The following is a 57,671-nucleotide window of genomic DNA, read 5'->3' on the forward strand; positions in this document are numbered from 1 at the left end:
AGAGAAAAGCATGCAAAAAAGCCGCTAGGGCCCGCAAAAGAGGAGGGACCCATCGCTAAGAAAATTTCTACAACTGACCCTGAAAGTGGCTGGTTTCATAAAGGGGAACCTTTTCAGCCTGAGCCTAGAAATAAGAAAGCGAAGGAAGTATTTGCTTATACAGCTCAGGTTGCTTGTGACAAGCATGGTTGGGCTCTGGCTTATAGCGTGGAGGCTGGCAATGTCCATGACAGCCAGGCCTTTCCTGTACTCTTCGCTAAACTCCAACCCTTTCAGCCTAGCTTTCTCGTTGCCGATTCTGGCTATAAGACCCAAAGTATCGCTCGCTTCCTCCTAGAACAAGAGATTACTCCAGTCTTTCCGTATACACGACCGAAAGGAAAGAAAGGGAAACTACGCTCGAAGGATTTTGTCTATGATGAATACTATGACTGTTATATCTGTCCTGAGAATCAGGTCTTAACCTATCGCACTACAACCAGAGAAGGTTATCGGGAATATAAGAGTGACTCAGCTATCTGTGCTACTTGTCCACTTCTATCAATTTGTACAGAAAGCAAGAACAAGCAGAAAGTGGTAACTCGACACATTTGGAAAGAGGCTTTAGAAAGCTGTGAAGAGATTCGGCACAGGAAAGGTATGAAGGAGCTCTACCAGAAGCGGAAAGAAACCATTGAACGCCTCTTTGGGACAGCCAAAGAGTACCACAATCTTCGTTATACAAGAGAGAAAGGTAAGTCCAAAATGGAAGATAAGGTTGGACTGACTTTGGCGTGTTTAAATCTAAAGAAATTGGTAAAAATGAGGGCAGGGAAGCCTTTTTATTTTGTCCAAATAGCCACTATTCTGGCAAAAAGACGGACTATCAGACCAATAAACAGAAAAAGACAAACATCAAGCGAGATGTTTGTCTTCAATCTGAAAGTTCCAAGAGGACCTTTTTGATTATTTTACTGTACGAACACGCATAGTGTTTGTTGAACCTGCAACACCTACAGGCACACCAGCAACGATAATAATATCATCTCCTGCTTCAACAAGACCTTGCTCTTTGGCAATGCGTTCAGCCAAATCAAACATATCGTCAGTTGAATCTGGACGGTTTGTTACAACCGGGATAACACCCCAGTTAAGCATCAATGATTTTTGTACTTTCTCAGTAAATGTTACTGCCAAGATGTCAGCATCTGGACGGTATTTAGAGATTGAACGAGCTGAGTAACCAGTTTCAGTAACTGTTACAACCAACTTGATGTTCATTGAGTGACAAGCATCTTTTACTGCAGATGCAATAACTTCTGTTTTAGATGCACGGTTAAAGTGATCAGAGTTCAAACGACCGTATTCGTCAAGAAGAGTTTGTGCGTTTTTAGCAATAGTTGCCATTGTACGAACTGATTCAACTGGATATTTACCGTTTGCAGACTCACCTGAAAGCATTGTTGCGTCAGTACCGTCGATAACTGCGTTGAATACGTCAGATACTTCAGAACGAGTTGCACGTGGTTTTTCAGTCATTGTTTCCAACATGTTTGTTGCTGTGATAACTGCTTTACCAGCTGCATTCACTTTAGTGATGATCATTTTTTGGTAAACTGGAACCATTTCAAATGGTACTTCGATACCCATGTCACCACGAGCAATCATGATACCATCTGAAGCTTCAATGATTTCATCAATATTGTCGATACCTTGTTGGTTTTCGATTTTTGAGAACAATTGAACGTGCTCATTACCAGTTTCTTTAAGAATGTTACGAACTTCTTCAACATCTTTTGCTGAACGAACGAATGAAATTGCGATGAAGTTCAAACCTTGTTCCAAACCGAAACGGATATCAGCGTTGTCGCGGTCAGCAAGAGCTGGGAAAGGAATTTTTGTGTAAGGAATGTTTACACCTTTTTGTTTAGCGATAACACCGTCGTTTTCAACTTCAACAACAAATTCACGTTTTTCAGCATCTTTTTCGATTACTTTAAGACCAAGTTTACCATCGTCAACAAGAACTTGTTTACCAACTTCAACATCGTCAAATACATCCAAACCACCAGCAACGTTCAATGCAATCACTTCGCGAGTTGATTTAATGCCTTGTTTAGTTGCTACGCGGATTTTTTCACCAGTTGTGTATGAAAACTCTTTTGCATCACCTTCAAACAATTCTGTACGGATTTCTGGACCCTTTGTATCCAACAAGAAACCAACTTTTTTACCAGCAATTTCTTCTGCACGGCGTACAGTTGCCATACGCTCACCTTGTTCTTGGTGGTCACCATGTGAGAAGTTGAAACGGAATACGTTTGCACCTTCGGTAATCAATTGAGCAATTTTCTGTGCTGATGCTTCTACATCAAGGCTTTCACCCCAGTAACCATCATCACCGAATTTTTTTCCACCACGGATTTCTACCGCTGGACCAAGGGTTGCAACAATTTTAACACGTTTGTTCATCTTAACAAAACTCCTTTTATTTCAATGGTCTTATGACCCTTAATAACACTTTAATGAAATGTCAAATTAGATTGACAAGTTACGGTTCAATTCAGCCAAATCCAAATCTGCTTTATGTGGATTGTTCACGACAATCTTACCTTCTGCAGTCAAGCTGAACAATGCACCTTCTTCTGCAGTTCCAAGAATTGGATTTTCAACCATTTGCTCGTTACGGATACCTACTGCAAGACCTCCACGGCCTTCTTTAAGCAATTTAACGGCATGAGCACCCATACGTGAAGCGAGTACTCGATCACGCGCTGTTGGAGAACCACCACGTTGGATATGACCAAGTTCTGTCACACGAAGATCACTTGTATCGCCTGCTGCTTTCAATTCTTCAGCAAACTGTGCAGCTGGCATAACACCTTCAGCTAAAACAATGATGCTATGTTTCTTACCATTGTCGTAGCCCGCTTTAATACGGTCAACAATATCGTTGATATTGAAGTCTTCTTCTGGAACAACGATAACATCTGCACCAGAAGCAATACCAGCCCAAAGAGCGATGTCTCCCGCATGACGTCCCATTACTTCAACAACGAAAGTACGACGGTGACTTGATGAAGTATCGCGGATTTTATCAATCGCATCCATAGCAGTTGTTACAGCTGTATCAAAACCGATTGTAAAATCTGTACCCACGATGTCGTTATCAATTGTACCAGGTACACCAATAGCTGGGAAACCATGCTCCGTCAAGCGCATTGCTCCGTGGTAAGAACCATCACCACCGATAACAACTACACCTTCGATACCATGTTTTTTCAATTGCTCAATCCCTTTAAGTTGCCCTTCTAATTTGGCAAATTCTGGATAACGAGCTGAACCAAGGAATGTTCCTCCACGTGAAATAATATCACCTACAGAACGTGCAGACAATTCATGGATATCACCCGCAACCATACCTGCGTAACCTTCGTTGATTCCATAAACTTCCATTCCTTCTGAAATTGCTTGGCGAACAACTGCACGAATAGCAGCGTTCATACCAGGGGCATCACCACCACTGGTCAAAACAGCAATACGTTTCATTCGTTAATGCTCCTTTAACTTTTCATTTTAACTGCCCTATTATAACATACTTAGCCTAAACTTGCTTGACTTTTTGCTATTTTTTTATCGAAAAATCGTTTTCATAACAAATTCACTTAACTCTTCTTCTAATTGAGGCGTTTTCATAACCATGTGGTGCTCAGCCTGAATTGTCTGATTACTATCTTGATAATGAAGTACTACTGGAATGCTTCCTCTATATTTATCCAAAATACGAGCAACAGCATAATCGTGTTCTCGATTTTCCAAAAGAATCCAAAATTTCTCCAAACTGACAGGCTCTAATTTTTCTAGAACTAATTGCAACTGTCCATCGCGCTCTTGCACTCTACCTGTGATGTACCCCATTCCCCCTTCTTCCAAAATAGAAGCGTATTGGCGATAAGATTCTGGGAAAAGAGTCACGTCAAGTGTCCTCTTGGTATCTGTCACTCGAAGAAATGCCATCTGCTCCCCAGTCTTTTTGGTACGAATCAATCGAATAGCTTGAATCTGCACAAGAACGGTTGCTCGATTGCCAATCGCTAAATCAGCCAAATCTGTAAAACTACGCTTAGACTCTCGACAAATATTGACTAAAGGATGCGGACTAATACCAACACCTAGCAATTCTTGCTCTAGCATAAATTTTTCGCTGTCGCTGTAGTCTTCTACATCTGTCCAACTATAACTCTCCTCTGCAAAAAATGTACCAATCGCCTCTGCAAAGACAAAGAGATTGTCTAGATTTTCAATAATCTTTTTACGATTGGCGTCAAAATCATCAAATAAACCAATCTGAATAAGAGGAATTAGTAAATCCTTTTTCTTGAAATTATCTGGCAAGCGCAAAATAAAATCTTCTACAGACTTATAGGGACGATGATCCAATATCCATAAAGCTAAATCTTTAGGCAAACCTTTCAGTGTTTTTAATCCTAGGTAGACCTTACTTTTATCAAACTTATCGTGATAAGGAATATTGTTAATCGTGAGTCGAGCTACCTCAAAGTCAAACTGCATCGCATCTTCAATATAGGCACTGCTAGAATGATTGAGCATGACATCAAAAAAGACATCCGTATAGTGACTCTTGAAATAGGCCATTTGAAAGGCTAAGGCTGAATAAGCATAGGCGTGGCTACGGTTAAAACCATAACCAGCAAACTTAGCCATCATGCCAAATATTTCCCTTGCATTCTCTTCAGCATGTCCGTTTTTCAGTGCTCCCTGTAAAAATTCCGCTTCCATTGCCTGCATTTCTTGGGCATTCTTTTTAGACATCGCCCTGCGGAGTAAATCCGCCTTGCCAAGCGTAAATCCTGCATAGACCTGTGCAATCTGCATGACCTGTTCCTGATAAAGCATGATACCATAAGTCGGTTGTAAAATAGGAGCAATGGTTGGGTCCAACAAATCAACTGTCTCTTGTCCATGTTTGCGTTTTACAAAGTTATCCGAATAATCACTAGCCCCCGGTCTATTCAAACTCGTTGTAGCAACTATATCTTCAAATCGACCAGGTTTGACCCTTCGAAGCAGGCTAATCGCACCAGGCTGTTCAAATTGAAAAATTCCCTTAGTCCGACCAGCAGCAAAAAGTTCCAAGGTTTTCTTGTCTTCTAAATCTATCTTGGCAACATCAATTTCCTGCTGATAACGTTCACGTACTCCTTCTGCCATTTTTTGCACAAAGGTCAGATTTCGTAAGCCAAGAAAATCCATCTTCAACAGACCATTCGCCTCAACAGCATGTGCATCATATTGGGTTACCAGCATGTCATCCCCTATTTTAAGAGGGATGGTATCTGTCAAGTCCTCATCACTCATCACTATCCCTGCTGCATGGATAGAAGTCTGTCGGGGTTGCCCTTCAATTTGTTGAGCAATCGCAAAAGCTTTTTGGTACTCTATCTTACTATTGATAATCTGACGAAAAGCGGCATTTCGCTGATAGGCAGAAGTAAGACTATCCCTAAATGAGATTTTCTTGGTAATATTACTTAACTCATATTCAGGTGTTCCGAAACGCTTAAATACATCACGAATGGCCTGCTTAGCTCCAAATGTCGAGTAGGTTACAATTTGCGCAGCATGGGTTGAACCATAACGATCTCGTACATAACGAATAAAATCTGCTCGATGAATATCTGGAATATCAATATCAATATCGGGCATTGAATAACGTTCAGCATTGAGAAAGCGTTCAAAGAGAAGATTATGCTTAACAGGATCAATACCTGTGATATTTAAGGCGTAGGCAACTAGGCTTCCAACAGCTGAACCGCGCCCCATTCCCATGTAGTACCCTTGGCTACGTCCAAAACGAAGTAGGTCCCATACAATCAAGAAGTAATCATCAAATCCCATTTGATGAATAATGGATAATTCCTTTTCCAAGCGTTCCTTATACAGTGAATTAGTCAAGCCCTTCTCTTCTAATCCTTGATAGGAGCGCTCGTATAATTCTTCCACTGCAGGTCTGTCACGATTAAAACGCGGCAATTTTAAATCTGTATTTAATTGATAAGAAACCCCTGCAACCAAGTCACGTAAATTATCAACTGCTTGCGGAAACCGATTAGAAAATAGATTGGTTAAGCTATCAGCCGATAAAAGCTTTTGTCGACTATCTATATCTGCAACTTGATTAAGTGGAATATTATCTCGAATAGCATGTAGAACCTGCAGACTTTCCAATTGTTCCTCTTCAAAAAAACGAACCGTATGAATTGGGAGTATTGCTTGCTTAAAGTCTTGAACTGGTGTATCAACCGTCACTCCGATATAATAGTCAACACCTAACTCAAGGTGCTCAATGCCAGAAAAATAAGGAACAACCACTGCTATGTCGACTAAATATTGACGAATAGTTTCAAAATCATCTTGCCCTGTCATCTTAGCAGTCGAAATTTTCAATAGATTGCGATAACCTCTGGTTGTCAGAGCAATCAATTGCGTAGTGATGTCCTGCTCCCCTTCCTGTAATTTCCAGTCCAGTTCACAACCAATAATTGGTTGAAGTCCCATTTTGTTACAGGATTCCATAAAACTATAGGCTGCATAAAGACTGTTTTTATCCATTATCCCCAATGCGTGGTAACCAAGCTCTTTAGCCTTGCCTACATAATTTTCTATCGTCACCATGCTATCCATAAAGGTATAAACTGTCTTTGTATCTAATTGTGCCAGCATGGTATTCTCCTTTTCATGTTTCTTCCATTATATCAAATATTTATCCAAAAATATTTTTTAAAAATTCAAAACATTTTTCTTGCTAATTTATATAGTTTATTGTATTATTAAGATAAGACATAAACACGGTGTCATCCTAGAAAGGAAATGATTATGGCTTGGAAATTTGATAATAACATCCCCATCTATATTCAAATCAGCAATACTATTAAATTGCAGATTGTGACTAATCAATTAAAATCTGGAGATAAACTTCCCACTGTTCGTGACTTAGCCGAAATTGCTGGCGTCAATCCAAATACCGTTCAGCGCGCTTTGTCTGATTTAGAAACGGAAGGCTTTGTTTACTCGGTTCGCACAACAGGTCGTTTTGTAACAGATAATCAAGAATTGATTACACAAACTCGCCTACATTTAGCACAAAAGGAACTCGAGAATTTTGTGAACAATATGTTAGATTTGGGGTTCAAACACGACGACCTCACTGGCCAGTTAGATGATTATTTGAAAGGAGTCACTTATGAATAACGCATATACTTTGGTTGAGCTACAACAAGTTTCAAAATCTTATGGTGGAGCTGTCGCCCTAAATAATGTCAATTTGAAGTTGACTGCTGGAAAAATCATAGGACTTTTGGGACCAAATGGTTCAGGTAAAACAACCATGATTAAATTGATCAACGGTCTGTTGCAACCAGAATATGGTCAAGTATTGATCAATGGTCGCACCCCATCGCCAGAAACCAAGGCAATTGTATCTTATCTCCCAGATACGACTTATCTCGATGAGCATATGAAAGTGCTCGAAGCAATTACATTTTTTGAAGATTTTTACGCTGATTTTGATAAGGAGCGTGCTCTCCATCTTTTACAAGATTTGGGCATTGATTTAAACAGTCGTATGAAACATCTCTCTAAGGGGAATAAGGAAAAAGTCCAACTTATTCTGGTAATGAGCCGTCAGGCACAACTCTATGTCTTGGATGAGCCAATTGGTGGTGTTGACCCTGCTGCTCGTGATTATATTTTAAAAACCATCGTCAACAACTATTCGCCTACTGCTTCTGTTATCATCTCCACGCATTTGATTTCAGATGTTGAACAAATTTTGGACGAAGTAATTTTCCTTCAATATGGTAGTGTTATTCGCCATGAAAACGTGGATGACCTTCGTATTGAAAGTGGCGAGTCCATTGACGAACTCTTCCGCCAAGACTTTAAGGCTTAGTTAGAAGGAGATTGCTATGTTTAAGAAATTACTCAAATATGAATTTCAATCCGTTGGAAAATGGTATCTAGGAATTTATGCCGGGGCATTGGCCCTATCTGCCATACTTGGATTCTGGTTACAAGCTTTGACCATACGGACACAAGGTGGAACCACAGAACCTGGCGGTGCTGAAATGGTTCTTTTCGGTACTTCCTTCATGACCTTCGGTATCCTGATTGCAGCACTCGGCTTGTCCACCTTTTTCATGGTTATTAACCGATTTAGAAAAAATGTCTATGGACGTCAGGGCTATTTGACCATGACCTTGCCTGTCTCCAGCCACCAAATTATCCTCAGCAAACTTGTAGCTTCATTGGTTTGGTACTTTTTAGCAGGTGTTACCATTATTCTTTCTATCGGGATTATTTTAGCGGTGCTCATGTTCGAAATTGAAGAATTTCTTGTCCCTGAGCTACAAACTCTTATTCAACAATTTGACTGGTCTGTAGTTTTTGCTCATCTATTTTATGCACTTATCGAGTCAACAATGGGAATCTTGCTCATTTACTTCTCCATATCTGTTGGTCAACTGTTTAAAGACCACCGTCTACTGTTTGCCATTTTGACCTATATTGGCATTTCAATTGTAGTTGGTGTGTTTGGAACTCTTGTTTTTACCAATTATCTAGAGAACCTTTATAATGCAGCACAACCATTATACCCAAATCCTATCTTGGCCTTGGTCAATATCATTCTGGCCTTTGCCTACTATTTTGGTACACACTTTATCATGACTAAGAAATTGAATTTGCAATAAGAAAAAGCTCTTTGCCTGTCCTTATGACATGGCCTAGAGCTTTCTTTTTACAGATTATACTTTTGAGCCAGGACATCAAGTAAGTTTGCCTTTTCTTCCTCACTGGCAAAGCTTGCTTGAATAGCATTTCTGTTGAATTGATAAAATTCTTCCTTGGTCGTTCCAAAATACTCTACAAATAGCTGATATTCTTTATTTAGGTTTGTATTAGAAACCGTTCGATTATCAGTATTGATGGTAATCTTTGCTCCCGCTTGAACCAGCTGTTCATAGGGGAAGTCTGCTAGAGTTTGAGCTGCTCCGGTCTGGAGATTTGAAGTCAGGCACATCTCAAGCGTTGCTCCGCTATTGACAAAAGCCTGAATAGCCTCAGCGTGACCGCTAAGAGCCGTTCCGTGTCCAAACCGCTTGATACCCAAGGCCAGAGCTTGGGCTACATTGGTCATGCAACCACACTCACCTGCATGAAAGGTCATGGGATAGCCTAGAGATTGTGTGTAGTCAATCAACTCTGCCAGCTCATGAGTTGGGTAGTCTGCCTCGTTTCCAGCAAAATCAAAGCCAACCAATCCTTTCGGTGCCAGATCGGCAATAGCAGAAAAGATTTCTCTGGTCTGACTTGGATCGGTTTGTTTCAAGCCACATACCAAGAGCTTGGCAACTATGCCAAATTCTTTCTGAGCCTTTTCCATCCCACGCAAGACGGCTTTCACAGCTTCTAGGATAGTCAAACCCTTGTCAGTCGATAATTCTGGTGCAAAGCGAAGTTCAATATAGAAGACTCCATCCACTGCTGCTTGACGGAGAACATCATAGGCAGCTAGTTCCAATGCTCCTGGGGTTTGTAAGAGCGGACGGATAAAGTCAAAGGTTTTCAAATAGGTCATCAGGCTATCAACCTTGCCCTCTATACTGACCAATTTTCTGAGTTCCTCATCCTTATCTGGAATGGAAATTTCTGCCAGTTGGGCAAGATGTCGGATTGCCGATAAAGATAGGGAACCATCCAAATGGCAATGCAATTCTGTCTTGGCTAATTCTTGTACATTCAACATTAACAATCCCTCTTTCGTAAGTATATTGTTAACTATCATAACATATTCTCGACAAATTACAAGATATTTTTAATAAAAAAGGAACGTTTCTGTTTTCATAGGATCTCAATAGCAAGAAAAAAAGAACGATTTTCATCGTTCTTGCCATACGGAAGACATGGGATTCGAACCCACGCACGCTGTTACACGCCTACCGCGTTTCCAACACGGCCTCTTGAGCCTCTTGAGTAATCTTCCATATATGGAGCTGGTGGGAGTCGAACCCACGTCCAAACACCTGCCAACTTATTCGTCTACAACCATAGGTTATGTCTTGCTTTAACTTGGGCTCGATACATAACTCAAACCTAGCACAAGCGAGTCAGTTCATCTCTTTTGGGACAGCCTGACTCAATCCCAACGTAGCTTGTTATTTTAAGACCAATCAGCAAACACAAGCAATTCGCGACTGGTCACGCAGGCAGGTTATTAAGCTGCTAATGCGTAAGTGTTTGTATTTTTTGCAGTTATATTTAACTGGCATTTTTACATCTGCCGATGAGTTGCAGAACAAGCCTCATAATGCCTGTCGAATCCGTAACAACCCCTTAGGTTTGATACGAAAATTATTATAGCAGATTTTTTCGTAAAAAGCAAAGCTATTTTTTACAATTTCCTTACAATTTTAAAATTTTTTGAAATATGGTACAATATAATTATGTATAAATTCTGGCAAAAAGCAATTCAAGTATTGAGTATTATTACACTGATAGGGACATTTATTTTTCTATTTTGGTTATATAAGATTGGCATTTTAAACGATCAGAATGTCTTGTCCGATTGGATTAAACATCAAGGTGCCTTTGGTAGCTTGTTTTTCCTAATCCTACAAATTATTCAAGTTATTTTCCCAATCATACCAGGCGGGGTCACTACCGTCGTTGGATTTCTTGTTTTCAATTTCTGGTGGGGATTTTTCTTAAATTATGTTGGCATATCCGTCGGTAGTATTATTCTCTTCTGGTTGGCTCGTCGTTATGGAAAAAAATTCTGTTTACTGTTTATGAGTGAAGAAACTTTTTTCAAATATGAGAGTAAAATAGATAATAAACGTGGTTATGAAATTTTCTTCATACTTTGCATGCTCTCACCTATATCTCCTGCTGATATTGTTGTCATGATTACAGGCTTAACTAGCATGAGTTATCGAAAATTTATCACCATCACTCTCCTCTGTCGTCCATTTTCCATCGTTGCCTACAGCTTCTTTTGGATTTATGGAAGCCAATTTTTACAACAAATCCTTAAATAATAGACGAAACAACCTTATCTTCTGACAAGGTTGTTTTATTTATTCTGTAATTTTTTGATACATATGTGGTCTGCGGTCCCTAAAGAGTCCCCAATCCAAACGCTCACGCGCACCCTTGTCCAAATCATAAGTAGCAAGCAAGACAGCTTCCTCTTCACGACCTGCTTTCTCAATCAATTCACCTGTCTCATCTGTCAAGAAAGAGGAACCGTAGAAACGCAAGCTAGAAGACTGGCCTCCATTTTCTGCAGAAGGTTGTACTTCTTCCAAGCCAATCCGATTGGCCGCAATGACAGGTGTGATGTTGGCTGCAGCATGACCTTGCATAGTTCGTTGCCAATGGCCTTGACTGTCTGTATCCAAAATCGGCTCCGAACCAATAGCTGTTGGATAAAAGAGCAATTCTGCCCCATTCAGAGCTAGACAGCGAGCAGTTTCTGGAAACCATTGGTCCCAACAGATGCCAATGCCAATTTTCGCATAACGAGTTTTCCAGACTTTAAATCCAGTATTTCCAGGTGTGAAGTAAAACTTCTCCTGATAATAATGGTCGTCAGGGATATGAGTCTTGCGGTAAACTCCCAAAACACTACCATCCGCATCAATGACCGCAATGGAATTATACAGGCTATTACCATCTTTTTCATAGAAGGAAATAGGCAAGACAACCTGCAATTCCTTGGCAATAGGAATAAAGTGCTGAACAGCAGCATTTTCCTCTACAGACTTGGCATAGTTATAATAATCATACTGGCGTTCTTGACAAAAATAAGGACGCTCAAAGAGTTCAGGCAGGAGAATAATCTGCGCTCCCTGATCAGCAGCCTGTCTGACCAAACGCTCTGCGGTCGCCAAATTTTCCCAAAGGTCCTGACTACACTGCATCTGGACAGCTGCTACAGTAACATTTCTCATTTGTTTTCCTTTCTAAATCGGGGAATCTGCTGGGTGATACAGTGAATATTTCCACCTCCAAGTAGGATGTCGCGAGCTGGAATGCCGACGACTTTTCTGGTTGGAAAAAGCTGCGCTAGGAGATGCAGTGCCTGCGCATCATGCTCATCATCAAACTGGGGCACCAGAACCGCACCGTTGCTGACGTAGAAATTCACATAGGAAGCCGCCAAACGTTCGCCAGCTGTCCGTACTTCTTCCCCCGCTTCATAGACATAGCCTGGCAAGTCCTCTTCTGTTATTAGAATAGGATGTTTGGGAATAGGCAGTTTGTGAACGGTCAACTTTCTACCCTTGGCATCCACTTGCTTTTCCAAGTAGTCCAAATCAGCTTTAGACATGACATATTGGGGATCTGACTCATCATCTGTCCAGGCTAAAACTATCTCGGCTGGACCAACAAAGGCTGCAACATTGTCCACGTGTTCATTGGTTTCATCATTGAAGATACCATAAGGCAGCCAGAGAACCTTTTCAGCACCTAGACTATCTAGAAGCAATTGCTCAATCTGGTCCTTGGTCAAATGAGGATTGCGACCTGGACTGAGCAGGCAGGATTCGGTCACCAAGATGGTTCCCTCGCCGTCACTATGAATGGCTCCGCCTTCTAGGACAAAGGGATGGGCATCATGGACTGGCAGACCGATGGCCTGACTAAAGCGACTAGCCACCTGATCATCTGCCTCATAGTCCTGATACAGACCATCGTAGCTTCCACCCCAAGCGTTAAAGGCCCAATCGACAGACAAGGCTCTGCCATTTTCATGAACCAAAACCGTCGGACCTGTGTCACGCGCCCAAGCGTCGTTTGTGGGGATGTCCAGGTAGGAAATGCCAGCCCCCAGCATGGTTTTGGCTTCTTCACGGTGTGCCTCATCCACCAAGAGATAGACCTGCTCGCTTTCAGCAATGGTTTTAATGACCTGGCTAAAAGCTTTTTTTGCCCCCTGACCATCAAAGGGCCAGGATCCTGGGCGAGTCGGCCAAACCATGAGCGTGCCATGATGGGGCTCATACTCAGCAGGCATACGATAACCTAATTTCTTTGGCAAAGTCAGTCGCAAACATTCCTCTTCTGTGATTTCTTCATAATCCATAAAATCACTAAAAAATATTTTTTGATACCAAAGTTCTTGTTCAAACCACCCTTCATTCTCAGTAAATTGCTCTGTCAATCCATTTTCATAACGCACTAATTTCAATGGAGTCTCACTAATTTTGAAGTAACGTTTCATGATAACCTCCCTTTGAAATCTTCATAGCCAAATTCCTTTATAATACGGCAGTCACCAGTCTGATCCATCAAGACCAGACTTGGCAGACCGATGCCGTTGAAGGTATTATTTTTAACAAAAGAATAGATTGCCATGTCCTCAAAATAGAGTTTGTCACCAATCTCCACAGGCTTTTCAAAGGAATAATCGCCGATGATGTCGCCCGTCAGACAGGTATTGGAAGATAGTCTGTAAGTAAAAGCCTTCTCTCCAGCCTCAAAGCCATAACGAAGCGGTGGGCGATAGGGCATTTCCAAGACATCAGGCATATGGCAGGTAGCTGATGCATCCAGAACCAGGGTTTCAATGCCATTCTCCACAATATCCAAGACCTCTGTCACCAGATAGCCTGCATTGAGGGCAATGGCTTCACCAGGCTCGATGTAGACTTCCAACCCGTAGGTTTCCTGCATATGCTGGATGGAGGATATTAGCAATTCTACATCATAATCTTCTCTGGTCACATGGTGGCCACCACCCATATTGAGCCATTTGACTTTGTGGAGGTAGGGACCGAATTTGGCCTCAACAGCATCCAAGGTCGTTTTCAAATCATCCGAATTTTGCTCGCAGAGAGTGTGGAAATGCAGGCCATCCACCAAGTCCAGCAGGTCTTCTGAAAACTGACTGATACGAACACCAAAGCGAGAGCCTGTTGCACAGGGATCGTAAAGTGCATGCTCGTCTTGAGTGGAGCATTCGGGATTGATACGTAAACCCACACTCACTCCTGCTTCTCGGCATTTGTCCGCATGCTTGCGGAGTTGGCGCTCTGAGTTAAAGACGATATGGTCCGTAATCTCCAAAATCTCCTCCAAATCCGCATCCTTGAAGGCTGGAGCAAAGACATGGACTTCGCCCCCAAATTCCTCACAACCCAGCTTGGCTTCATAGAGACCTGATGCGGTGGTTCCAGCTAGGTATTGGCTAATCAGCGGATAGGTGGCATACATGGAAAAGGCTTTTTGGGCCAAAAGTACCTTACAGCCTGTCCGGTCTTGGACAGACTTGAGAATTTCTAAATTATTGACCAGCTTAGCCTCGTCAATGACATAGGCTGGCGTTGGGACTTGATCAATTCTCATCTAGTCCACCAAAACTGGGTTTTCTACTACCTGCCAAGGCAATCCGTATTGATTGAGCAAGTCCATGAATGGATCTGGATCTAGTTCTTCCAAATTGTAAACACCCGGTTTCTTCCAAGTTCCGTCCATAACCAACTTGGTTCCAATCATAGCTGGCACGCCAGTTGTGTAGGAAATCGCCTGTGAACCAACTTCCTTGTAACATTCCTGATGATCACAAACGTTGTAGATGTAGATAGTCTTCTCTACACCGTCCTTGATGCCTGTGAAAATACAGCCGATGTTGGTTTTCCCAACAGTACGAGGACCTAAGCTAGCTGGGTCTGGCAATAATGCTTTGAGGAATTGGATAGGCACTACTTCTTGTCCGTTGAAGTTGATTGGATCTGTTCGCAGGAGACCCACATTTTCCAAGCACTTCATATGGGTCAAGTAAGGCTGACCAAAGGTCATGAAGAAGCGAATGCGTTTGACACCTGGAATATTCTTAGCCAGCGATTCGATTTCTTCATGGTGTAGGAGGTACATATCCTTCTGCCCCACTTCTGGGAAGTCATATTCTCGCTTGATCGACATGGCTTCCACTTCCACCCATTTGCCATTTTCCCAGTAGGAACCTGGGGCAGAAACCTCACGCAAGTTGATTTCAGGGTTAAAGTTGGTCGCAAATGGATAACCGTGGTCACCACCGTTGCAATCGAGGATGTCGATATAGTGGATTTCATCGAAATAATACTTGAGTGCGTAGGCTGAGAAGACGCTGGTCACCCCTGGATCAAATCCTGATCCCAAAAGAGCAGTCAGCCCTGCTTTTTCAAAACGCTCCTTATAAGCCCACTGCCATGAATAGTCAAAGTAAGCCGTAAATCCTTCTTCTGCACAGCGTTTTTCGTAGATAGCCCGCCATTCTGGATCCTCGGTGTCCTCGCACTCGTAGTTGGCCGTGTCAATATAGTCCACTCCAGTCGCCAAGCAGGCATCCATGATGGTCAAGTCTTGGTAAGGCAGAGCCACATTCAGGACAGCTTTGGGCTGGTAGCTTTCAATCAAGGCAATCACTTCTTCTACCTTGTCCGCATCCACTTGGGCAGTTTCGATTTTTACAGATGTTTTTTCTTCCAAAACAGCCTTCAAATCATCACACTTGGACTTGGTCCGGCTGGCAATCATGACTTCCTTGAAGGTATCTTCTGCCTGACAAACCTTGCTGATGGCAACTTGGGCAACTCCGCCACAACCAATCACTAACAAACGACTCATTATTTTTTCTCCTCTTCTTCTAAAATGTCTTCCACGTATCGAGGCAAGAGAAACGCTCCGATGTGGAGGTTAGCGGTATAGTATTCTGTGAAAAGCTGGCGCGCTTTCCATTTTTCCTTGTCAAAATCTTCTATAGGATGGTATTTTTTAGAGGCAAAGCCAAAAAGCCAATAACCCGCAGCAGATGTCGGAATATGGGCCTGATAAACACGGCTGATAGGGAAAGATTGGGTCGCCTTTCTGTGCATGGATCGAAAGGCGGACTCATCTTCGTCATAAAATGGCGAACCATGCTGATAAACCATGATGCCATCTTCCTTCAAAGCCCGGTAGGCATTACCGTAAAATTCCTTGGTAAAGAGTCCTTCCGTATGCCCAAAAGGATCTGTCGCATCATTGATGATGATGTCATACTCGTTTTCACAGTTGCGCAAGAAACGCAGACCATCTTGTAAATAGACCTCGACCCGCTCATCTTCTAAGCCAGTTGCATAGTCTGGGAAATACTGACGACACACTTCAACCAAGAGTTCATCTGGCTCAACCACATCGATTCGTTCGATTTCAGGATACATACTGAGAACTTGGGCTACCCCACCATCTCCCCCACCCAGAATCAAGATTTTCTTGGGATTTGGATGAACTGCCATGGGCACATGAACAGCCATCTCGTTGTAGACAAAATCATCTGCATCTGAAAAAAGAACCCGACCGTTGAGGGTCAAAATCTTTCCAAAGGCTGGCGAGTCCAACACAGCAATGTCCTGAAATTCACTCTTGCCTGCATAGAGCTGCTGGCTGGTCCGAATGGATAGCTTGACATCTGGCGTTTGGACTTCTGAAAACCACATTTCCATGACTAGACCTCCTTAATGACATTGATGAAGTTGACATCTGGATCTTCCGTACCTTGGACGGAGCAACCGCGCTCCTTGGCAAAGATGATGTAGTCAACAATTTCTTGGGTCACTCGTTCTCCAGGGGCCAAAAGAGGAATACCTGGCGGATAGCACATGACAAATTCCCCGCAGACCTGACCAACTGCTTCTTGCAGGGAACGGCTTTCCCGCTCTGCATAAAAGGCTTCCTGCGGTGACAAAACCAGCTGCGGCTGGATGTATTCTCCCGAAATCAAATCCGAACCATCTCGTGAGTAAAGACGCTTGATGTCAGCCAGAGCCCCCACTAGCCGCTCGATGTCCTGCAAGCGGTCACCGATTGAAATATAGGCCAGGATATTGCCAATGTCGCCAAATTCAATCTGGATATCGTACTCATCCCGCAGCAAATCATAGACTTCAATCCCTGTCAGACCAATGCCCTGCGTATAGATGGAGAGCTTGGTTACATCAAAATCATGCACCGTTTTACCATCAATTAATTCCTTGGAATAGGCATAGTAGCCACCGATAGCATTGATTTCACGACGAGCATACTCAGACATTTCAATGACTTTTTCAAAAGACTCTTTCCCACGAAGGGCCAGATTTCTACGTGAAATATCCAGACTAGCCAACAAGAGGTAGGAAGCGGATGTCGACTGGGTCAGGTTGATAATCTGGCGGACATACTCCACATTCATATCTGGACCGACCAATAGGAGCGAGCTCTGGGTCAGACTACCACCTGACTTATGCATGGAAACAGCAGCCATATCAGCCCCCACATCCATAGCTGCCTCTGGCAATTTTTCCGAAAAATGCAAATGAGCTCCGTGGGCCTCATCGACCAATACTTTCATGCCCGTTGCGTGAGCTTTCTCAGTCAGGGTACGCAGGTCCGAGCAGATGCCATAATAGGTCGGATTGTTAATCAAGACAGCAACCGCATCAGGATGTTCTGCAATAGCCCGTTCAAAGGCATCATTTTCCAAGGCAAGAGCAATACCAATCCGTGGCTCCACGCTCATATCCACATAGACAGGGATGGCACCACAGAGAACAAGGGCATTGAGGGCTGACTTGTGGACATTTCTAGGGAGGATTATCTTATCGCCCGCCTTACAGGTCGCCAGAATCATGGTCTGGACGGAAGAGGTTGTCCCTCCAACCATGAGAAAGGCATGGCTGGCACCAAAGGCTTCTGCCGCCAATTCCTCCGCCTCTCGAATAATGGAGACTGGATGCCCTAGATTATCCAAAGGCTTCATGGAATTAACATCAATCCCCACGCATCTTTCTCCTAACAGTTCGACCAACTCTGGATTACCCCGTCCCCGTTTGTGTCCTGGGACATCAAAGGGAACAATCCGTTTCCGGCGTAACTGTACCAACCCCTGATAAATAGGGGCTTGGTGTTGATTTTTCATATCGAAAAACTCCTTTGCTTGATGGACTCCCACCCTTTTTAAACAAGTAAAAAGAGCAGGGTTCATCCTGCTCTACAATCCAAATTGACGCTTTTTATTCTTCTCTTGAGTTTATGTGCCTACCGTTTCCTACTCTCCAGTGCAAATATATACGTACTTTATTGACCGTTTCACAAGATGACGTGTGCTTTCACCACACTAAATTTGATATACGAATTAGGGATGAACCCTAAAATCAACTTATAAAATGTAGGCTTTTAACCCTATCAATAATGTGGCTTACACCACGCTTCGGCATTCGACCCGCCTGTCCGTAGGCTTTGGTTATGATCAATAGCAGAGCTACTCATCCCATATAGGTCTGATATTTGCTAGAATAGGTATGACTACTTTTCCTAGGCCTGTTTATTGTAACACGGAAATTTCTCTTTGACAAGTATAATTTTTAATATTTTTTACAAAAAATCCAAACATTAATAAAAAAATGGCTTCAAACGTTCGAAACCATTTTGTTTTTTTATTTAATTCCTAATGCAATTCGAGCATAACGACTCATTTTTTGAACGGTCCAAGCTGGTGACCAAACCAGTCTCACATCTACTTCTGTTACTTCTGGAACATCCTTCAGTACATCATGAATTTGATCGGTAATTAGATCAGCTAATGGACAACCCATGGTCGTCAAGGTCATATCAATTTCAGCCTTGCCCTCAATAAATCGGATTTCATAAATTAGCCCTAAATTGATAATATCAATACCTAGCTCAGGGTCAATCACATCTTCAAGAGCATGAAAAATACGCTCCTGAATGTCTTTAATTTGATCTTCTGTGTACGTCATTTTTCTCTCTTTCTTTTTCACAAGTTCAATACTAGAAAAGAAACAAACCTAGTTTGTGTCAAAAAGTCCACTGGACGTTACGCTCCCATTCTCATTTAAGGGAGAGCGGTTAAAAAGGTTCCCCGAACTCTCGCTCGTTTCCAGTTTTCAGCGACCGGTTAAAAACCTCCCCCGGAGGTTAGCCTCGCTTTACTATTTCTAGGCTCGGGTTAAAACACCACTGGGTTAGACTGCATTCTCAATTCTTAGCAGGTATTGAGTACGCTCGTTTCTTATTTGCAGCGAGCGGTTAATAACCTCCCCCGGACTCTCGCTTGTTTCCAGTTTTCAGCGAGCGGTTCAACTCGCCAAAGTTGAGTGCTTTGAAAAGCTACTCAACTAACGGCAATTCCCAATAGAATTGCCTAGACGACTTACTAGTTTCTCACATCATTATGGTCGAATGATATGAGAAACGTCGATCACCTCCCCCGGAGATTAGCCTCGCTTTACTATTTCTAGGCTCGGGTTAAAACACCACTGGGTTAGCCTGCTTTCTTATTTCTGGGCAGGCTTCAACAGTCTGGGAGACTGTTGAAGGTTGGAGATGAAGCAAACGAAGTTTGTGTCAAAACCTCCCCGAACTCTCGCTCGTTTCCAGTTTGCAGCGAGCGGTTAAAAAGGTTCCCCGAATCTTTCTAATCCTCAATAAAATCTCTGAGTGGTTTGCTACGGGATGGGTGGCGGAGTTTACGGAGGGCTTTGGCTTCGATTTGGCGGATGCGTTCACGGGTTACGTTAAAGACTTTACCAACATCTTCAAGCGTACGCATTTTACCATCATCTAAACCAAAACGAAGACGCAATACGTTTTCCTCACGGTCAGTAAGAGTGTCCAATACCTCATCTAACTGTTCACGAAGAACGACACGAGTTGTGTAATCAACTGGATTTTCAATGACTTCGTCTTCGATAAAATCTCCAAGATGACTATCATCTTCTTCACCAATTGGGGTCTCGAGTGAAACAGGCTCTTGTGCAATCTTGAGGATTTCACGAACTTTCTCAGGCGTCATATCCATACGCTCAGCGATTTGTTCAGGAGTTGGATCCTGACCTAATTCCTGCAAGAGATTGCGTTGTTCACGGACCAATTTGTTAATGGTTTCTACCATGTGAACAGGGATACGGATTGTACGCGCTTGGTCCGCAATGGCACGAGTGATAGCCTGGCGAATCCACCAGGTTGCATAGGTTGAAAACTTGAAACCTTTTGAATAGTCAAACTTATCAACGGCCTTCATCAAGCCCATGTTTCCTTCTTGAATCAAGTCAAGGAACTGCATACCACGGCCGACATAGCGTTTGGCAATGGATACAACCAAACGCAAGTTGGCTTCAGCCAAACGTTGTTTTGCTTCTGGGTCCCCTGCTTCGACTGCCAGAGCCAATTCTTGCTCTTCTTCGTTGGTCAAAAGAGGTACAACACCAATTTCTTTCAAATACATGCGGACTGGGTCGTTCACTTTTGCAGAAGTACTTCCGAGCAATTCTTCATCAGATAATTCTGGTTCTTCCTCTACCTGCATAGCACGAGCAGAAGGGTTCCCTTCTTTATCAACAATCGAAATCCCTGCGTCCTGAATACGTTGGAGCAAATCATCGATTCCGTCAGCATCAAGCGTAAATGGAATAACCAATTGGTCATTGATTTCATCGTCTGTAGCTGAACCTTGTTTTTTATGGTTACGGATAAATTCGGCAACTTGTACATCAAAAGTAGTTACTTCTGTTTTTTTATCTTTTTTATTTGTCATATTTACTCCATTTGTCTTCTTCTATCGAGGAGTTTTTGCAACTCATCGAGGGCAATATCTGCATTTCCCACATGGGAATGTTCACGGATTTTCCGTGCTAGATGCTGGTTCTCCTTCTTCAACAATTCCTTGTCTCGCCGAATTTCTAATTCTTCGATTTCGTGTGGAGATACTTCATTAGGTAAGCGTTCTTCCTGCATACGATACCAAGCCTGTTGAGCGGAATCGTTCAACTGTGATAGTTCAAAACTGGTAATTTCCCCAGATTTTTTTAACATATCATAAATAGCTTGTAATTCTGGCGTCGCAAAATAAAAATCTTCTCGTAAACGGAACTCATTGAGAATATAAGGATGTTCAACCATCCGATAAAGTAAATGGTTTTCTGTTCGAATAAGACTCGTTATACGAGCAATCGTTTGGACTGGTGGCAAATAAGACTGACCAGTCTGTGATTGAAATACCTGTTGTGTTCTCTCCTGGCGCTGGTTCAGACGAACAGCATTTACTACCTGTTCCACCTGATTATAATCAAAGTCAGAAAGTAAATCCGCCACCTTATAAATATAAGAATTTTGAGCTGTAATGGATGATACTTTGGCAATAATTGGTGCAATCTTATCTACAAACTCAATCTGCATTTGTAGATTGTCAGGATTTTCAGGTTTCAAGTATTGAATCAAAAATTCTACATCGCTGATTCGTGACTTGGTTAAAACCTGTTGCAAGGCTTCTTCTGAATTTTTCTGCAAAAATTCATCTGGGTCCATATTATCTGGCAAACTCACAATTTCAACCTGAAAATCTTGTAGTTCGTCCAACGCCTTCATGGTAGCTGCCTGTCCAGCCTTATCCCCATCATAAGTCAGAACAATTTTCTTACAAAACTTAGCTAGGTGTGCAACATGCTCTCTTGTCAAAGCTGTTCCCATGGAAGCCACTGCATTATCAATCCCTACACGATGAGCAGCAATAACATCTAGAAAACCTTCCATGAGATAGGTTTCACGTTGCTTCTTAATAACCGCTTTAGCCTTGTCCAAATGATACAATTCATAGCTTTTATTGAAAATCGCAGTACTACGAGAGTTTTTATACTTAGCTAATTGTTTATTGTTTCGATCTTCTTCGGTCCAAATCCGACCTGAAAAAGCTACAATTCGACCATATTCATCCGCCAAGGGGAAAATAATCCTCGCTTGAAAGGCATCATAAATAATATTATTCTCACTTGGATTGAACAAACCCGAATTCAATAGACTTTCTTCGTCATATTGACCTGATAGTTTTTGGTAAAGAATATTCTGTTCGGCAGGAGCTAAGCCTAGCTGGAATGTTTTTATGACATCATCTGTCAAGCCACGTTGGTGTAGATAAGCTCTAGCTTCCTCACCCATTTTGGTTGTCATCAAAAGGGCATGATAAAACTTTGCAGCATCCCGATGAATATCATACAGTACTTGATGCGGACTAACCCTTTTCTCTTCTTGATGATAGGAAGGAGTTACATCTACTTGAAACCCTGCCTTCTCAGCTAAGATAGCTGCCGCATCTGCAAAAGAAACACCACGAACTTCTTCGACAAACTTGAATACATCTCCGGACTTACCACATCCAAAACAATGGTAGAACTGCTTGTCTTCAATCACATTGAAAGACGGGGTTTTCTCCCCATGAAAAGGGCAAAGACCGACATAATTACGTCCGGCCTTAGTCAAAGCAACCGTTTCACCAATAACATCAACGATATTGAGAGCTTGTTTTATTTCAGTAATTTTATCCTTTGAAAGCACATTCCCTCCTCATATCATACTAGCTAATTTAAAAAGTGAACACTCTTCCCTTAGTTTAACATACTCTATTGTATACTAAATACGGGAAAATGTAAAATTTCTAAAACAAATTGCTTGTAAAATATTTTTTTATGGGTATAATAGATAAAGTAAAATATTTATGAAAGGACATATTTAGGATATGTTGAAAGAATTGAAAAATTTCTTGTTCCGCGGGAACATTGTTGACCTTGCTGTAGCGGTTGTAATTGGTGGTGCGTTTGGCGCTATCATCACTTCTTTCGTTGATGACATCATCACTCCGTTGATCTTAAACCCTGCTTTGAAAGCTGCAAACGTTCAAAACATCGCTGATCTTGCTTGGAACGGTGTTAAATACGGTAGCTTCTTGAGCGCTGTTATCAACTTCTTGATTATCGGAACTTCAATGTTCTTCGTTGTTAAAGCAGCTGAGAAAGCAATGCCTAAGAAGGTTGAAGAGGAAGCTCCAGCTGGACCAACTCAAGAAGAATTGCTTGCAGAAATCCGCGACTTGTTGAAAAAATAATCAATAAGATAGTGAAACAGGCCCTGTGCCTGTTTTTCTTTTGCACTATGACAAAAAGAAGATGTGAGCCAATACTCACATCTTTTCTTATCCTTCGTATCCATTTGGATTTTTCGATTGCCAGTTCCACGTATCACGACACATGTCTTCAATTGTTTTTTCTGTTTTCCAGTTGAGTTCAGCCAGAGCTTTGTCTGCATTCGCATAGCAGGTCGCTACATCACCCGGACGACGGTCAACGATTTTATAAGGTACCGGTACACCATTCACTTTTTCAAAAGCCTGAACCAGTTCTAAAACACTGGTTCCTTGACCAGAACCAAGGTTATAGGTATGGACACCTGCTGTCGTTAAGATTTTTTCCAACGCCTTGATGTGACCAAGAGCCAAGTCAATGACGTGGATATAGTCACGAACACCTGTTCCATCCACTGTATCATAATCGTAACCAAAAACGCTGAGCTCCTCACGTTTACCAACTGCTACCTGTGCAATAAACGGCATCAAATTATTAGGAATACCAGCTGGATCTTCCCCAATCAAGCCAGATTCATGGGCACCGATTGGATTGAAATAACGGAGCAATGCAATACTCCACTCCTTATCTGCTACTTCCACATCACGCAAGATTTGTTCCAACATAACTTTGGTATAGCCGTACGGATTGGTTGCGCTAGTTGGCATAGTTTCAACCAAAGGCGATGGATTATTGAGGCCATAAACAGTCGCACTTGAGGAGAAGACAATTTTCTTAACACTAAATTCTGCCATGACTTCTACCAAAGCTAGGGTTGACATGATATTGTTTTCATAGTACATAATTGGCTTAGCCACTGATTCTCCTACTGCCTTGTAGCCAGCAAAGTGAATGGCTGCCTCAATGTTTTCATTTTCAAAAACTTGGCGCAAGGCTTCCTTATCTGCCACGTCCAACTCATAGAAAGTTGGGCGCTTGCCAGTGATGGTTTCAATGCGATCTAAAACCAAAATACTTGAGTTTGAAAGATTATCTACGATAACCACTTCTTTCCCCAACTTCAACAATTCGACAACCGTATGACTACCAATATAACCTGCACCACCTGTAACTAAGATACTCATCTCTTTACTCCTTTTCACCTAGACAAAATTCTATATCCCTATTATATGTTACCTGTTGTAAAAAGTAAACAAAAAACAGCCTTTCGGCCGTTTTCAAATTCAATTAGAATTTTTTACGCTTGCGAGCTGCTTCTGATTTACGTTTACGTTTTACAGATGGTTTTTCGTAGAATTCGCGTTTGCGTGTTTCTTGAAGAGTACCAGCTTTAGTAACCGCACGTTTGAAACGACGAAGAGCATCATCAAGTGATTCGTTCTTGCGTACTACTGTTTTTGACATTTTTTTCACTCCCCTCAATTTCAAAGTCTTTATCATTTTACTATTATTCAACTCATTTGTCAATATTTTTTCATTCTAAAATATGAATTTTACGCTCTTATCCTATCCTATTCTTTTTTCCTGTCCACGCCAGTATTGTCCCAAAGAACAATTCGTAAAGGACAAAAAATAATACAAAGCAATGCAAGAAAAATTCTTGTGGCAAAATATATATGACAGGATCCTTTGCAGGGTCAAATAGCCATGTAGAATCCCCTGGAAATAGCACCGTATGAAATAATACAAAAAACTGATCAAAGCCAACAAGAACACCTAATAAACCGATTATCATTGGCGTAAGCATGGTCCAGAAAATGACCTTTTTAACCAAGTCTCCATAACCTTTTAGCAGAATGTTTTTTACAAAAAGCACAAAGGCAGGGAGGGTGAGGATAAAAATCCCCTGAGTTAGATGGAATAAATGTTTCACATCCGCAAAATGTTTGAGCCCATCTTCCGAAGAAGAAAAATTTGGCATGTCTAAAACACTTGCAAAAGGATTGGTCAGATAGTTCATCAGGATATTGAAATTGTAGGAAATATCTGCCGCTTTCATGTAGACCACTTTTTCCAACCCCAAAAAAGAAATCTCAAGCGGATAAACTAGCCAAGCTAGGTAGATGGTTCCTAGAACTGCTGCCGACAAGACAAATAAAATCGTTCCGATAATCTGTAACTTAGTTCTCATCAAAACTCCATTCATCTAGGCTGTTGAGGACATGGGTTGGAGCAAGGGGCAAGTCTGCTACTTCTTCTGGCTTGGTAAATCCAGTCAGGACTAAAAGAGTTGGAAATCCATTGTCAATCCCTGCGCGAATATCCGTCAGGTAGTTATCTCCCACCATAACCGTTTGGCTGCGTTCTGTGCCTAAAATCTCCAGAGCCTTGTCCATGATAATGGCTTCAGGCTTACCGATAAAGGTCGGCTCTACTCGGGTAGCAGCTTTCAAAAGTGCAATAAGTGAGCCTGCTCCTGGCAAGTGACCTCTTTCAGTCGGAATATTCAAATCAGGATTGGTACCGATAAAGGTCGCTCCCTTTTGAATAGCCAAGGTGGCAATGGTCAGTTTTTCATAGGTCAACTGAGTATCCAAACCGACAACAACATAGGCTGGATTTTCCGTGTCTTCCACATAACCTGCCTCAAAAATGGCAGACTTGAGCCCGTCTTCTCCAATGACATAGACTGTCTTTTCCTTGCCCAAGTCATTCATGTAATCTACTGTCGCCAAACTGGCTGTATAGATGGTTTCAAGCGGCGTCTCAATGTTAAAGTTTTCAGCCAACATAGCCTGCACCATCTCAGGACGGCGGGTGGTATTGTTGGTCACAAATAAATAGGGAATCTGACGTTCTTGCAAGCGATGAATAAAACGTTCACCAGCAGGAATCCGCTTTTTCCCTTCATAAATTGTACCATCCAAATCAATCAAATAACCTGTATATGTCATTTTTCCTCCTTAATCAAATCGTGTTTCCCAATGCTCAGACTGACTAGCTTCCAAGCAAAGCGCTAATTGTTCTGGTGTATTTTTCCCAAGGTAGAGTGGTGGTAAGTCAGCCAGACTGAAAAAGCCACTGGCAACTGTTTCCGAATTGGGCTGAAACTCCCCGCCAAGGAGACGACATAAAATGAAGACCTTGGTCACGCGGTGGGCTGACTTGGCAGGATTGTTCTTGTGCTTGTCCAAAATCGCAACGACTCGCAGAGCCTCCACATCCAAACCCGCTTCTTCCTTGACCTCTTTCACCACATTGTCCTTGACGGACTGGTCCACATCGCACCAACCACCTGGTAAGGACCAGAGCCCATCATTTTCCTGGACCAGTAGGATTTTATCCTCTTGGAAAATGGCTGCGCGTGTATCCAGTTTTGGAGTTTGATAACCTGTTTCATTGCAAAACAAGTCTTTCACCACTTCCAAGGGCTGTCCAGACGGCTCCACCAACATTTCCGCCGCAATCTGTCTGATTTCTTCGAAACGCTCCATGTCAAAAACATCTTTTCCATAGGCCAAACCTGTCTGAGCCAAGGCTTGTAAACGTACGGCCCATTCCAACCACTTATCCTGCGACATGACGTTCCCTCCATTCTATAACAGCTTGCGCATTGATATGCCCATCTACCACGATTTCATGCTGGCTGACACCAGCTACTACCACCATGCGTGAACTCACCAAGCTAGTCGCCTCTACTTCCTTGAGATACTTGAGTTGGATTTTTTTAGGGACATGGCAGAGCAGAAAATCATAGCCCAGTGCTTCATACATCCATTCCAGATACTTGCCATTATTGACATGACCATTCATATCTAAATCAAAATAGCGAACAGGGAATTCTTGGACAGATGGATTTTCCAAGAGCTGATACTTGGGAGCTCGAGGCAATTTCTTGACCTGCTCAGACTGATAAGGAGCAATCAAATCTTCTGGCACAGGCGCCACCTTGCGAGTTTCAAAATCAATCAGGACAAAATAGCAGAGAATATCTAGCAAGAGATTGCCTGCTGCATCGTAGATGTAGAACATCCGATGGCAGAAAAACTTGTTGTAGGCAACCGCTTCTGTTTTTATAACAATATTTTCATTGTACTTAGGTAAACGTTGAATGGTCAGCTCATAGTCTGTCACCACCCAAATCAAGCCAAATTCCTGAAAAACATAGAGGTCACTCCGACCCAATTCTTCCGACTGCCGACCTGACACACCAAGACAATAGGCAATAAAGTCAGGTAGTTTGATTTCTTGTTTGACATCCACCATATCAAAGGGAATGGTAAAATTTTCTTGGTAGGTTAAGCCCATAATGTTGATCTTTCTAGTCTTAAAGTATAGTCTTTCAGTTTGTTTTTAGTACTAGGCAACAAGCTGCAGACAGTACTGAAGTACGGCAAAGCGAGTTAACGAAGTAATAAAACAAACTGAATGACTATATGAAACGCTCTGCAACTGTATCGCCCAGAAACAATCCCTTTTTAGTCATCCGAAGCCAACGGTCTTCTTCTTGCAAGAGACCTTCATTTTTTAAATCTCTGACCACCTGACCGTAGCGGTCTTCAAAGGAAATACCAAACTTTTCCTCGAATCGCTCAATGGACACGCCAGTTCTTTTCCGTAGGCCTAAAAACATCTCTTCTTCCATTTGCTCGGTCTTGCTGAGAAACTCTTCGTGCAGGCGGGAATGGCCTTTTTCGCGGATGGATTTGAGGTAGTGCTGAATGGGACCGCGGTTGCGATAGCGCATGCCGTCGATGTAGCCTGAAGCCCCTGCACCCAATCCGTAATACTCGGAGTTGTCCCAGTACATGAGATTGTGGCGGCTTTCAAAGCCGGGCTTGGTGAAGTTGGAGATTTCGTAGTGCTCAAAGCCGTTTTTCTCCAGCTCCTGAAGAATGTAGTCGAACATATCGGACTCCACATCTTCGTTGGGTAGATGAAGATTTCCACGACGCTGGCGGTTCATGAAGACCGTATGGTTCTCCAAAATCAAGCTATAGAGGCTCATGTGGGGAATGTCCAGCTCCAAGGCCTTGGCGACATTGTCCACCACCTGTTCCATAGTCTGACCAGGCAGGGCATAAATCAGGTCGATGGAAATGTTGTAAAATCCTGCTTCCTTGAGGGCAGCAATGGTCTCATAAATCTGGGCCTGATTGTGGCTACGACCAATTTTTTTCAACATACGGTCGTCAAAGGTCTGAACGCCCAGCGATACCCGATTGCACTTGGACTTTTTCAGAACCGCAATCTTATCCGCCGTCAAGTCACCTGGATTGGCCTCGATAGTGAATTCTTCCACCTGTGACAAGTCCAGCAGGTCCTCCAGATTGGTCAGGAGATAATCTAGCTGGTCTGCCGAGAGAGCCGATGGTGTTCCACCTCCGATATAAAGTGTGCGGAGAGCTGGCAGGTCGTAATACTTGACCTCTTCCATGAGAGCTGCCAAATACTCGTCAACAGGCTGGTTCTTAATAAAGACCTTGGAAAAATCACAGTAGTAACAAATCTGGGTACAAAATGGAATGTGGATATAGGCAGATGTCGGTCGTTTTTTCATAAGAACTATTATAGCACACTGTCTATAAAAATATTTTTTACAGCCATCACTTCCCCCTCAAAACAATGATATAATATAGTAAACTTACAAAATTTACAAAAGGGATTAAATCATGAACAAAGAACGATTCTATGATGTCATCAACGCTATCTTATCATTCTTATTCTGTCGCTGGCTCTTTATGACCTTTCTCTTTTACCAGTTCTCGACCATCTTCATGATGATTGATTTTTGGCCGACACTTGCCGCAATCCTGTTAATGACCGGATTTTGCTTTACCCTATTTCGACTTGTCTATAAACCCCACATTTCGCGACTGACACTTTGGTTTTTCTACGCTTGCTACGGGCTTCTGCTAGTCTATCTTCTCTTTTTCAAAAGCATAGGCGTCAGAGGTGTCAACTGGAATCTCCTTAGCACCTTCTCTCAAGACCTATTTCTCAATCCTACTATATTGGTTTTTAACCTCTTACTCTTTTTACCACTTGGGTTGCTTTTTTCATTTTCTTGGAAAAAACTTTCTCTCTTTGTAGGGGTCATATTGCTAGTCGAAGCTTGTCAATTCTTCTTTTCACTGGGCTTCTTTGACCTTGGTGACATCTTGCTTAACACCTCTGGTTTTGCCCTTGGAAATCTTTGGGGACAATCCGCAATGGCTCAATCTTTCAAAAATAGAATACAGAAAAAATGACCCCGAAAGGTCATTTTTAGTTTATTTATACTCAATGAAAATCAAAAGTAGCCTAGGAAACGAAGCCGACGATAGAACTGAAATTCATCTAGGCTCTTGATAACGGATAATTTTGATTTTCGAAGAGTATTAGCTTACTTAACTTCCAAATGCCAGATGTCTTCGTTGTACTGTTGGATAGTACGGTCAGATGAGAAGAAACCTGCTTTAGCGATGTTGACGATGACTTTATCCAACCAGCTGTCGCGATCTTCGTAGTCTGCTAACATCTGCTCTTTAGTCGAGATATAATCTTCCAAATCAAGCAAGGTCATGAAGTGGTCATTGTGCTTAAGGTTGTCCTGCAAACGCCAGAGACGCTCATCGATCCCACCAGCATGACGAATGGTATCTGATGTAATAAAGTCAATCAATGGACGAATGGCTTCACGTTCGTAGAAGGAATATGGATGGTAGGTCCCATTTGCATAGTGTTCGATAACTGTTTGGCTATCTTGACCAAAGATATAAATATTTTCATCACCTACCAACTCATGAATTTCCACATTGGCCCCATCATCTGTACCGATGGTCAGGGCACCATTGAGCATGAATTTCATGTTACCTGTACCAGAAGCTTCTTTGGATGCAAGGGAAATTTGCTCTGAAATATCTGCCGCTGGAATAATATAACTTGCCTCGGTTACGTTATAGTTTTCAATCATAACGAGTTGCAAGTGTGGCGCCACATCAGGATCATTTTTAATCACCTGTGACAATACCAAAATCAAATGAATGATGTCCTGTGCGGTTGTGTAAGCAGGTGCAGCCTTTCCACCAAAGAAAACTGTTAATGGGCGGGTAGGGATGTTGCCTGCTTTAATATCCAGATACTTATGGATAACATAAAGAACATTCATCTGCTGACGCTTGTACTCGTGCATTCGCTTGATTTGTACATCAAAGATGGATTCTGGATTAACATGAACACCTTGTGTCTTGGCAATATGGCGCTGCAATTTGCGTTTATTATGCTGCTTTGTCTTTTCCAACCAAGATTTCAATTCCTTATCATTTTTGTAATCCAACAGCTTTTCGAGCTCACTTGCATCGTGATGGTAGCCATGTCCAAGTAGGCCGTCCAGGTAGCTTGCCAAACTTGGATTAGCATGCATGAGCCAGCGACGGAAGGTAATCCCATTTGTCTTATTATTGAATTTTTCAGGATATAGCTCATAGAAAGCTTTCAACTCTGAAGTTTTCAAAATCTCTGTATGAAGTGCCGCCACCCCATTGATGGAATAACCATAATGAATATCCATGTGTGCCATGTGAACACGGCCATGTTCATCGATGATATTAACGGCTGGGTCATTTTTTACCTCTTTTGCACGACGGTCCAATTCCTCGATAAATGGTACTAAGTGAGGAACCACACGATTCAAGAAGTCAAGTGGCCATTTTTCAAGGGCTTCAGACAAGATAGTGTGGTTGGTATAGGCAGTCATCTTCTTAACAATTTCAACTGCCTCATCAAACGAAATACCACGAAGCTCCAAAAGGCGAATCAATTCTGGAATAACAAGTGATGGGTGAGTATCGTTGATTTGAACAACAGCATAATCAGGTAGATCATGTAAGTTTGACCCCTTAGCAACTGCTTCGTCAATCAATAGTTGCGCAGCGTTAGACACCATGAAATATTGCTGGAAGATGCGGAGAACTTTTCCTTCATCGGTCGAATCATCTGGATAGAGGAAGAGGGTCAAGTTTCGGAAAATATCTTCCTTATCAAATTCTATTCCGTCATAAATGATATTGTCATCAACTGAACCAAGGTCAAACAAGCGAAGACGATTCTTGCGTTCCATTTTATAACCAGGTACATCGATGTCATACAACTTAGATGTCAAGGTAAAGTTAGCAAATGGCACCTGATAAGAAATCGGTGACTCTGTTAACCATGAACGTGGTGTAATCCACTCGTTTGGCACAGCAGACTGCTGATGGTATTCGAATAATTGTCTAAACAGTCCAAAGTGATAATTCAAGCCGACCCCATCACCGTTAAGACCTAGACTAGCAATTGAATCAAGGAAGCAGGCAGCCAAGCGCCCCAAACCTCCATTACCAAGAGACGGTTCAAGCTCCATGTCTTCAATAGCAATCAAATCCTTACCAGCCGCCACCAACTGGCTTTTAACCTCATCATAAAGACCAAGGTTGATTAAATTATTAGACAAGAGCTTACCAATTAAGAACTCTGCTGAAATATAGTAGACCTTTTTCTTTTGGCCATTTGTATACTTAGCTTCACTCTGCTGTTTTGTAAAAGCAAGCAAGGCGTAATAGAGTTCTTGGTCTGTACAATCTTCAATGCGTTTAGCATACATAGACTGAACAAAATTTTGTAAATTAATCATGAGGGCTCTCCTAAATATATTAATGTAATCATTCAGAAAGGTTTCATTTTACCTTTGTAAACGTTTTCTTAATTATACCCTATTTATAAAAAAAAGACAAGCCAACTTCCGTACAAATAGAAATTGGTTCGTCTTTTAAACGATTGCAGGTTACTACAATCAGAATTATTCTTAATTATTCTGCAATCAGAGTTTCCAAACCAACTTTCATCATATCCGTGAAAGTATTTTGACGCTCTTCTGCTGTGGTATCTTCCTCTGGATTAACCAAGCTATCTGAAATCGTCATAATGGCAAGCGTTTGAACGCCAAACTTAGCACCTAGGTAATAAAGTGCAGCTGCTTCCATTTCTACAGCCTTGACACCTAGTTGACCTAATTCTAAGTTGCGACTAAACAATTTTGGAGAATAGAAACTATCTGACGATAAAACATTGCCAACATGCGTTGTCATGTTGAGTTCTTTGGCGATATGATAAGCCTTATCTAAAAGATCAAAATCAGCGATTTGTGGCAAATCGTACTCTGGCCAGTCAATATTGATCATGCGAGAGTTGGTCGCAGCTGCCTGAGCCAGGACCAATTCGCGGACATGGACATCCTCGTTCAAAGAACCTGCTGTTCCCACACGAATCAGTTTTTTCACACCATATTCGTTAATCAATTCATGGGCGTAGATAGAAATGGAAGGCATTCCCATACCTGTTCCCATGACAGAGACACGATGACCCTTGTAGGTACCTGTGTAGCCGAACATATTGCGGACTTCGTTGAAGCAAACTGCATCTTCAAGGAAGTTTTCAGCGATAAATTTAGCACGAAGCGGATCACCAGGAAGCAAAATCTTATCAGCGATTTCGCCTGGTTTTGCGGAAATATGGATTGACATGTAATGTACCTCTTTGTTCTATTTTCGAATGCTTACAACTCAGCCAAGATAGCTTTCACCAAGCCTTTGAAGTTGCCCTTGATTTGCTCGGTTACTTCTACAACTTCTTCGTGATTGAGTTCGGATTGGAAACCAGCGGCAAAGTTGGTGATAGCAGAAATACCCAAGACTTTCATTCCTGAGTGGGCTGCCACGATTACTTCTGGCACTGTTGACATACCGACTGCGTGGGCCCCCATGGTCTTGAAGGCCAAGATTTCAGCAGGAGTCTCGTAGGTAGGACCTGTCACACCGAGGTAGACACCATTGTCCAACTTGATACCCAATTTTTCCGCAACGGCATGGGCTTTTTCACGGTATTCTTTAGTGTAGGCATTTGACATATCTGGGAAACGTGGGCCAAACTCTTCCAAGTTTTCGCCAATCAATGGATTTTGGCCAGTCATGTTGATATGGTCTGTAATGGCCATAAGGGTACCTGGACCGTAGCCAATACCACCTGCGGCATTAGTAACAATCACGCCTTCACAACCAAGAGCTTTCATGACACGGACTGGGAAAGTCACAACTTCCATCGGATTTCCTTCGTAGAAGTGGAATCGACCTTGAAGAGCCAAAACCTTGCGACCTGCCAAATCACCATAAACCAACTTACCAGCATGACCAACAACTGTTGATTTACCCCAGTTTGGAATGTCTGCATAGTCGATGACAATGGCATTTTCAACTTCTTGGGCCAATTCACCCAAGCCAGAACCCAAAATCAAACCGAATTCAGGTTTTACCAAACCTTTTTCTTCCAAGAACGTTTTTGTTTCATAAATTTTTTCTAATAGTGACATAATATACAATCGTAGGGATCATAATCCCATTCAGTTGGCTACACCAACCAAATATTCCTTTCTATGAATGTTTGCTAAGGAGAGAGCTGTCACTCTTATCGAGGAGGGACGACTTCTCCATCTTCCTTGATAAATACTGTAGTCATCGGCGGAAGTAAATCCAAGACGACTTCTGACGGACGGCACAATTTCACACCTTTGGAGCTCACAACAATCGGTCGATTGATAAGGATTGGTTCTGTAACCATCGCTGATAAAATGTCATACTCATCAGCTTTATCCCAATCAATTCCCATATTTTTATAAGGAGGAACATTGGTCCGAAGCAGTTCTTTTGCTGTCAATCCCATTTCCGCCAGCAACCCTACCAGCTTTTCCTTACTAGGGGGTGTCTCTAAGTAAAGAATTACTTCGGGCTCAATCCCAATATGGCGAATGAGAGCCAGAGTGTTGCGAGAAGTGCCACATTCTGGATTGTGGTAAATGGTTACTTTGTCCATAGCTCCCTTTCTTATAAGTAATCCGACCAGTCATATTCTGGCATTTTTTCTTTAATGATTTCAAGCGGACGACAAAGGAAGGCTGTCTGCTCTCGCTCAATAATGGGACGGTTGAGAAGAGCTGGCTCTTTAACTAAACGCTCAAAGAGTTCTTCTTCTGACAAACCCGTTCGTTCCTCTTCCGTCAACCGAATGACTGCTGAAGGCTGACTTCCCATTTTTTTCAAAAGAGCTGTCAATTCAGCTCCCCTTAATGGTGTTTCCAAATAATTAACCCACTTGACTTCCATATCCTGACTGGACAGCAATATTCTTAATTTTTTACACTTGCTACAGTCAGGATTGTAATAGACCGCTAGCTTCTCCATTAAACCAACTGTGATAAGAAGCTTTCGCCAATCATGGCTGTGTCCACTCCGAAGTTTTCCGCAACGGTTGCTGAAATGTCCGCAAAATGGCCTACTGGCAAGACACCGCTACCTTTGAAATCCTTGCTGTATGCTAAGAGTGGCACATATTCGCGTGTGTGATCTGTTCCAGCATAGGATGGATCATTGCCGTGGTCTGCAGTAATCAAGAGCAGGTCATCTTCACGCATATTGTCAATAATCTCTGGAATACGTGCATCAAACTCTTGCAAACAATCGCGGTAGCCTTCGATATTGCGACGGTGACCATACACAGCATCAAAGTCAACTAAGTTTGTGAAGGAGAAACCTTCCTCGAAGTCTGATAACTTCAGAGTATCAATCAACACATCGACACCGTGCATGTTGGACTTGGTGTGACCCATATCATTTGTAATACCTGAACCATTGAAAATATCACTGATTTTACCAACTGAGTAAGTTGGTACACCCGCATCTGCCAGTTTGTTGAGTACTGTTTCTTCAAACGGTGATACTGCATAGTCATGACGATTTGCAGTCCGTGAGAAATTGCCTGGCTCACCAACGTATGGACGGGCAATAATCCGACCAAGAAGAGCTGGGCGTTCAAGGGTAATGGAACGAGCGTATTCACAGATACGATACAACTCATCAAGTGGAATAATATCTTCGTGGGCTGCAATCTGAAGCACAGGGTCTGCGGAGGTATAGACGATTAACTCCCCAGTTTCCATTTGGCGAGGGCCAAAGTCATCAATGACAGCTGTACCTGAATACGGCTTGTTTGCTTCGCGGATGATTTTACGACCTGAGAATTCTTCGATTTTTGTCAAAATCTCTTCAGGGAAACCATCCCAGAATGTATCAAATGGCTCAGTAATATTGAGACCCATAATTTCCCAGTGTCCAGTCATGGTATCCTTGCCGAGCGATACTTCTTCCAACTTGGTCACATAACCTGTTGGATGGCTTTCAGCAGGAACTGTCGCAAGCACTGTATCTCGAGGGATATTTCCAAGACCAATCTTGGTCATATTAGGCACCTCAAGCCCAGCTTTTTCAGAAATGTGGCCGAGAGTGTCAGATTCTGTATCTGCTACACCCGCATTGAAAAATTTATCTGAGTCTGGTGCTGCGCCGATTCCGACAGAGTCCATAACTACCAAGTGAACACGTTTAAATTTAGGCATAATTGTCTCCTTTATTTGAATAGTCAGATTCAACCAAAATCAACATCCAACCAAGTTGCTAGACTGGAAATTATCATCACCACATCTAAACATTTTAATGGGGTGCAATACTTATACAGTCAAAGCTCTCGGCATCAAACTTCTTAACCATCAAAACTAGATACTGTTACTCGCTTCACTGCCTGCTGTTCAGCTATCGCTTTTTCAGTACCTATCATCTGACTGCTACGAGGTAAGGGGATAGATTTTTGAAGAGTCTAAACGTTCGTGTTTTCATTATACCATAAAAACGCCTCTCATTGTACCAAAATGAGAAGCGTTTTCAATTTATTTCTTTTCGATGATGTTCGGTCCTTCTGGTGTACCAACAATTACCTTGGAAATCAATCCAATAAAGAGACCGTGTTCTACAACACCGACGGTCCGATCCAATTCTTCCGCCAATGCATATGTGTCTTCTATTCTGCGCAAATCAAGGTCAATGATAAAGTTCCGCATATCCGTGATATGTTTTTCTCCATTACGCATACGAAAACTTGGACGATACCCTTTTTTCTCAAATAGTCGGAAAAGATTTTCCGCACCGTACTGTACAACTTCCACCGGCAACTTGAAGGCTCCTAGGGTTTGAACCACCTTAGACTCATCGACAATCCAGATGCAGTCCTTGCTATTGACTGCTACCACTTTCTCCATGAGAAGCGCTGCGCCACCGCCTTTAATCCCATTGAAGTCTCCATCAACCTCATCTGCTCCATCCACCGTCAAGTCCACATATTCGACTTCGTCTATATTTTTTAGGGGAATCCCAAGGGACGCAGCGTGCTCAGCCGTGGCATGAGAGGTCGTTACGCCTGTGATCTGTAGCCCTTCTTCTGCAACCCGGCGGCCAATCTCCTGCACGAAATAGTAGGCAGTCGAACCAGTTCCCAGCCCAACAATCATCCCGTCCGTCACAAACTCTGCCGCCTTAATCCCAACCTGCTCTTTTAGGTTTGTCATCTTTGTCTCCTTTGAAGTCATTCATGAAATAATTATACCACAGCTAAGACAACTGTCCAATTTTTAAAGTTGTTCGCTTTCTTTAACTCTTCTAGGATAAAGTTTAGCTCAATTCTAAGTTAAATACTATGTATTTTAGAATATGGATCAATCGGAACTTCAATCCTTCCTCTCGCAATAACTACTCCTTCATGAATAGCATAACACTCAACATAATGCATTCCTTTGAATTCTGTGTTTTCGTGCTTTTTGGTACCACCTTTAATTATTTGCCCTCGTTCACGACCTCGTTTAATCGCCTCGACACCAACATTCCTTACTTTCCAGAAAAATTCAACGCCACTTAAGGCGCTCGGAATACTCGTGTTTAGTATATAAAAATCTAAACTCTTTTTATCTTTCAGCTTAAAACCTCTACTAAGAATATTTCGCAAAGTATATTTTCGAAACCCTTTTTGTGTGACGTCGCAATCCAATTCCAGATTATATCGAATATGAATCGGGAACATATCTTCAATGAATTGCTCTTCGGGAGCTATCATATTAGATGCAGAAGAATCCGATTTGGCAAATTGATTTCCGAATATCTCTCTATAATCTTTAATTAGACTGGTTGAGTCTTTCAATAGATTATATGTCTTTTTAGCCTTAGTGATAAACTTACCGTTATCACTATTTTCTATCTGTTGATTACTACCTAATGCGAACCAGTAACTTCGCTCCTTGTCTTGCTCAGACAAAAACTTAAATAATTCTGGTATTAACTCCTCGTAGTCAGAGTATCTAATCAAGTTTATATTTTCATCTTCGAGATATTTTGAAACCATTGTATCAATGAGTAAACCTTTAAATACAAAGCCGTTTTTATTTTTCCATTTTCGTAATAGTCTACAAAAATTTATAAAATGCCCTTCAGTTTCATCCTTCAAGCGATTACATTCAGATATTTCAGGTGTTGGTTTTGTTAGCTTCCACGAACCACCATCATGCGTGTCTGGATGCTTAAAATCTCCATTATCTTGCTCAAAAGCTGGCACTAACTCAATTGTCCCAGCAGGAGAAGACGTAAAAGTAATAGAAACTACCTGTCCATCTCCTTTTATTTTAGTCGAAGGATAACTCAGAGCTATCTCATTTTTAACTTCTTGTAACAGCTTAGATTGCCCATTGCCAGAATGATTATTAAATTTATCGTAAACTTCTTGAGGTAGTTTAAAAATACAGTCGAAATCACTCGTCTTTGCAATAGCAGTTCCACGACCAACACTACCAACAATGTAACAGTTTTCACTCTCAATATCCTCAAAATCATCTTCAGGATAGTATTTTTTGTTAAGTTTTTTTGTAATTTTTTTTAATCGACCACACCACTTATCGAACTCCGATTCTTCAATAGGAAGCTCTTCTTCACAAAAATCTTTAAAATGTTCAGCTAAACTCAAACTACTCCTCCTCTAAAATATCTTTAAGCTTGTTAGGAATTAAGTACTTATAATCTTCCTCAAAATCATCATCTCTTCTTGATTTCAAGAATTTTCCAGCTTTATCAACAACTTTTTGTGGAGCATTAGCGAGCTCAGGCATTTTCATATTTCTAGTTTCAACTAATTTGTTGAATTCTTCTGCGACAGAATCTGAACTATCCGTGTTGTAGGTTAAAACATACAATAAATGCGTAGCTTTTTCTCTAAGTTCCCAGAGTATATTTGCGTCCCGTTTCGTTCTTTCGCTAGCTCCTTCAAAATCAAACTCTTTTTTTAGGGCAGTTAGAACAGTAACGCATATAGAAACAAATGCTGTCACAACTTTTGCCCAGTATTCATCACTCAATAAAATATAAATTAAACCCGATGAAACAATAGCAGAAAGAAGTAAATTTACCACACGAACCCATTTTGCATAACTTGCTAATATATCCGAATATGCAATTTGAATTTTATGAGTCCAAGAAACATTAACAATAAATTTCTTTACTTCCTCATGGAGTTGTCTCTGAAGTTTCGACATACTAATTACAACCTCCGTAATTCTTCTTTAACCTCATCCTTGCTTACTGCCTCATTGAAGAACGGCAAACCAACAATACGATAGCGGTCATCATCAACCAGTGTTCTCGCCTCGTCTCGCTCAGAAATTTGAAGCAAGAATTCTTCCTTCCAGCGATCATGCTCTATGAGCTGTTTTCCTTTCGGTTCAATGAAAATCTGCCACGAAATATTTCCAGTCCTTTTATCGTTCGCAAACATAAGAAAGTCTGGTTCAAAGGCTTGCCCCTTATCAAAACTATAAATCTTTACAGCTTTTTCATTTCGAAGCAAGTAAATATCGGTCCATTTTTCTTCAAGATCTCCAATCACATCTTGGATAGTTTTCACAAGATACTTTTCTTCGTCTGTTCCAAAGTTATCATCATATGCATACCAATCCAAAACATCTATATTAACGTGGATTTCATTATTTGGATCCTTTTGTGAAAGTCCCATTTCTTTATTTCCGTTTGATTTGATGGTGTATTTTCGTAAGATGTTATCTTCAAACAAGTCTTTAATCTTATATTGTTCAAATTTTTCTGAACCAAAATAACGTTCCTCAGTCGCAATCAAATCTTTCTCGATAACATGAAGCAGTTTTTCCGTGATATAAAGTTTATCATCTGGGGTAAAATCAGATATCATTTGATATTGAGATTCAACTCGAATATCAATATCCGCGAGCATATCAATAAAGGCAGATACACTTCCAAGAGCTACAAAGGCTTTTTGGAGATTATCAAAGGTAAATTTTTTGTTGCGGTTAATAGCTGCTCGAACAATATTGTGGCCGATAACTTTGCCAAATTTGAAAGAAATTACCTCTAAAGATTCAGATACGTACATTGCTTCATCAAAAGCTTCAATGTCTCGAACGCCTTGGATTGGCAATTTAACTTCAAAAGACTTTGGAATAAAGGACGTATCGAATAGACTTTCTTGTCGCTCTCCGAGCATTTGCTCATATGAAAGACGCTTGTTCATCCAGACAAGCCCATCTGTGTAAGTTCGAGTGTTCTTGAAAGAGTCCTTGAGCTTGAGTTCACGTTCTACCAAATTTTGGCTCTCTAATATCCCAGACTCACGTAAGACTTGCTTAAGCTCTGAAATATATTTTGGATTATTAGCAGAGTGGTAATGAAGTTGTTCAATAACACGGAGTTCATTATTTTCATTATTATCAAACTTACGAGTGTATTTTTCCTCCAGATTATCACCAATCACAAAGGGATAGTAACGTGCTCCGCGACCTATCAGCTGTTTCTCTGTGTTTGTTGTTTTTCCTGCGACAAAGCCATTTTTCGTAGTCTTGCCATCACGGGTATCGTAAAGGCGGACAATATCGAAAAGGTTAAGAACATCCTAGCCTTCATTAAGCATATCCACGGCAAAAATCGCTCGGATTTCATTACTTGGCTGCTCCAAGGTGTTGAGGAGGTTCAGGCTATCCTTGTTCTTGTTTTTCCCATCCACCAATAGCAAGCGTTCTTTGCGGAAATCCTCCTGAAGTTCCGCCACCAAGTCAGTATCTGTAATCCCAACTGTCTCGAAATAAGAAAATGCCTTTTTCAAAATACTGAACTTTTCATCCATTTCTAAGACCAGCTCTCGCTGTGCTTGAATATCTTCTAAAGAAAGGTTGTCTAGCAACCCCAAAAACGCATCCAAATTTTCTTGACTTTCTGCAATTTTCTGCGACTTAAACATGACCAATGGTTTTAAGTTAATTCCGTTTTTCAAAGCGATTTTCTTGCGGTACTGACTGATGATGATTGCCTGAAGCATGCGATGATTGACATCACCATCCACCAAATGAAAGAGGACATCTTTCGAATACTTGTCCAGTCGAAACTCTTTCAGGTCATACTTAAAAAGTAAAGACTTTTCGTACTTTTGTGCTAAGATTGGATTGGTCAGGTCAATCGTTGCAGTAAACTCAAAGATACTGGACTTTTTAGCAGTCTTTTGAATCATTTCAATCGTACTAGTCCAACTGGTATTGTCATCTTTCTCCGACTTACTCAAACCAGCGTTCAAGTGGTGAGCTTCATCCGCCAGCATGACAACCGAAATATCCTTAAACTGCTCATAGGAGAGGCGATTTTCTCTCGGAGTATTAAGGTCTTGGTGAAGCTTTTGGATAGTAGTAAAGACGATGTTAATACTATCATCACGGCTATCTGAAAAATCCGTCACTTCACGCACTGTCACGATTCGTCCGTCCATGACAATCTTTTCCGCAAAAAGATACTTACCAGAAGCACTTTCTAAGAAGTTATCCTTTGTTTTCGTCAGGATATTATCGTTGTTCACAAAGAAAATGAAATTTCGCTCACCTTGCTGGTACTTCTCCAATATAATCGCCGCCATCAAGAGCGTTTTACCGGAACCAGTTGCCATATTGTAGAGAACTTGCTCTGGAATCACTCGATTATTATCCGTTTTGTAGTGAAGATAACGTCCGATAGCCTCCTGCTGATAAGGTCGTAAGGGGTGCTTCAAATTTTTCGTGAGGTAATCAGGCAAATCTGCCCGAAAATCCTTAAAGCCAGACCGACTGACTGTATCATAGGTTTCGTAAATAAATGGCATGGCTTACTTTTCCTTTCCGTAGAAAGAGTGATTGAGCTTCTTATCCTCAGCAGAAATCTGATAATCATTGTCATCAATATCAGAATAATTCACATAGAGGTTATTGTTATCAATGATTTCAGACAAGATTTGCTTTTGTTCTGCCAAAGAAAGTTGACTAAACTCATTCTTTTTCAATTTTTTAGGATCGATGCGGTAGGACAAGAAGGAAGATTTTTTCGCAAGCTCAAACAGTTCTAATAATTCTTCCGTTGTTGTCGCCTCAAAAATCGCATTTTTGAAATCTTGAGCATCGTTTTTCAATTCAGCGTAGACAAAGCTACCACCGCCAGACCAGTTAACATCTTTTGAGATACCACCTTGTTCACCAGCGATAACCTTCTTCAGTCGCTCCACCGAAACCGTCTCAATATAATCCATCTGCTCGATACCGATATACTGACGGTTCATCTTATGAGCGACGGCTGCTGTTGTTCCTGAACCAAGGTGGTAGTCTAGGACAATGTCACCATCCTCCGTAAACATTTCAATATAGTATTTAATATATTCTTCTGGTTTTTTTCCATTTCTAAAAGATACATCACCCTCAGAGTTCACTAAGTTATATTGCTGAACAAAATCCACAAAGTTAGGATAAGGCTTTAATGTATACTCGCTTCCAAGTGGTTTCCCAGGATAGTAAAAGCCATTTTTATTCCCATTTTTTGGAAGTTCAAAAATTCTAAAATCCCGTCCATCATCCCCCATATCTGGGACAGTAAAAATGGTTCCTTCAGGATACTTAGCAATTAATTTTTCTAGATGAGCAACATAGAATCGTCCACTAGAATTTTTTTCTCGAATACTACCTCGAATTGACATTGATTTCAAACCACCAATATGACCTTGACCTCTAACAATTGTAACGTCATCAGGTAAGTAAACATTTATAGTTTTGTCTCCAACTTGAAAACTGTCATGAGGAATTTCAGGAAAATCAAAGTCATATTGATAATCGTCGATTGTTTTAACTACTTTTTGTTTTGGTAACTTGAAATTTTCAGATTTACTATATATCAATGCATATTCCAAAACGTCATTAAATTCTTTGTCACTTGTTAAGCTTCTTTGCGGATGGCGTACGAGAACATTAACATCCATTTTATGATTTTCTTCAGTAAAGAGCTCATCCATCATTACTCGGAGATATGGAAATTCATGGAAGCTAATTTGGACAATCAGTATTCCATCATTTTCTAGTAAATCCTTGGCAATAGATAGACGGTTTTTCATAAAAGTTAGCCACGTACTTCTATTAAAACTATCATTATATCCAAAGGAGTCGCTTCCTGTATTATAAGGCGGATCAATATAAATCAATTTAACCTTCCCTGCAAAGCGTTTCTTGAGGCTATGAAGAGCAATGAGGTTATTACCTTTGATGATGAGATTATCGGTATCACTGAGTTCTTCTACTTCATGCTCACCAGTTTCATCATAGCGTTTGAAATTGGTCAAAACCTTATCATCCAAAAGACGATTGATTTCAGTCGGTGCGAGCGTCTCGTTAAAGAAAATCTCCTGACGTTTGGCATCATCCTTAGTCTGTCCACCCTCTAGCACACAATCTTTGTATGGAAAATTCAGGACAACTTCCTGATTTTCTGATAGATACTTGTCACCGGTCGCCAAACCGATTTTTGTCTTGTAGGCGGTAAAGCTGTCAGGGAGAAACTCCTTATTGTTCAAAAACTGCAAAAAGACATCTTTCTTGAAGACAAGAACACCAGTATCTAGAATAGAAAAGAAATACTTAGAAATTTTTTCATTACTCATCAATATATTAAGGAGTTCAGGATTGTATTGCCTCGCCAGCTCGGCCAGTTTATTTTTATTGAGCACACCTTCCACCATAAAAGTGTCATTCTGTGCCAAAAGTTGCTCCAGTTCTTGCTTCATTATTAGATCTACCTTTCAGCTGAAATTTTGTGAAGGGCTGATGGTATTCCTTTATTATGAATATAATAAAGGAAGGGTATACCCTTCGGTTTTCTTAAATTTTTATGTTTCTATTATAACATAGTCAACCTAAATTAATAGCAACACTTTTTGTATTTCTATCAAATTATCTTCTCAAATTAATTACTATATTTATTGACCTCTCAATACATTTCTGCACTCCTCATCCCTCATCTGTGCTTTTTTCATCATTCCATGATACACTAATAGATAAGACGATTTTAGAAAGAAAGATATATGATTACCAAAGAATTCGACACTATTACCGCTATTTCTACCCCTCTCGGTGAGGGAGCTATTGGGATTGTCCGCCTGTCTGGGACGGATGCCTTTGCCATTGCCAGCAAGGTTTTCAAAGGAAAAGACCTAGCAACTGTACCCAGTCACAGCCTCAACTACGGTCATATCATTGACCCTGCAACCAATCAGATTCTGGACGAGGTTATGATCGGAGCCATGCGTTCCCCACGCACCTTCACGCGCGAAGATGTCATTGAGATTAATACCCACGGAGGCATCGCCGTTACCAACGAAATTCTCCAGCTCCTGATTCGCCAAGGTGCTCGAATGGCTGAGCCGGGCGAGTTTACCAAACGTGCCTTTCTCAACGGCCGTGTGGATTTGACCCAGGCTGAAGCTGTCATGGATGTTATCCGGGCCAAGACTGACAAGGCCATGCACAATGCCGTCCGCCAGCTTGACGGCTCCCTCTCCCAGCTCATCAACAACACGCGTCAGGAGATTCTCAACACGCTGGCACAGGTCGAGGTCAACATCGACTACCCCGAGTATGACGACGTCGAGGAGGCGACGACAGAGCTGGTCCGCGAGAAGACCCTCCAGTTCCAAGCTCTTTTGGAAAATCTCCTCCGTACTGCCCGCCGTGGAAAAATCCTGCGTGAAGGCATCGCAACTGCTATTATCGGTCGTCCCAATGTCGGAAAATCCAGCCTGCTCAATAACCTCCTCCGCGAGGAAAAAGCCATCGTTACAGACATCGCAGGAACAACCCGCGACGTTATCGAAGAATACGTTAACATCAAGGGCGTCCCCCTCAAGCTGATTGATACAGCAGGTATCCGTGAAACAGACGACATCGTTGAAAAAATCGGTGTGGAACGATCTAAAAAAGCCCTTGAGGAGGCCGACCTCATCCTGCTAGTCCTCAACGCATCCGAGCCCCTGACCGAGCAAGACCGCAATCTCCTAGCCATTTCAGACATGGCCAACCGCATTGTCCTGCTAAACAAGACCGACCTAGAAGAACAGATTGAGGCAGACCAACTGCCTGAGGATGTCATTCGCATTTCCGTCTTGAAAAACCAGAATATCGACCAAATCGAAGAAAAAATCAATCAGCTCTTCTTTGAAAACGCAGGCTTGGTTGAGCAAGATGCCACCTACCTCTCCAATTCTCGCCACATTTCCCTCATTGAACAGGCAGTCCAAAGCCTACAAGCTGTCAATGACGGACTGGAAATGGGCATGCCAGTAGACTTGTTACAGGTTGACCTGACACGCTGTTGGCAGATTTTGGGAGAAATCACAGGCGATGCAGCTCCAGATGAACTCATCACCCAACTCTTTAGCCAATTCTGTCTTGGAAAATAAGAACAAAAGTCATGTAAGAAAACTTGCATGACTTTGTTTGTATATTAACACATAATTTCTTGTCTAAGATGACAAATTTAGATATACTAAACAGTGAAAGGAGGCATTCCCATGAAAAAACTTCTTATTTGTATTGTCCTTCTATCCTGCCTTGTTTTTCCCTTTATCGGTTGGAAACTCTACGCCTACCAGCACAACAAAATAAGCTTAACTGAGAATACTGATTTTTACTTGATTTATCCTGGTAAGGTCGAAGCCTTTCAGCTAAATGGGCAAGATCCTCAACTCCTTCATACACAGAAAATGAATTCAGAGGGGTATTTTGGCTCTGGTGAAAATTATGTCATAGACAATCGGTACCTAGTCTTTGCCAACGATCAGCAAAAATTCATTAACGACAATCTGATATCCATCGATTTCAATACTGGCACTGTCTTGCGAAAGCCAAGTCAGTATAGTAGCTATATCAGTGGTACAGATGGACAAGACTTTTATACAGCGGGGCCCTATCACATACTAGCGCAATTTGATAAGCAATTTGAAACACGTCAAACCCACGTTTTAAACGATGACTTCATCCCAAGTGCTCCAGTCATGGTAGACCAAACGTCAGTCTATTTAACTGGTTTTGTGAAAGATTTTACCCAAGAAGGACCCGAAGAAAATGTCTTGATTGTATTTGATAAGAAAGATTTTTCAAAACAAGAGGTATTCAAGTACGACAATACCATTGTCACAGGAGAGGGGCTTTGGGTAAATGGAACCATCTATCTCCCAAATTTAGGGAAAAAAACAAGTGAGTATACGGAAATTGAACAGTCATCCGAACTCCTAACCTTTGATACAAAAACAAAAACATTTTCGTCAGTAACTTTAGAACACCCCTCACCAAGCACACTACATGCTCTCAAAGACCAGAAGCTTCTCCTCATCGAACATCAAAATGGTATGTTTAGCCCACTTTCCTTTACTATTTACAATGCCCAAACAGGTCAAGAGAGCTACCATCGTCTAGACGAGCTTAATCCTCGTCCTTATTATATTGACCACATTCGTCAAATTGATGATAAGCGCTTAATGATTATTTTGGCAAATCAACTCCTTATCTATAATATGGAGGCTAAAAACATTATCAGCCAGTCCACTCTATCAGAAGACTACGTTTCTGGAGTTTGGATCAATCCATAAAATAAAGAACTCGGCGCTGGGAGCCGAGTTCTTTATTCTTTATCCTGTAAATCCACACTTGGCACGGTTGTCGCCGCATCAGAACTAGCTTGGAACAAGTCGACTTTTTCATAGCCAAATAGGTTGGCATAGATGGACGTCGGGAATCGTTTGATTTTTTTATTGTAGGTCGTTGCCACCGCATTATAATCTTTACGGGCTACCAGTATCCGATTTTCAGTCCCTTCAAGCTCCGTAATGAGGTCAGATACCTGTTGGTTGGCTGTCAATTGAGGATAATTCTCAGCTACTACCAACAATCTAGATACTGCAGAATCTAGTTGACTTTGGGCCTGATTGTAGTCGCTAGTTCCCACTTGGCTAGAGCCGATTTTCGCACGCGCATCCGCAATGGCAGTGAAAATCTCTTCCTCATGCTCCATGGCTCCCTTGACTGCTGCCACGACATTCGGTATTAGGTCATAGCGCCGTTGAAGTTGGGTATCCACATTGGCTTGAGCATTTTCCACTTCCGCATGGCTATCGACCAGTCCATTGTATTGACCGATTGCCCCCGTTCCTAAAAATAGCAGAGCGAAAACCGGGATTAGTAGAGCTAACCATTTCTTTTTCATAAACATTTTCCTTTCTTACCAACCAGATGAGGCTCCACCGCCTCCACCACCGCCTCCAGACCAGCCCCCACCACCGAATGATGAAGAAGATGAAGAATGGGAGGAATGGTTATTGTGGTAATGATGGTGGTCATCTACCAACATCCAAAGCAGATTGCCTGGACCACCGCCTCGACCACGGCTAGCCTTATCAATAATTCCAAAAATTATGAAGATTAGTATTATAATTAAAAACAATACAAAACTATCACTTTCCGCACTGGTCCTTTCTTCCATGGCAGCCAGCTGTTCCTGACCCATACTTGTTCCGTAGAAGCGGTCTCCGATTGATTGGACAATGTAGGTCACTCCGCCATCATAGTCTTCCTGACGGAAAAACTCCCTAGCATTTTCCAGAATATCCTTGGCTTCCACATCTGTCAACACCGTTGCAGCATTGTCAGAGGTTTCTATCCGAAATTCCCTGTCGGCTATGGCAATCACCAAGAGAATGCCATTGTCTGTCCCAGCAAAGCCAACCTGCCAGTCACGGAAGGTTTCATTTGCCAGACTTTCAATATCACTAGACAGACTGTCTGTTACATAAACACCAACCTGTAAAGCTTGCTCGGTGCTTGCCCAACTTCGATTGAGTTGATCAATTTCTGCAATGGTCTCACTCGATAGTAACTGCGTCTCATCCACTACCGTTGTACCTGTGGGTCGGTCTGGAATCTGATTTGCTCTAGCTAGTTTGGGAGCAAATAGCAAGCAAACCGTTAGAATAGCGAAACAGCCGATGATAATTTTTTTCAATTTTCTCATCAGAACACCTCCTTCGATGAACAAAGATAAGAAAAATTTATTAGGTATATATATACAATTATATCATATTATCATTTTCCCAACAATATATTTATGTTGTTTTTCAGTATCGGTAGAGTCTGTTCAACAAACCAAGGATGTTTAGCTTGCCAGATATTGTTTCTAGGTGATGGATGGGGCAAAGGAAAATACGTGGGAAGGTAATCATCTGCATGTTTCACTCTCTCCGTCAGGTTCCTTTGGGATTTTTCCAAATAATAAGTTTGAGCATAATTGCCTACCAATATGGTCAGCTCAATCTGGGGTAGTTGTTTCATAATGAGTGGGTGCCACTTGGGCGCAAAATCCTTGCGAGGCGGCAAATCCCCAGACTTCCCTTTTCCTGGATAATAAAAATCCATAGGAAGAATAGCAAAATGACCCAATTCATAAAAAGTCTGTCGATCCACGCCCAACCATTGACGAAGGTTGTTACCACTGGCGTCGTCAAATAAACGCCATTTTTCCTGGGTTTTCAAGCCAGGTGCCTGTCCAATAATGAGAATTTTTGCGGTCGAAGGGGCTTGGAAAAGGGGAGCTATTCCCTTGTTCGTAAAGTCTCGGTTAGCAACATCCTCAATGATGGCTTGACGAATATCAACAAGTTCCATGATGTCCTACTTTCTTGACCATAGTCACATCTTCTTCTAAGGCTCGGAAACCGCATTTTTTGTAGAAAGAATAGGCTGAAAGGTTGCGTTCGGTTTGCAGAAATATATGAACAATTTTTCTATCAGCTAACTGCTTCTCAATATCAGCTAATAAACTAGCACCATGTCCTTGCCCTTGGTAATCACGGGAAATGCAGAACTCTTCAATTCGATATTCTGTTCCCTCATACCAATAGCGAATGTAACCAAGTGACAGACCTATCAATTTTTCTTGATCAAACAAGCCAAAACAGAGTGCTCTTGGGTGTCCCAGTAAATCGCCTACGTAACAATCTAATTGTTCCTCATCTGACCAATCATCATTCCAAGGTTCTTGGCTGAAGACAGACAGGAAGAGTTGTTTGACCATTTCCATGTCTGAAAAACAAAGTTCTTTCAGTTCCATATTTCCTCCTAAAAAAGACGGGCAAACCCGTCTTCATGTATTACTTAATGAGTTCGTAGATAGCTTCTGCATAAATGGCAGCTGCACGGTAGAGTTGCTCAACTTCGATAAATTCGTTGGCTTGGTGCATGGTGTTGACATCGCCTGGGAACATAGCTCCATAGGCAACCCCACGTTTGAGCAAGCGTCCGAATGTTCCGCCACCGATGACTTGTTCGTGACCTTTCAAGCCTGTGTGTTTTTCATAAACAGACAAGAGAGTTGCGACCATTGGGTCATCGATTGGGCAATAGTGTGGGGTATGGCCATGCTCAGACAGGCTAACATCTTCCACGCCCAGTTTCTCCAAACCAGCCTTGATGGTTTCAGGGTTGGTATTTTTTGGATAACGGAAGTTGAGGGCAATGGTGTTGTCAGATGAGGTTTCATCAAATTTGAAAACACCAGCGTTCATAGAAAGGGCACCCATCTGCTCATCGTAGATGGCTACACCGAGTTTTTTAGCATCATGGTCTTCCAGAAGGACTTGTCCTGCCAATTCCAAATAGGCTTTGGCTGCTCCGTCAAAGGCAAATTGGCTGAGGAATTTTGCCAAATAGGTTGCTCCGTTGACACCTTCTTCTGGGGTTGAACCGTGGGCTGATTTTCCGATGACGGTGACTTGAACTTGACCGTTTTCAAGGATTTCCGCGTCAGCTTTTAGGCCGTAAGCGGCTGTGAAATCTGCCAACTTGCTGTCTAGGTCTGCTAGGTCGCCAGAAATAATAGCTGTCGCAGATTCAGGTACCATGTTCTCACGCAAACCGCCTGTGAAGGAATGCAGTTTAGCAGCTCCGCTATTTTCCCCCGCAAAATGAAGATAGGCTGTGATATTGCCTTTTTCACCGTTGATAATAGGGAACTCGGCATCTGGAGAAAATCCGAAATCTGGCAATGGAAGACCGACGTGCTCGAAGTAGTAATCCATGTCCGCCCAGCCTGACTCTTCGTCGGTACCGACGATGAAGCGGACTTTTTTAGAGGTCGGAAGGCCCAACTCCTTGATGATTTTCAAGCCGTAGTAGCAAGCCATGGTCGGTCCCTTGTCGTCAGACGAACCGCGGGCAAAGAGCTTGCCGTCGATGATCTGCGGCTCGTAAGGGTCGGTGTTCCAGCCACTTCCTGCTGGTACCACATCCAAGTGACCAAAAATACCGAGGACTTCGTCGCCTTCACCAAACTCAAAGTGACCTGCGTAGTTGTCAACGTTCTTGGTTGGATAACCATCACGCTGAGCAATTTCTAGAAACTTATCCAAGGCACGCACTGGTCCAGGTCCAAATGGATGCTGGGCATCTGCCTGGCTGTCGTCACGCTCAGAATTGATGCGTAAGAGGTCAAAGAGATCCGCTAGGAACTCATCTTTGCGTTTGTCAAACTCTGCTCTAAAATTTACTGTCATATGTTCTCCTTTTCAGTATCAAAGTAAGTCTATTTTATCACAAAATGAAAGAGATTTCAGAAGTAAAGCGAAGAAAAAAAGTTGGTCACCCAACTTCTTTCTATTTTTTCCAGACAGAGCGTTCTGCTACAACTGTAAACAAAACATCGGTTGATGAGTTGAGGGCTGTTTCACAAGAATCTTGAATCACTCCGACCACAAATCCTACTCCAACTACTTGCATGGCTAACTCATTTGGAATACCAAATAGGCTACATGCTACTGGAATGAGGAGAAGCGAGCCTCCTGCTACACCTGATGCACCTGCAGCTGATAGAGATGCGACAACAGATAAAAGAAGGGCCGAACTGAAATCAACTGTGATACCAAGTGTATGTACCGCAGCCATTGTCAAAATATTGATGGTAATGGCGGCTCCTGCCATGTTCACTGTCGCACCCAAGGGAATGGATACGGAGTAGGTATCTGAATCTACTCCCAACCGTTTAGCCAGCTGCATATTGACTGGAATATTTGCTGCTGAACTTCTTGTGAAAAAGGCAGTTACACCGCTAACTCGGAGACATTCCAACACCAAGGGGTAAGGATTTTTCCTCATAACCATAAATGCAATAAAGGGATTGACCACCAGAGCTACAAAGGCCATACAACCTACCAGTACTAATAGCAATAGACCGTAGTTTTTTAGTGCTGCCAATCCATTATTTGCAATTGTATCAAAAACTAATCCTAAGATACCGAAAGGTGCCAGTCCAATAATCCAACTGACGACTTTAGAAGTCACTTCTGCTGTTGATTGCAATAAATCCTTGGTGTGTTGACTAGCGTTCCGAAAGGCAAGACCAAAAATAGCTGCCCAAGATAATACTCCAATATAGTTAGCGTTTGCTAGCGCACTGATTGGATTGTCAACAATGTTCAATAATAAGTCTTGGAATACTTCTGAAATCCCCTGTGGTGGCGAAATTTCTGTCGCAGCTGCCTCGGTAAGAACCAATGTTAATGGAAACAGATAACTGGCAATAACCGCAACGCTTGCTGCTGCAAAAGTACCAATTAAGTATAGGAAGAGAATAGTCCGAATATTATTTTTCTGACCTTCTGGTGCCTGAGAAAGAGCGTGGGCAACTAGTGTCAACACCAACAGTGGTGCAATGGCTTTTAAAGCGCCAACAAAGAGACTTCCCAAAAGAGAAATCATCGTGAACTGAGGAACACTCAATCCCAAGACTAATCCTAATACGACCCCAATACTGATTTTCCGTATTAAACTCATCTTTTTCCAGATAGAAATTATATTTTTCAAACAATTACCTCCAAACAAACATTTTTCCATATTAGCAGAAAAACGAAGCTTGGTCAAGAAAATAAAAAACAAGTATTGGCTACAAAAAAAAAACTACATGTAGTCAGATTCACATGCAGTTTAAAAAGTATTCTTAGTCAAACTCCACCTGGGCCTTGTTGGTGAAATAAGTCTGGTAGGCTGCGTAGGAGGCAATCACAGACGCCAGGCTAGTCGCCGACAGCAACATGAACATAACCATAATCTGATAGCGAATAGCATGGACTGGATCAACTCCTGCAAATATTAGCCCTGACATCATGCCAGGCAGGCTGACCAAACCGACCGTCTTGGCTGAGTCAATGGTGGGCTGCATACCTGTTTTGATAGCTTCTCGTAAGATATCCTGTGAAGCCAATTTGACAGTTGCACCCAGACTTAATTTTTCCAAGACTTGTTGGCGGTTGTCGGTGAAGGACTTGTACATAGCCCGATAGGACAAGCCGATGGCCGTCATGGCATTGCTAGCCAACATCCCTGAAATGGGAATGACCTGTGAAGGAATAAACTTAATAGCACCCGATAACACCAAGATTGTCAAGGTTAGACCTGTTGATGCAAGGAGGGCTAAAAAAGGATGAAGCAAGGATTTCTTGCTATTGGGATTGCGTTTGTTGGCTTGGACACTGGCATTGTAAAGAATAATCAAAACCATTGCCATGCTGAGAAAGACATTTGAGGCTTGGAAGATAAACTTGAGAATGTAGCCGACAAAAATCAGCTGGAGGACAGTTCTGACAACGGCCATGAAAATATCCTTGGTCAAGCCAAGTTTTTCCTTTTGACTGATACCCATGGCTACTAAGACCAGTCCAAAAACAAGGGCTAGAGAAAGGTTATCTACTGAAATATTCATACTTGGACTCGACCTCCTTCTATTCGCAGAATCTTTTGAGCTGCATCAATCTCTGACTGGTCATGGGTGACTTCAATCAGGGTATTTCCAGCAGCTTGGTAGTCTGCCAAGAGCTTGTTGACAATGGCCTTGGTTTCAGCGTCCAGTCCCGCAGAGATTTCGTCCAAGAGTAAGACCTTTGGTTCAAAGAGCAGATTGCGAATGAGGGCAACTCGCTGTTTTTCTCCCCCAGATAATTCTGTGATTTTCTTGCTTAAAAATTCTGGTGCTAGATGTACAGATTCTAAAGCCTTGAGGGCTTTGGTTTGGTCAAATTCTAACTGACGAATGGTAAATGGAAACTGGAGATTGTCTTGGACGGTCTGCCCAAAGAGAACTGGCTGTTGAAAACAGTAGGAAACTTCCCTCCTATAAATCGGCATATCTAGCTCTGCTATGTCCCGCCCCTGAAAGAAAATCGTCCCACTTGTCGTGGATGTCAAACCTGCCAAGAGTTTTAGGATAGAGCTTTTGCCACTGCCCGAAGGTCCAACCAGGGTTAGTCGCTCGCCGGCTGCAACGGTAAAGCTGACATCAGTTAAAATCGACTTATCATTATCCGATAAGCCGACAGTTTCAAGTTGAAAAATGTTCATCTTAATGACCATGCTCTTCTGCTTCTTCCGCTGCGATAGCAATAGCTTGCGTTTCATGAACTGTCCCGTGAGCGTGGTGGGCTGGTCCATAGATAGAGTAGATTTTAAGGTCTTCTTGACCGATGTTGATAACATTATGGTAGGCACCGTTTGGAATCAAAATCGCATCTTCTGGTCCAACTTCCATATCAAGCGTAATCTTGTCAGAAGATTCGCCCATAATAACACGGCCGTGGCCTTGCTCAATGCGGAGAAACTGGTCGTTTTCGTTGTGGACTTCTGCACCGATGTCGCCACCAACTGGGATGGACATGAGGGTAACTTGCAAGAGTTCCCCAGTCCAGAGGGCTGTGCGGTAGTTAGTATTTTCAAGTGTTGCTGTTTCAATATTGGTTACAAATGGTGCTTTGCCGTAATCTTTAGTTGTCATAAGTTTTACCTCTAAATTATAATAATTCTAAACTTTCTTTAGAACAATTCTAATTATACTCCTTATAAATTTCTTGTCAAGCTTTTTTAGAAACATTATAATTTTTAGAGAATACTTAGAAAATAGATAAGAAAAAACCACCTTTGGCTAATTATAGATTGAAGACAAACACTTAAGAGGCGTTTGACTTTTTCTGTTTTTTAGCCCCCCTTTTTTGCTAGAATAATGACTATTTGTACAAAACCCAATTTGTCAAATTAAGCTAGACTTTTTCAAGTGACTCAGAAAAACTTGGTAGGGTGTTTGATAATTCAAGGACTTTCTAGGTATCTTATTCCTCTTATCAGCTATAGCTGATAAAAACTGCTGAGAAATGCCAGTAAAGTCCATCTGTTTCGAAAGTCCATTCTGCCGTAATAAGCCATTTGAATGCTCATTGAGACCTTGTTGACCGAGACCAACCTGGATCGGCAACGAAAATATCGATTTCATGTGCATTCTAAATAGACTTCCAATTTGAAAACTCTTTCCCACAATCAAAAGTAATCAACTTAAAGAGATGACTGGGAACTTGAGACAGCCATTCATTGATGGCAACCTCAATATCACTTGCTTTTCGTCCCTTAGTTTTCAGTGTAATGATTGCTTTTGAAAGTCGTTCTACTAAGGTAATGACCGCACTTTTGTGTTTCTCGCCAACAATGGGATCTCCTTCGAGGTGTCCGAACTCTGTATGAAAATCAGGATAGAGTTCAGCTCTTTCACGTAAATCTCTGCGAAATGCTTGTTTTCCTCCGACCGCAGCGCTTCTTATTGGCCTTATAGTGTTCATAATAATCATATGCAGAATGTCCGTCTTTGAGAAAGTAGAAAATATGATAGACGGTCTGCCTTGATCTTCAAAGTGCTATCATGATATCTGTAACTTTTATACCTTCTTTCTAGTAAGCCTCTAGCATGACGAGTTCATTTGTGGTTCATGGGTATAGGTCATTTATGTTAGTTCCTTTCAGACAAATGTGGTAGTTTATCTGAGCCTAACATAGATGGCTTTTTCTGTCTAGCTTAATTTTACAAATTGGGTATACATAAAATAAATAGAACAGTTTTATGGATGGACGATAGTAGCGCTTCTACCTCCTCAAATACCTTGTCAATGAAAACAAAGCCTTCAACCACTCAACTTACAAACCTACAGCCTCAAAATATATTCTTACTCTAAGTCGACTTGAAAACTAAGTCAATAGTAAAGTAAATTAGTCCTAAGAAAATCAAAATGAACTTAAATAATCCCTCCAGAAATGATAATCTGAAGGGACTGTTTTGATTGTTCCTGATTTTGGGACCGTTAAAAGTCAATACTTTCACCATCTTCTGGAATGACCAATTGGTTGGCAAAGCCTTTTTCTGTCGCAAAACGAGCTAACTCTAAACGTGAAAGTGTCCAGTGGTTGACGGCTTCCATATGAACGGCAACTAACTGGGCATCTGTCAGTTGGCTCAATTCATGGACATCATTGGCATCCATGACAACTTTGCCAACACCTTGCATGGCATTGCCACCAGCATTCATAACAATAATATCTGGTTGATGAGCGACAACTGCGTCTTTCACAAAAGGTTCCAACATACTATCGCCTGTAAAGTAAATGGTCTTCTCGTCTGCATGACGAAGAACAAAACCGCATACTTTACCGATTATTGTTTGAACTTCTTCTGGAAATTTATTCAAATTTTCAACATGCTCGGCATACACTCGACTAATTAAAATGTTGCCAAAATTGGTATTGTCACCCATTACATAGACCTTGGTAAAACCAGATTCACGGATGACAGCCGTATCTGCCTCATCTTGTACAAAAATTGGCAAATTCTTATCCAACATTTTCGCCGCGACCTCATCCCAGTGGTCATAGTGCAAATGTGTCACAATTACAGCATCAAGTCCTGATGTCAGCTCATCAGGCGACACAGGCAGATCCACCAATGGATTCATTTCCATATTGCCAGAGACAGCACCTTCAAAAGGTGGATAAGTCCCTTTTTCAGCTAACATCGGGTCGATAAGAATGGTTTTACCAGCATAATCCAAGCGGGCAGTTGAATTACGATAATGTGTAAATTTCATGGATAACTCCTTTATTTATGATTATCTATATTTTACATATTTCTTAAAATAGGGTAAAGTAGATAAAAAAAGAATTTTGCATGAAAAACTTTATTTTTGAAAGGAATAGTATGGATAGCATTGATTTACAGATTTTAGAATTACTAACTCAAAATAGTCGCATCAAGCTAAAGGACATGGCAGAGCAGATTCACATGACAGCGCCTGCCATAACAAGCCGGATTCAAAAACTAGAAGACCAAGGTATTATCACAGGTTTCACCACCCAAGTCGATAGGGGCAAGCTTGGTTTGCCTATTCACGTTTTTATGACCATAACTATGAAAGTGCAAACACATACACCCTATCTTGACTATGTAGAAAGTTTCTCACCACAAATCACCCAGCACCACCGTATTGCTGGAAGTGGTTGTTACTTGATCGAAGCTCATTTTGCAAGCAATCAAGACTTAGCTACTTTTTTAGATGGTCTTGAAAATTTTGCCAGTTATCAAGTAGCTAGCTCGGTAAATCAAATAATTTGAAGTCAAATTTAACAGTTAAAGTAAAAAGGTAAACTTATAATAAGTTTCAGAATGAAGACAAACACTTATGAGGCGTTTGTCTTTTTCTGTTTTTTAGCCTAAAACCCCGTCTTTTTGCTAGAATTATGACTATTTATACACAATAAAAAGGCTTATCTGCCCTCATTCTTACCAATTTTTTGAGATTTAAACACGCCAAAGTCAGCCCAACCTTATCTTCCATTTTGGACTTGCCTTTCTCTCTTGTATAACGAAGATTGTGGTACTCTTTGGCTGTCCCAAAGAGGCGTTCAATGGTTTCTTTCCGCTTCTGGTAGAGCTCCTTCATCCCTCTTTGATGACGAATATCCTCGCACTGTTCCAAATACTCCTTCCAAATATGCCGCGTGACAACTTTTTGATGGTTCTTTCTGGTCGTACATATTGATAATAGGGGACAGTTGGAACAAATTGCAGGATCACTTTTGTATTCTCGGTAGCCTTCTCGGGTAGTCGTGCGATAGGTCAAGGCCTGATGTTCAGGACACAGGATACAATCGAAGAGTTCGTCATAGACAAAATCTTTAGGACGAAGTTGTCCCTTCTTCCCACGGGGACGGGTGTAGGGAAGGACAGGAGTGATTTCCTTATCAATTAGAAACTTGACAATACTGGGAGTTTTATAGCCCGAATCCGCAATGATATACTCTGGTTTCAAGGGTTCAAGATTGGCGAAAAGTGCAGGAAAAGCCTGACTGTCATGGATATTGCCAGCCTCCACACTATAAACCCAAAGAAAATGCTACCTTTCGGCAGCTTGCTTCTTATGTCAATTCATTAAAATCCCATACATCGTCCACCCAGCCTTCATAGAAATCAGGCTCGTGGCAGACCATGAGGATAGAGCCCTTGTAGGCTTGAAGGGCACGTTTGAGTTCGTCCTTGGCATCCACATCCAAGTGGTTGGTTGGCTCGTCGAGAACTAAGACATTGTTTTCGCGGTTCATAAGCAAACAGAAGCGAACTTTAGCCTGCTCACCACCTGAAAGAACTTGAATCTGGCTTTCTATATGCTTGGAAGTCAGACCGCAACGGGCCAAGGCTGCCCGCACTTCCGCTTGGTTAAGTGCTGGAAAGGCATCCCAAACGGCTTCAAGCGGAGTCTGACGATTGCCACCAGCTACTTCTTGTTCAAAATAACCGAGTTCCAAATACTCCCCACGCTCTACAGAACCACCGAGTGGTGGAATAATCCCCAGCAGACTTTTAAGTAGAGTGGATTTACCGATACCGTTGGCACCGACAATGGCAATCTTCTGGTTGCGTTCAAAGGTCAGATTGAGAGGTTTACGTGTCAATACACGGTCATAACCAATTTCCAAATCAGTCGTTTGGAAGATAAAGCGACTTGGAGTTCGAGCCATTTTGAAATCAAATGATGGCTTTGGTTTCTCTGCTTGAAGCTCAATAATCTCCATCTTGTCCAATTTCTTCTGACGGGACATGGCCATGTTTCGTGTCGCAACTCGGGCCTTATTACGGTTAACGAAGTCCTGCAAGTCTGCAATTTCCTTCTGCTGGCGCTCATAGGCTGCCTCCAACTGAGCCCGCTTCATAGCATGGACTTCTTGGAATTGGTAGTAATCACCTGTATAGCGAGTCAAGAGCTGATTTTCCACATGGTAGACAATGTTTATCACATCATTCAAGAAAGGAATGTCATGCGAAATCAAGACAAAGGCATTTTCATAGTTCTGCAAGTAGCGTTTGAGCCAGTCAATATGTTCTGCATCCAAGTAGTTGGTCGGCTCATCCAGAAGCAAGATGTCAGGCTTTTCCAAGAGCAATTTTGCAAGAAGAACTTTAGTCCGTTGTCCACCTGATAACTCCGTCACATCCTTGTCCATGCCATAGTCCATGACACCAAGCGCACGCGCTACTTCGTCAATCTTGGCATCAAGCGTATAGAAATCACGGCTTTCCAGACGATCTTGTAGCTCACCAACCTCTTCCATGAGGGCATCCATATCGGCACCCTCTTCTGCCATAGACATGTAAATGTCAT

52 protein-coding genes, 1 tRNA gene, 1 other RNA gene and 3 pseudogenes (1 of these 57 running past the window's edge) are annotated in these 57,671 nt (G+C 41.8%); 10 read left to right on the forward strand and 47 right to left on the reverse strand.

The window, feature by feature from the left end:
• Positions 1 to 971 (forward strand): annotated as a pseudogene (locus tag NOL38_RS03805) (transposase); the annotation flags it as partial.
• Here the strand turns inward: NOL38_RS03805 and pyk are convergent.
• The 3 genes from pyk to NOL38_RS03820 all read right to left on the reverse strand — a co-directional run bounded on the left by pyk (position 946) and on the right by NOL38_RS03820 (position 6,723).
• Complete coding sequence (gene pyk / locus NOL38_RS03810; protein ID WP_277941411.1) at positions 946 to 2,451, reverse strand: pyruvate kinase; 1,506 nt, start codon at positions 2,449 to 2,451, stop codon at positions 946 to 948. The pseudogene NOL38_RS03805 and the gene pyk sit on opposite strands and share 26 nt — an antisense overlap.
• A 66-nt stretch (positions 2,452 to 2,517) precedes the next feature.
• Positions 2,518 to 3,528 carry a 6-phosphofructokinase gene (gene pfkA / locus NOL38_RS03815; RefSeq protein WP_002940961.1) on the reverse strand — a complete coding sequence of 337 codons (1,011 nt, stop codon included), beginning with the start codon at positions 3,526 to 3,528 and terminating at the stop codon, positions 2,518 to 2,520.
• Positions 3,529 to 3,612: 84 nt separating this feature from the next.
• On the reverse strand, positions 3,613 to 6,723 hold the full coding sequence (locus NOL38_RS03820; RefSeq protein ID WP_277941412.1) for a DNA polymerase III subunit alpha: 3,111 nt from the start codon (positions 6,721 to 6,723) through the stop codon (positions 3,613 to 3,615).
• Positions 6,724 to 6,876: 153 nt separating this feature from the next.
• Between NOL38_RS03820 and NOL38_RS03825 the strand changes: the two genes are divergently transcribed.
• Genes NOL38_RS03825 through NOL38_RS03835 form a run of 3 tightly spaced genes read left to right on the forward strand, consistent with a single transcriptional unit; the run spans position 6,877 to position 8,750 of the window.
• Entirely contained in the window at positions 6,877 to 7,251 is a 375-nt protein-coding gene (locus tag NOL38_RS03825) for a GntR family transcriptional regulator (protein ID WP_014638280.1), read from the forward strand.
• Positions 7,244 to 7,951: an ABC transporter ATP-binding protein gene (locus tag NOL38_RS03830; RefSeq protein WP_029186726.1), complete on the forward strand. Its 708-nt coding sequence runs from the start codon at positions 7,244 to 7,246 to the stop codon at positions 7,949 to 7,951. The genes NOL38_RS03825 and NOL38_RS03830 overlap by 8 nt, the downstream gene beginning before the upstream one ends.
• A gap of 16 nt (positions 7,952 to 7,967) precedes the next feature.
• Positions 7,968 to 8,750, forward strand: a complete 783-nt coding sequence (locus NOL38_RS03835; RefSeq protein WP_277941413.1) for an ABC transporter permease — start codon at positions 7,968 to 7,970, stop codon at positions 8,748 to 8,750.
• Positions 8,751 to 8,797: 47 nt separating this feature from the next.
• On the opposite strand, the gene add is transcribed toward NOL38_RS03835, so the two are convergent.
• The 3 genes from add to ssrA form a co-directional block, all read right to left on the reverse strand.
• Positions 8,798 to 9,805: an adenosine deaminase gene (add, locus tag NOL38_RS03840; protein ID WP_425244231.1), complete on the reverse strand. Its 1,008-nt coding sequence runs from the start codon at positions 9,803 to 9,805 to the stop codon at positions 8,798 to 8,800.
• A gap of 149 nt (positions 9,806 to 9,954) precedes the next feature.
• Positions 9,955 to 10,042: transfer RNA gene (locus NOL38_RS03845), tRNA-Ser, on the reverse strand.
• Between the two features lie 2 nt (positions 10,043 to 10,044).
• Positions 10,045 to 10,392: a transfer-messenger RNA gene (ssrA, locus tag NOL38_RS03850) on the reverse strand.
• Positions 10,393 to 10,502: 110 nt separating this feature from the next.
• Between ssrA and NOL38_RS03855 the strand changes: the two genes are divergently transcribed.
• Positions 10,503 to 11,096, forward strand: coding sequence for a TVP38/TMEM64 family protein (locus tag NOL38_RS03855; protein ID WP_105124968.1), 594 nt, complete (start codon positions 10,503 to 10,505; stop codon positions 11,094 to 11,096).
• A gap of 39 nt (positions 11,097 to 11,135) precedes the next feature.
• Here the strand turns inward: NOL38_RS03855 and aguB are convergent, their stop codons facing one another.
• The 9 genes from aguB to dnaG form a co-directional block, all read right to left on the reverse strand.
• Complete coding sequence (gene aguB / locus NOL38_RS03860) at positions 11,136 to 12,011, reverse strand: N-carbamoylputrescine amidase (RefSeq protein WP_277941415.1); 876 nt, start codon at positions 12,009 to 12,011, stop codon at positions 11,136 to 11,138.
• On the reverse strand, positions 12,008 to 13,147 hold the full coding sequence (gene aguA / locus NOL38_RS03865) for an agmatine deiminase (RefSeq protein WP_277941463.1): 1,140 nt from the start codon (positions 13,145 to 13,147) through the stop codon (positions 12,008 to 12,010). Before aguA ends, aguB begins: the two co-directional genes overlap by 4 nt.
• A gap of 134 nt (positions 13,148 to 13,281) precedes the next feature.
• Complete coding sequence (gene nspC, locus NOL38_RS03870) at positions 13,282 to 14,409, reverse strand: carboxynorspermidine decarboxylase (RefSeq protein ID WP_277941416.1); 1,128 nt, start codon at positions 14,407 to 14,409, stop codon at positions 13,282 to 13,284.
• Positions 14,410 to 15,669: a saccharopine dehydrogenase family protein gene (locus tag NOL38_RS03875; protein WP_277941417.1), complete on the reverse strand. Its 1,260-nt coding sequence runs from the start codon at positions 15,667 to 15,669 to the stop codon at positions 14,410 to 14,412.
• Positions 15,669 to 16,526 (reverse strand): polyamine aminopropyltransferase, encoded by an 858-nt coding sequence (speE, locus tag NOL38_RS03880; RefSeq protein ID WP_024385568.1) that lies wholly within the window; start codon positions 16,524 to 16,526, stop codon positions 15,669 to 15,671. Before speE ends, NOL38_RS03875 begins: the two co-directional genes overlap by 1 nt.
• A 2-nt stretch (positions 16,527 to 16,528) precedes the next feature.
• Complete coding sequence (locus NOL38_RS03885) at positions 16,529 to 17,977, reverse strand: aminotransferase class I/II-fold pyridoxal phosphate-dependent enzyme (protein ID WP_277941418.1); 1,449 nt, start codon at positions 17,975 to 17,977, stop codon at positions 16,529 to 16,531.
• A gap of 517 nt (positions 17,978 to 18,494) precedes the next feature.
• Positions 18,495 to 18,818 carry a metal-sulfur cluster assembly factor gene (locus NOL38_RS03890; RefSeq protein ID WP_002935553.1) on the reverse strand — a complete coding sequence of 108 codons (324 nt, stop codon included), beginning with the start codon at positions 18,816 to 18,818 and terminating at the stop codon, positions 18,495 to 18,497.
• A 677-nt stretch (positions 18,819 to 19,495) separates the two neighbouring features.
• Positions 19,496 to 20,614: an RNA polymerase sigma factor RpoD gene (gene rpoD / locus NOL38_RS03895; RefSeq protein ID WP_002935555.1), complete on the reverse strand. Its 1,119-nt coding sequence runs from the start codon at positions 20,612 to 20,614 to the stop codon at positions 19,496 to 19,498.
• 2 nt (positions 20,615 to 20,616) lie between these two features.
• Positions 20,617 to 22,407, reverse strand: coding sequence for a DNA primase (dnaG, locus tag NOL38_RS03900; protein ID WP_277941419.1), 1,791 nt, complete (start codon positions 22,405 to 22,407; stop codon positions 20,617 to 20,619).
• 181 nt (positions 22,408 to 22,588) lie between these two features.
• Here dnaG and mscL point away from each other — a divergent pair, with 181 nt between their 5' ends.
• A complete protein-coding gene (gene mscL, locus NOL38_RS03905; RefSeq protein WP_015647050.1) occupies positions 22,589 to 22,954 on the forward strand; it encodes a large conductance mechanosensitive channel protein MscL in 366 nt (121 codons plus the stop codon).
• Between the two features lie 87 nt (positions 22,955 to 23,041).
• Here the strand turns inward: mscL and galE are convergent, their stop codons facing one another.
• From galE to hemW, 7 genes are all read right to left on the reverse strand, one after another.
• Complete coding sequence (gene galE / locus NOL38_RS03910; RefSeq protein ID WP_277941420.1) at positions 23,042 to 24,055, reverse strand: UDP-glucose 4-epimerase GalE; 1,014 nt, start codon at positions 24,053 to 24,055, stop codon at positions 23,042 to 23,044.
• 103 nt (positions 24,056 to 24,158) lie between these two features.
• The gene (rpsU, locus tag NOL38_RS03915) at positions 24,159 to 24,335 is read right to left on the reverse strand and encodes a 30S ribosomal protein S21 (protein WP_000048054.1); all 177 of its coding nucleotides are present in this window, start codon (positions 24,333 to 24,335) and stop codon (positions 24,159 to 24,161) included.
• A 97-nt stretch (positions 24,336 to 24,432) separates the two neighbouring features.
• A complete protein-coding gene (locus NOL38_RS03920; protein WP_277941421.1) occupies positions 24,433 to 25,062 on the reverse strand; it encodes a TIGR01906 family membrane protein in 630 nt (209 codons plus the stop codon).
• Positions 25,052 to 25,825 (reverse strand): TIGR01457 family HAD-type hydrolase, encoded by a 774-nt coding sequence (locus tag NOL38_RS03925; RefSeq protein ID WP_015647053.1) that lies wholly within the window; start codon positions 25,823 to 25,825, stop codon positions 25,052 to 25,054. Before NOL38_RS03925 ends, NOL38_RS03920 begins: the two co-directional genes overlap by 11 nt.
• Before the next feature lie 9 nt (positions 25,826 to 25,834).
• Entirely contained in the window at positions 25,835 to 26,452 is a 618-nt protein-coding gene (locus NOL38_RS03930; RefSeq protein ID WP_277941422.1) for an NUDIX hydrolase N-terminal domain-containing protein, read from the reverse strand.
• The gene (locus tag NOL38_RS03935; protein ID WP_277941423.1) at positions 26,439 to 27,179 is read right to left on the reverse strand and encodes an acyl-ACP thioesterase domain-containing protein; all 741 of its coding nucleotides are present in this window, start codon (positions 27,177 to 27,179) and stop codon (positions 26,439 to 26,441) included. The genes NOL38_RS03930 and NOL38_RS03935 overlap by 14 nt, the downstream gene beginning before the upstream one ends.
• Positions 27,180 to 27,303: 124 nt before the next feature.
• Complete coding sequence (gene hemW, locus NOL38_RS03940) at positions 27,304 to 28,431, reverse strand: radical SAM family heme chaperone HemW (protein ID WP_277941424.1); 1,128 nt, start codon at positions 28,429 to 28,431, stop codon at positions 27,304 to 27,306.
• 112 nt (positions 28,432 to 28,543) lie between these two features.
• Here hemW and NOL38_RS03945 point away from each other — a divergent pair, with 112 nt between their 5' ends.
• The gene (locus NOL38_RS03945) at positions 28,544 to 29,122 is read left to right on the forward strand and encodes a VanZ family protein (RefSeq protein ID WP_277941425.1); all 579 of its coding nucleotides are present in this window, start codon (positions 28,544 to 28,546) and stop codon (positions 29,120 to 29,122) included.
• A 134-nt stretch (positions 29,123 to 29,256) separates the two neighbouring features.
• Here the strand turns inward: NOL38_RS03945 and NOL38_RS03950 are convergent, their stop codons facing one another.
• The 12 genes from NOL38_RS03950 to NOL38_RS04005 all read right to left on the reverse strand — a co-directional run bounded on the left by NOL38_RS03950 (position 29,257) and on the right by NOL38_RS04005 (position 42,896).
• A complete protein-coding gene (locus tag NOL38_RS03950; RefSeq protein ID WP_277941426.1) occupies positions 29,257 to 31,524 on the reverse strand; it encodes a glycogen/starch/alpha-glucan phosphorylase in 2,268 nt (755 codons plus the stop codon).
• Positions 31,525 to 31,699: 175 nt separating this feature from the next.
• Positions 31,700 to 32,413, reverse strand: a complete 714-nt coding sequence (gene deoD, locus NOL38_RS03955) for a purine-nucleoside phosphorylase (RefSeq protein WP_014638302.1) — start codon at positions 32,411 to 32,413, stop codon at positions 31,700 to 31,702.
• 32 nt (positions 32,414 to 32,445) lie between these two features.
• Positions 32,446 to 33,255 carry a purine-nucleoside phosphorylase gene (locus NOL38_RS03960; protein ID WP_277941427.1) on the reverse strand — a complete coding sequence of 270 codons (810 nt, stop codon included), beginning with the start codon at positions 33,253 to 33,255 and terminating at the stop codon, positions 32,446 to 32,448.
• Between the two features lie 95 nt (positions 33,256 to 33,350).
• On the reverse strand, positions 33,351 to 33,755 hold the full coding sequence (gene arsC, locus NOL38_RS03965) for an arsenate reductase (glutaredoxin) (RefSeq protein WP_277941428.1): 405 nt from the start codon (positions 33,753 to 33,755) through the stop codon (positions 33,351 to 33,353).
• 11 nt (positions 33,756 to 33,766) lie between these two features.
• On the reverse strand, positions 33,767 to 34,123 hold the full coding sequence (locus NOL38_RS03970; protein WP_277941429.1) for an arsenate reductase family protein: 357 nt from the start codon (positions 34,121 to 34,123) through the stop codon (positions 33,767 to 33,769).
• Complete coding sequence (locus NOL38_RS03975; protein WP_277941430.1) at positions 34,123 to 35,334, reverse strand: phosphopentomutase; 1,212 nt, start codon at positions 35,332 to 35,334, stop codon at positions 34,123 to 34,125. Before NOL38_RS03975 ends, NOL38_RS03970 begins: the two co-directional genes overlap by 1 nt.
• A gap of 327 nt (positions 35,335 to 35,661) precedes the next feature.
• Positions 35,662 to 36,336 carry a ribose-5-phosphate isomerase RpiA gene (gene rpiA, locus NOL38_RS03980; protein WP_136581232.1) on the reverse strand — a complete coding sequence of 225 codons (675 nt, stop codon included), beginning with the start codon at positions 36,334 to 36,336 and terminating at the stop codon, positions 35,662 to 35,664.
• A gap of 119 nt (positions 36,337 to 36,455) precedes the next feature.
• Positions 36,456 to 37,778 (reverse strand): nucleotide-binding domain-containing protein, encoded by a 1,323-nt coding sequence (locus NOL38_RS03985; RefSeq protein WP_105124112.1) that lies wholly within the window; start codon positions 37,776 to 37,778, stop codon positions 36,456 to 36,458.
• Between the two features lies 1 nt (position 37,779).
• On the reverse strand, positions 37,780 to 38,343 hold the full coding sequence (locus NOL38_RS03990; protein ID WP_053866983.1) for an SLATT domain-containing protein: 564 nt from the start codon (positions 38,341 to 38,343) through the stop codon (positions 37,780 to 37,782).
• A gap of 5 nt (positions 38,344 to 38,348) precedes the next feature.
• Positions 38,349 to 39,707: an HI_1054 family type III restriction endonuclease gene (locus NOL38_RS03995; protein ID WP_524534366.1), complete on the reverse strand. Its 1,359-nt coding sequence runs from the start codon at positions 39,705 to 39,707 to the stop codon at positions 38,349 to 38,351.
• A gap of 21 nt (positions 39,708 to 39,728) precedes the next feature.
• On the reverse strand, positions 39,729 to 40,958 hold the full coding sequence (locus NOL38_RS04000; RefSeq protein WP_277941432.1) for a DEAD/DEAH box helicase family protein: 1,230 nt from the start codon (positions 40,956 to 40,958) through the stop codon (positions 39,729 to 39,731).
• 3 nt (positions 40,959 to 40,961) lie between these two features.
• Positions 40,962 to 42,896: a DNA methyltransferase gene (locus tag NOL38_RS04005; RefSeq protein ID WP_277941433.1), complete on the reverse strand. Its 1,935-nt coding sequence runs from the start codon at positions 42,894 to 42,896 to the stop codon at positions 40,962 to 40,964.
• 297 nt (positions 42,897 to 43,193) lie between these two features.
• Between NOL38_RS04005 and mnmE the strand changes: the two genes are divergently transcribed.
• On the forward strand, positions 43,194 to 44,567 hold the full coding sequence (gene mnmE / locus NOL38_RS04010) for a tRNA uridine-5-carboxymethylaminomethyl(34) synthesis GTPase MnmE (protein WP_277941434.1): 1,374 nt from the start codon (positions 43,194 to 43,196) through the stop codon (positions 44,565 to 44,567).
• A 111-nt stretch (positions 44,568 to 44,678) separates the two neighbouring features.
• Positions 44,679 to 45,755 carry a hypothetical protein gene (locus NOL38_RS04015; RefSeq protein WP_277941435.1) on the forward strand — a complete coding sequence of 359 codons (1,077 nt, stop codon included), beginning with the start codon at positions 44,679 to 44,681 and terminating at the stop codon, positions 45,753 to 45,755.
• Positions 45,756 to 45,787: 32 nt separating this feature from the next.
• Here the strand turns inward: NOL38_RS04015 and NOL38_RS04020 are convergent, their stop codons facing one another.
• The 11 genes and pseudogenes from NOL38_RS04020 to NOL38_RS04070 all read right to left on the reverse strand — a co-directional run bounded on the left by NOL38_RS04020 (position 45,788) and on the right by NOL38_RS04070 (position 55,103).
• Positions 45,788 to 46,369: a LemA family protein gene (locus tag NOL38_RS04020; protein WP_277941436.1), complete on the reverse strand. Its 582-nt coding sequence runs from the start codon at positions 46,367 to 46,369 to the stop codon at positions 45,788 to 45,790.
• Between the two features lie 15 nt (positions 46,370 to 46,384).
• Positions 46,385 to 47,173: a TPM domain-containing protein gene (locus NOL38_RS04025; RefSeq protein WP_277941437.1), complete on the reverse strand. Its 789-nt coding sequence runs from the start codon at positions 47,171 to 47,173 to the stop codon at positions 46,385 to 46,387.
• Between the two features lie 71 nt (positions 47,174 to 47,244).
• A complete protein-coding gene (locus NOL38_RS04030; protein ID WP_277941438.1) occupies positions 47,245 to 47,823 on the reverse strand; it encodes a uracil-DNA glycosylase family protein in 579 nt (192 codons plus the stop codon).
• Positions 47,810 to 48,268, reverse strand: a complete 459-nt coding sequence (locus NOL38_RS04035; protein WP_277941439.1) for a GNAT family N-acetyltransferase — start codon at positions 48,266 to 48,268, stop codon at positions 47,810 to 47,812. Before NOL38_RS04035 ends, NOL38_RS04030 begins: the two co-directional genes overlap by 14 nt.
• Before the next feature lie 40 nt (positions 48,269 to 48,308).
• Positions 48,309 to 49,709, reverse strand: coding sequence for a dipeptidase PepV (pepV, locus tag NOL38_RS04040; RefSeq protein ID WP_277941440.1), 1,401 nt, complete (start codon positions 49,707 to 49,709; stop codon positions 48,309 to 48,311).
• A 100-nt stretch (positions 49,710 to 49,809) separates the two neighbouring features.
• Entirely contained in the window at positions 49,810 to 51,015 is a 1,206-nt protein-coding gene (gene sstT / locus NOL38_RS04045; RefSeq protein WP_277941441.1) for a serine/threonine transporter SstT, read from the reverse strand.
• A gap of 133 nt (positions 51,016 to 51,148) precedes the next feature.
• Positions 51,149 to 51,910: an ABC transporter permease gene (locus NOL38_RS04050; protein WP_277941442.1), complete on the reverse strand. Its 762-nt coding sequence runs from the start codon at positions 51,908 to 51,910 to the stop codon at positions 51,149 to 51,151.
• Positions 51,907 to 52,545 (reverse strand): ABC transporter ATP-binding protein, encoded by a 639-nt coding sequence (locus tag NOL38_RS04055; protein ID WP_277941464.1) that lies wholly within the window; start codon positions 52,543 to 52,545, stop codon positions 51,907 to 51,909. Before NOL38_RS04055 ends, NOL38_RS04050 begins: the two co-directional genes overlap by 4 nt.
• 1 nt (position 52,546) lies before the next feature.
• Complete coding sequence (locus tag NOL38_RS04060; protein WP_277941443.1) at positions 52,547 to 52,975, reverse strand: cupin domain-containing protein; 429 nt, start codon at positions 52,973 to 52,975, stop codon at positions 52,547 to 52,549.
• 252 nt (positions 52,976 to 53,227) lie between these two features.
• Positions 53,228 to 53,969, reverse strand: a pseudogene (locus NOL38_RS04065) (IS30 family transposase).
• 354 nt (positions 53,970 to 54,323) lie between these two features.
• Positions 54,324 to 55,103, reverse strand: coding sequence for an MBL fold metallo-hydrolase (locus NOL38_RS04070; protein WP_277941444.1), 780 nt, complete (start codon positions 55,101 to 55,103; stop codon positions 54,324 to 54,326).
• 110 nt (positions 55,104 to 55,213) lie between these two features.
• On the opposite strand from NOL38_RS04070, the gene NOL38_RS04075 reads away from it, so the two are divergent.
• Positions 55,214 to 55,627, forward strand: coding sequence for an Lrp/AsnC family transcriptional regulator (locus NOL38_RS04075; RefSeq protein ID WP_277941445.1), 414 nt, complete (start codon positions 55,214 to 55,216; stop codon positions 55,625 to 55,627).
• A 133-nt stretch (positions 55,628 to 55,760) separates the two neighbouring features.
• Here NOL38_RS04075 and NOL38_RS04080 read toward each other — a convergent pair.
• Together NOL38_RS04080 and NOL38_RS04085 are read right to left on the reverse strand one after the other, a co-directional pair.
• Positions 55,761 to 56,393: pseudogene (locus NOL38_RS04080) on the reverse strand (transposase); the annotation flags it as partial.
• Positions 56,394 to 56,430: 37 nt separating this feature from the next.
• Positions 56,431 to 57,671, reverse strand: partial view of an ABC-F family ATP-binding cassette domain-containing protein gene (locus tag NOL38_RS04085; RefSeq protein ID WP_009910410.1) — the 3' portion only. It continues 304 nt past the right edge of the window; only the last 1,241 of its 1,545 coding nucleotides appear in the window; the start codon falls outside the window, past its right edge; the stop codon is at positions 56,431 to 56,433.

The organism is Streptococcus suis, from assembly GCF_029616525.1.
Taxonomy (GTDB): domain Bacteria; phylum Bacillota; class Bacilli; order Lactobacillales; family Streptococcaceae; genus Streptococcus; species Streptococcus suis_AF.

Excerpts from the sequence above, each read along its gene's own strand:
- pyk (WP_277941411.1), bottom strand. The coding sequence starts at position 2,451 with ATGAACAAACGTGTTAAAATTGTTGCAACCCTTGGTCCAGCGGTAGAA.
- pfkA (WP_002940961.1), bottom strand. The coding sequence starts at position 3,528 with ATGAAACGTATTGCTGTTTTGACCAGTGGTGGTGATGCCCCTGGTATG.
- NOL38_RS03820 (WP_277941412.1), bottom strand. The coding sequence starts at position 6,723 with ATGCTGGCACAATTAGATACAAAGACAGTTTATACCTTTATGGATAGC.
- NOL38_RS03825 (WP_014638280.1), top strand. The coding sequence starts at position 6,877 with ATGGCTTGGAAATTTGATAATAACATCCCCATCTATATTCAAATCAGC.
- NOL38_RS03830 (WP_029186726.1), top strand. The coding sequence starts at position 7,244 with ATGAATAACGCATATACTTTGGTTGAGCTACAACAAGTTTCAAAATCT.
- NOL38_RS03835 (WP_277941413.1), top strand. The coding sequence starts at position 7,968 with ATGTTTAAGAAATTACTCAAATATGAATTTCAATCCGTTGGAAAATGG.
- add (WP_425244231.1), bottom strand. The coding sequence starts at position 9,805 with ATGTTGAATGTACAAGAATTAGCCAAGACAGAATTGCATTGCCATTTG.
- NOL38_RS03855 (WP_105124968.1), top strand. The coding sequence starts at position 10,503 with ATGTATAAATTCTGGCAAAAAGCAATTCAAGTATTGAGTATTATTACA.
- aguB (WP_277941415.1), bottom strand. The coding sequence starts at position 12,011 with ATGAGAAATGTTACTGTAGCAGCTGTCCAGATGCAGTGTAGTCAGGAC.
- aguA (WP_277941463.1), bottom strand. The coding sequence starts at position 13,147 with ATGGATTATGAAGAAATCACAGAAGAGGAATGTTTGCGACTGACTTTG.
- nspC (WP_277941416.1), bottom strand. The coding sequence starts at position 14,409 with ATGAGAATTGATCAAGTCCCAACGCCAGCCTATGTCATTGACGAGGCT.
- NOL38_RS03875 (WP_277941417.1), bottom strand. The coding sequence starts at position 15,669 with ATGAGTCGTTTGTTAGTGATTGGTTGTGGCGGAGTTGCCCAAGTTGCC.
- speE (WP_024385568.1), bottom strand. The coding sequence starts at position 16,526 with ATGGAAATGTGGTTTTCAGAAGTCCAAACGCCAGATGTCAAGCTATCC.
- NOL38_RS03885 (WP_277941418.1), bottom strand. The coding sequence starts at position 17,977 with ATGAAAAATCAACACCAAGCCCCTATTTATCAGGGGTTGGTACAGTTA.
- NOL38_RS03890 (WP_002935553.1), bottom strand. The coding sequence starts at position 18,818 with ATGACGTACACAGAAGATCAAATTAAAGACATTCAGGAGCGTATTTTT.
- rpoD (WP_002935555.1), bottom strand. The coding sequence starts at position 20,614 with ATGACAAATAAAAAAGATAAAAAAACAGAAGTAACTACTTTTGATGTA.
- mscL (WP_015647050.1), top strand. The coding sequence starts at position 22,589 with ATGTTGAAAGAATTGAAAAATTTCTTGTTCCGCGGGAACATTGTTGAC.
- galE (WP_277941420.1), bottom strand. The coding sequence starts at position 24,055 with ATGAGTATCTTAGTTACAGGTGGTGCAGGTTATATTGGTAGTCATACG.
- rpsU (WP_000048054.1), bottom strand. The coding sequence starts at position 24,335 with ATGTCAAAAACAGTAGTACGCAAGAACGAATCACTTGATGATGCTCTT.
- NOL38_RS03920 (WP_277941421.1), bottom strand. The coding sequence starts at position 25,062 with ATGAGAACTAAGTTACAGATTATCGGAACGATTTTATTTGTCTTGTCG.
- NOL38_RS03925 (WP_015647053.1), bottom strand. The coding sequence starts at position 25,825 with ATGACATATACAGGTTATTTGATTGATTTGGATGGTACAATTTATGAA.
- NOL38_RS03930 (WP_277941422.1), bottom strand. The coding sequence starts at position 26,452 with ATGTCGCAGGATAAGTGGTTGGAATGGGCCGTACGTTTACAAGCCTTG.
- NOL38_RS03935 (WP_277941423.1), bottom strand. The coding sequence starts at position 27,179 with ATGGGCTTAACCTACCAAGAAAATTTTACCATTCCCTTTGATATGGTG.
- hemW (WP_277941424.1), bottom strand. The coding sequence starts at position 28,431 with ATGAAAAAACGACCGACATCTGCCTATATCCACATTCCATTTTGTACC.
- NOL38_RS03945 (WP_277941425.1), top strand. The coding sequence starts at position 28,544 with ATGAACAAAGAACGATTCTATGATGTCATCAACGCTATCTTATCATTC.
- NOL38_RS03950 (WP_277941426.1), bottom strand. The coding sequence starts at position 31,524 with ATGATTAATTTACAAAATTTTGTTCAGTCTATGTATGCTAAACGCATT.
- deoD (WP_014638302.1), bottom strand. The coding sequence starts at position 32,413 with ATGTCAATCCATATTTCCGCAAAACCAGGCGAAATCGCTGATAAGATT.
- NOL38_RS03960 (WP_277941427.1), bottom strand. The coding sequence starts at position 33,255 with ATGTCACTATTAGAAAAAATTTATGAAACAAAAACGTTCTTGGAAGAA.
- arsC (WP_277941428.1), bottom strand. The coding sequence starts at position 33,755 with ATGGACAAAGTAACCATTTACCACAATCCAGAATGTGGCACTTCTCGC.
- NOL38_RS03970 (WP_277941429.1), bottom strand. The coding sequence starts at position 34,123 with ATGGAGAAGCTAGCGGTCTATTACAATCCTGACTGTAGCAAGTGTAAA.
- NOL38_RS03975 (WP_277941430.1), bottom strand. The coding sequence starts at position 35,334 with ATGCCTAAATTTAAACGTGTTCACTTGGTAGTTATGGACTCTGTCGGA.
- rpiA (WP_136581232.1), bottom strand. The coding sequence starts at position 36,336 with ATGACAAACCTAAAAGAGCAGGTTGGGATTAAGGCGGCAGAGTTTGTG.
- NOL38_RS03990 (WP_053866983.1), bottom strand. The coding sequence starts at position 38,343 with ATGTCGAAACTTCAGAGACAACTCCATGAGGAAGTAAAGAAATTTATT.
- NOL38_RS04000 (WP_277941432.1), bottom strand. The coding sequence starts at position 40,958 with ATGCCATTTATTTACGAAACCTATGATACAGTCAGTCGGTCTGGCTTT.
- NOL38_RS04005 (WP_277941433.1), bottom strand. The coding sequence starts at position 42,896 with ATGAAGCAAGAACTGGAGCAACTTTTGGCACAGAATGACACTTTTATG.
- mnmE (WP_277941434.1), top strand. The coding sequence starts at position 43,194 with ATGATTACCAAAGAATTCGACACTATTACCGCTATTTCTACCCCTCTC.
- NOL38_RS04015 (WP_277941435.1), top strand. The coding sequence starts at position 44,679 with ATGAAAAAACTTCTTATTTGTATTGTCCTTCTATCCTGCCTTGTTTTT.
- NOL38_RS04020 (WP_277941436.1), bottom strand. The coding sequence starts at position 46,369 with ATGAAAAAGAAATGGTTAGCTCTACTAATCCCGGTTTTCGCTCTGCTA.
- NOL38_RS04025 (WP_277941437.1), bottom strand. The coding sequence starts at position 47,173 with ATGAGAAAATTGAAAAAAATTATCATCGGCTGTTTCGCTATTCTAACG.
- NOL38_RS04030 (WP_277941438.1), bottom strand. The coding sequence starts at position 47,823 with ATGGAACTTGTTGATATTCGTCAAGCCATCATTGAGGATGTTGCTAAC.
- NOL38_RS04035 (WP_277941439.1), bottom strand. The coding sequence starts at position 48,268 with ATGGAACTGAAAGAACTTTGTTTTTCAGACATGGAAATGGTCAAACAA.
- pepV (WP_277941440.1), bottom strand. The coding sequence starts at position 49,709 with ATGACAGTAAATTTTAGAGCAGAGTTTGACAAACGCAAAGATGAGTTC.
- NOL38_RS04050 (WP_277941442.1), bottom strand. The coding sequence starts at position 51,910 with ATGAATATTTCAGTAGATAACCTTTCTCTAGCCCTTGTTTTTGGACTG.
- NOL38_RS04055 (WP_277941464.1), bottom strand. The coding sequence starts at position 52,545 with ATGAACATTTTTCAACTTGAAACTGTCGGCTTATCGGATAATGATAAG.
- NOL38_RS04060 (WP_277941443.1), bottom strand. The coding sequence starts at position 52,975 with ATGACAACTAAAGATTACGGCAAAGCACCATTTGTAACCAATATTGAA.
- NOL38_RS04070 (WP_277941444.1), bottom strand. The coding sequence starts at position 55,103 with ATGAAATTTACACATTATCGTAATTCAACTGCCCGCTTGGATTATGCT.
- NOL38_RS04075 (WP_277941445.1), top strand. The coding sequence starts at position 55,214 with ATGGATAGCATTGATTTACAGATTTTAGAATTACTAACTCAAAATAGT.